Below are 56,619 nucleotides of genomic sequence, written 5' to 3'. Positions count from 1 at the left end.
ATCGACCGGCTCCGGGAGAAGTACCGGCCCTACCGCGAACTCCGGCCCGAGGGCCCGGTGATCGAGATCGCGATCACGCGCTGGACGGGCTGGCGGGCGGCCCCCGGATGACCGGGGGCCCTGCCGCTTCGCCGTGCTGCGGAGGCTGTGGGATTTGAACCCACGGTGAGGGGTTACCTCACGACGGTTTTCAAGACCGTTCCCTTCGGCCGCTCGGGCAAGCCTCCCGGATGCGCGGCAACCGTGCACCGCGCACCCGGACAGCCTAGCGGCTCCGCTACTGGTCGCCCACGCGCTCGCCCAGGACGACCGTGGTCGTCTGCTCCTGGCCGTCGCGGACGTAGGTGACCTCCACCGAGTCACCCGGCTGGTACGTCCAGATCTGGCTGATCAACGTGGGGCTGCTGTCGATCAGGGTGTCCCCGAACTGGGTGATGACATCCCCGGGCTCGAGCCCGGCCTGGTCCGCCGGGCCGTTGGGTGTCACGGCCTCGGCGCCCTCGGAGACGATCCTGGCGCCCTCCACCTCACCGGTCGGCGACTCGACCGAGGCGCCGATGATCGGATACACCGGCTCGCCGGTCTCTATCAGGTCGGCGGCCACGGCCGTCGCCTGGTTGATCGGGATGGCGAAGCCCAGGCCGATCGAGCCGACCTCGCCCGAGCCGCCGGGGGTGCCGCGGATCGCGGAGTTCACGCCGATGACGGAGCCATCGGCGTTCAGCAGGGGGCCGCCGGAATTCCCGGGGTTGATCGAGGCGTCGGTCTGGAGGGCGTTCATGTACGAGGCGTTGGCGCTCTGGCCGTCGCTCGAGGCGACCGGGCGGTCCTTGGCGCTGATGATGCCCGTGGTGACCGTGCCCGAGAGGCCGAACGGGGCGCCGATCGCGATCGTGCCGTCCCCGACGGCGACCTGGTCGGAGTCGCCCATGGGCAGCGGCTCGAGCTCGCGGCCCTCGAGCCCCGTCAGCCGGAGCACGGCCACGTCATAGCCCTCGGCGCGGCCGACGACCTCCGCGTCGTAGCTCGCGCCGTCGGAGAAGGTGGCGGTCAGCGTGCCGCCGTCCGCCGCGCTGGCCACCACATGGTTGTTCGTCATGATGTGGCCCTCCTCGTCGTATACGAAGCCGGTGCCCGATGAGCCCTCCATCTCCGTGCCCGCCTCGATGGTGACCACGCTGGGCAACGCCGCCTCCGCTATCCCCGCCACCGACTCGGGCGGGCGGGCCGCGGTGTCGCCGTCGGTCTCCCTGCTGACGGTCGATGACCCGCTCCCGTCGTCGTCCGCCACCAGATAGCCGACGCCGCCGCCGATGCCGCCCGCCACGATCGTCGCCACGACGACGCCGACGAGCAGCGGGCTGCGCCGCTTCTTCGGCGGGGGCGGCGGCGGGAACGCGGCCCATGGCTCGGCGGGTGGCGGCGCGCCCTGGTCGTGCCCGCCGGGCGCGGACACCGGCGCCGTCGGCGCGTACGCGTGCGGCGCCGGGGGAACGGCCGGCGGAGCCGCGGCCCGTGGCGGCGCCGGAGGCTGGGCCACCGGTGAAGGGACCGCCGGTGAAGGGACCGCCGGTGACCGGGCCGGAGGCTGGGCCGGGGGAACGGGCGGGTGCGGTGCGGGAGGAGGCCCGGCCTGCGGGTGCGCGCCCTGGGGAGGGGCGCCCGCGGGCGGGGAGCCGGACGGGCCCGTCCCGGGCTCCGCCGGACCGCCGGCGGACTCCTCCGGCTTGCCGACGCCGTGGTTCTCGGTGGTCACAGCTCTCTCCTCAGGTCTCTCCTCAGGTGCACGGCAGGAATAGGAGCAGTCTTTCCCATGGTCTGTCAGGCGGACGTAAACACCGCGCGCCTCGCTCCCCGCCGCCCCCGTGGCACGATGACGCGGTGACCGCCGCCCGCCACCCCATCCGGGTCATCGCGCACCGCGGGGCGTCAGAGGACGCCCCCGAGCACAGCCTGGCCGCCTACCGCAAGGCCATCACGGACGGCGCCGACGGTCTCGAGTGCGATGTGCGGCTGACCGCGGACGGACACCTCGTCTGCGTGCACGACCGCCGCGTCAACCGTACGTCAAACGGTCGCGGGGCCGTTTCCGCCCTGGAGCTGGCCCAGTTGGCCGAGCTGGACTTCGGCTCGTGGAAGGCCCAGGCGGGCGTGGCCGAGTCGCCCGACTCGGCCGACCGCGAGCGGACGACCGTGCTGACCCTCGAGCGGCTGCTGCGGCTCGTCGCCGACGCGGACCGGCCCGTCGACCTGGCCATCGAGACCAAGCACCCCACCCGCTGGGCGGGGCAGGTGGAGGAGCGGCTGCTGCGGCTGCTCGAACGGCACCCGCTGCCGGGGCGCGTCCAGGTCATGAGCTTCTCGGCGCGCTCGCTGCGCCGCGTGCACCTCGGGGCGCCCGGGCTGCCGACCGTCTATCTGATGCAGCTGCTCCTGCCGCGCCACCGCGCGGGCCGCCTGCCGCCAGGGAACCGGATCGCGGGTCCGAGCATCCGGATCCTGCGCCGCGACCCCGGCTATGTCGCCCGCGCGCACCGGTCCGGTCACCAGGTGCAGGTGTGGACGGTGGACGAGCCCGTGGACGTGGAGCTGTGCGCGCGGCTCGGCGTGGACGCCGTCATCACCAATCGGCCGCGCACGGTGCGTCACCAACTGGACCGGCTGAACGGGCTCGGCGGCCCCGGCTGACCCACGTGCCTCACGCGCCGACATGATCCACGCGCTTTTTCTCACCCCGTGTGCTCCGGCGCATTCGCTTGGTATCGGATCATTACGAGTGCGTCAACTGATACGGCATGGCCGGTTTCCGCTCTCGGCCCTCAGGGCACCATCCCAAGGCGTGGGGCGAAGGAGGTCTCGGGGGTGGCGTTGGTGGTCACACAGCAGGTACCGACGTCGTCGTCCATGTCGGTGTCCCACGGCCCGTCAGGGGTGGGAACGGCACGACGGCGATTGCGCGCGGAATTGCGCGAAAGCGGAACGCCGGAATCAGTCATCGATGATGCCGTATTGATCCTTTCCGAGCTGCTCAGCAATTCCTGCCGACATGCTCGGCCATTGAGCGAGGGACAGGACGTCCGCGCCTCGTGGAGCAGGGCGAACGACGGCTCGGTGACCATTTCGGTCACCGACGGGGGCGGCCCGACCCGGCCGCGGCCCGCGTCACCGTCCGTGACCGCCAGGGGCGGCCGGGGGTTGACGATCATCGGCTCCCTCACGAGCGCGTGGGGCGTGCGCGAGGCGGAGCTCCCCGGCGCCGTCACCGTATGGGCGGTCCTGCGCGCGCCGGGCGGCTAGGCTCGCGGCACAGCCGTACGCCGCAACGCACGCAGGAGACCGCTCACCATGGCCAAGAAGCGCCGCCCTCGCACTCCGATCAGCGCCCGGGCCACGGGGAAGTCCACCGCGGAGATCCCCGTCGTCGGCGCGCGTGAGCCGTGCCCCTGTGGATCGGGCCGCCGTTACAAGGCATGTCATGGCCGCGCCGCCGCACAGGCCGCGACCGAGCTGGTCCGCCGCCCCTTCGAGGGGCTGCCCGGCGAGTGCGACTGGGTCGCGCTGCGCGAGCTCGTCCCCTCGGCCACCGTGCCGCTGACGCTCAAGTCGGGGCTCCCCGACGGCGTTCCCTCGCTGACGCTCGGCACCGTGCTGCCGATGGCCTGGCCCGCGCTCCGTCGGGACAACGGCGCCGTCCTCCTCGCCCTCCAGAACGACACCGCCACCGGCGACCTCAGCCGCGACCTCGCCGACGTCCTCGCCCGCGCGCTCAACACCGAGCCGGGGAACGCCGTGTCCGCGAGCCGCCCGGCCGCGGACGGGCCGCGCCTCCAGGAGCTGCTCGACCTCGAGGCGCCCTTCGAGCCGACGGTGCACGAGGGCTTCGCGTTCTGGCTCGAGGACGCGGAGGCGGCGACGCCCGAGGTGGCTGCCTCCCTCGAGCGGGCCAACGCCGCCGCGACGCCCACCGCCCGCCTCACCGGGGTGGACGCGGCGTACTGGTGCGAGACCCCGGGGAAGAACCACCTGCGCTGGGTCCTGCCGCACGACGAGGAGCCGCTGCTCGACGCGTTGGCCAGGCTGCACGCCGCCGGGGCCGCGACGCTCGGCGACGAGACCCGGCTCGTCGGCTCGTTCCGCGCGCACGGGCTGACCGTTCCCGTGTGGGACCTGCCGTCGGCGATGCGCGCCGAGGACTGCGAGAAGCCCGCCGCCGCGTTCCACGAGCGGCTCGGCGAGGCGCTGGCCGCCGACGCGCCGCTCACCCCCGAGGAGCGCAGCGCCCGCAGCGGCCTCACCAATCGCCAGGTCACGCTCAACTGACCGGCTCCCCGCCCCCGGCGCGCGGCCCCCGGCGGACGCCGCCACACGCGTGATTCCGGTCACAACTCCCCCCGTGGGACGGGAGTTCGGGCCGCCGCGGGGCTCCGCGGGATTTGCGAATCCCCGATGAGTTGTTACCTTCTGAGGTGGGCCCGGTCGCTGGTGCATCCCCCGTCGCCAGCGATCGGGTCCGTCCATGTCCGCACCCCTCCGCATGACAGGCCTGCCGCTCAGTAGGTGAGCCAGCCGCCCGGCTCGGGGGCGCTCAGTCCGGCCTCCACCAGCACCTCGAGCAGGTCGGCGGCCCGCGGCAGCGGCACCCGGTCCCCCCTCGGCTCCGGCTCGCGCGCCCAGGCGACGCGCCCCGCGCCGGTCCGCGAGGGCGGCAGCGGCAGATAGCCCCCGACCCCGTGGAAGCGCAGCGCGCTCGGCACCCTCTCGAGCGCCCCGAGCAACTCCCCCAGCTCAGGCAGCTCGTACGGCTCGACCAGCAGCATCCAGCGGGTCGGCGCCGCCACGACGGGCCCGGCGGGCGCCCCTCTGCGGTCGAGCTCGGCCAGGGCCGCGGCCCCGGCGAGCGCCGGCAGGCTCAGGGCGCAGGGCCCGCGGCCTCCGGTGGCCAGCATGATCGGGGAGCGCGGGCGGACCCGCCACCACCAGCCGACCATGCGGGGGTCCGTCGTCGCGGCCAGCAGCTCGGGGTCGAGTGGGTGGGCCCCAGGGACCACGCAGTCGGGCCGCGGGCAGTCGCACCCGCCGTCGGGGCGCGCCTCGGCCCCCGGCAGCACGGGCCACCGCCACCGCCCCACGCACCGAAGAGCCGCCTCGCGCAGCTCGGCGCCCTGGCCGCCGCCGGGGCCGTTGCCATTACCGTTCTTGCGTCGCTCTCCGAGGATCTCGCGCATCAGCGCGTCCCTTCCGTCGCGGGTTCGGATACACCACGTGGAACACAGATCACCGTATGCAGCGGGTCGCGTAGTGAGGGGCGGCGGGCGTGCGGGGCTCGGCCGCCATCGGACAGGACGCCAGAACTCGACGATCCGTTCCGATATGTACCCAGCCCGCCCGGCTCGATCCGCCGCCGGAAGCGCCCAGTCGATCGCTGACCGAACGACCCGACGCCTCTTTTCCGCCAATTCCGCCAAACTCGCAGCGGCCCGGCCTGTCGGACCCGGAACGGGCCCGCTACCTGGGCATTATCCATCACGGCAGGACCCTACTCGACCGGGGTCCCGCCCGCTCCTTCCCCTGGAAAGTCCCGCAGCGACGCATATCACATGGGGGTTCGCCTCACCCATGAGTACCTTGCCCCCCTCGAAAGTGGCCGGAATCCACCCCGTGCTGCCGACGGTCCCCCAGACTTCACGGCCCGCTGACGACACCGCACTCGGCAGCCCCGGAGGGGCGCACGACCGGCTCGCGTCCTGGATCTCCGACCTCACCACGCTCCACGCGCTGACGGAACGCCTCGGGCGCACCCGCACCCTCGCGGACGCCCTCGACGAAACGCTGCGCGCCGGCGCGGAGCTGGTCGGGGCGCGCCGGGGGCTGGTGGCGTTGCGCCCCTGTGACGGCCTCGGGCCCGAGCGGCTCGCGGGGCTCGGTCTCGGCCATGCCGACCTCGGCCACCTGGAGACGGTCCCGCCGGGGCTCGACACGCCCTTCGGCGCCGACCCCGAGGGCGGCGCCGACCTCACCGAGGTCGTCCACCGAGACATCCCGCACGAGGACTCCCTCGACCCGCGCCACCGCGAGGTCGCCGCCAGGCTCGGCTTCGCCGCGAGCTACGCCGTGCCGCTCGCCGCCGAGACCCCGGGCCGCCTCGGCGGCGCCGTCTGGCTCTACGACGAGCCGGGCCAGCCCGACCCGCGCCAGCGCCGCATGCTCTCCCACTATCTGCGCCAGGCCGCCCAGCACATCGCCAACCGCCTCGAACTCACCCGCGCGCTCACGGCCGTTCGCACCGTGCACGAGGGCCTGCTGCCGCCCGGGCTCCCGCTGCTGCCCGGGGTCTCGCTCGCCGTGCGGCACCGGTTCGGGCCGCGCGGCGGCGGCGACTTCTACGACGCGCTCGCCCTCCCCGACAGCGCCCTCGGCCTCGCCATCGGCGGCGCCACCGGCACGGGCCCCGCCGCGCTCGCCGCGATGGGGCGGCTGCGCGCGGGCCTGCGCGCCTACGCCGTGATGGAGGGCGAGGACCCGGTGGCCGTCCTCTCCGACCTGGAGCTGCTGCTGCGGATGACCGAGCCGGGGCGCTGCGCCACCGCGCTGTTCGGCTACGCCGAGCCCGCCACGCGCCGCCTCGTGCTGGCCTCGGCGGGCCACCCGCCGCCGCTCGTAATCGGCGCGGGCCGTGCCGACTTCGCCGAGACCACGCTCTCCGCGCCGCTCAACATGCTGGCCTGCTGGGAGGCGCCGAGCGTCCACCTGCGGATCGAGGAGGGAGAAACGGTCCTGCTCTACAGCGACGGGCTGCTGCACCGCACCGGCGAGCCGCTCGACCGGGCGTTCGCCCGCCTCCAGGCCGCGGCCGCGCACGCCTCCCCCGCCGCCCGCGCCGACCCGGGCGCGCTCGCCGACCACATCCTGCACACGCTGCTCCCCGACCTCGACTCCCCCGCCGCGGCCGACAGCCCCGAGGACGTCGTCGTGCTCGCCGCGCACTTCGCGTAGGAGCGCCTTGTCAGGTCCCGCCCGCGCGCCGTGAGCCGCTCGGAAGAACGCTGTCGCGCCCCGCCGCGCCGTGCCTACCATGGGGCGAAGCCAGCCAGCGAGCGAGGAGACGGACGTGGCCGAAGAGCAGCGGACCGAGGGCCATCCGGCCGAGACCGCCGAGCAGCAGGGGGCCGCCGATGAGACGCCCGCGCCCCGCAAGAACGGCGTCACGCCGCAGATCTCCGACGAGCTGGCCGAGAACATGAAGCAGGGCTGGGCCGACACCGAGCGCCTCGGCCTCGAGCCCGTCCCGCAGGCCGCGCACACCGCCCGCCGCCGCGCCGCGCTCTCCGAGCGCTTCCCGGGCGAGCGCATCGTCGTCCCGGCCGGTCGCCTCAAGACGCGTTCCAACGACACCGACTACCCCTTCCGCGCCTCCGTCGAGTACGCCTATCTCACCGGCGACCAGACGGAGAACGGCGTGCTCGTCCTCGAGCCCACCGGCGAGCGCGGCCACGACGCCACCCTCTATCTGCTGCCCAGGTCGAACCGCGAGAACGGTGAGTTCTGGCTCAGCGGCCAGGGCGAGCTGTGGGTGGGCCGCCGCACGAGCCTGACCGAGGCCGAGCGGCTCTACGGCGTTCCCGTCGCCGATGTGCGCACCGTTCCCGACGTGCTCGGCAAGGCGAAGGGCCAGGTGCGGGTCGTGCGCGGGCACGACGCCGAGGTCGAGGCGGCGCTGAACGACAAGGTCACCGCCGAGCGCGACGAGGAGCTGCGCGTCTTCCTCTCCGAGACGCGGCTGGTCAAGGACGAGTTCGAGATCGCCCAGCTGGCCCACGCGTGCGAGGCGACGGCGCGCGGCTTCGAGGACGTGGTGCGCGTGCTCGACCGCGCGGAGGCCACGTCGGAGCGGTACATCGAGGGCACGTTCTTCCTGCGCGCCCGGGTCGAGGGCAACGACGTCGGCTACGGCTCGATCTGCGCCGCGGGCCCGCACGCCACGACGCTGCACTGGGTGCGCAACGACGGCCCGGTCCGCTCGGGCGACCTGCTGCTGCTCGACGCGGGCGTGGAGACCACGGAGCTGTACACCGCGGACGTCACGCGGACCCTGCCGATCAACGGCCGGTTCACCGACCTCCAGCGCACGATCTACGACGCGGTGTACGAGGCGCAGGAGGCGGGCATCGCCGCGGTGGTGCCCGGCGCGAAGTACCGCGACTTCCACGAGGCGGCGCAGCGGGTGCTGGCGCGGAAGCTCGTCGAGTGGGGCCTGCTCGACGGTCCTGTGGAGCGGGTGCTCGAGCTGGGGCTCCAGCGCCGCTGGACGCTGCACGGCACCGGGCACATGCTCGGCATGGACGTCCACGACTGCGCGGCCGCGCGCCGCGAGAGCTACGCCGACGGCACGCTCGAGCCGGGGATGTGCCTGACGGTCGAGCCCGGCCTCTACTTCCAGCCCGACGACCTGACGGTCCCCGAGGAGTACCGGGGGATCGGCGTGCGGATCGAGGACGACCTGCTGGTGACCGAGGACGGCAGCCGGAATCTGTCGGCCGCGCTGCCGCGGCGTTCCGACGAGGTCGAGGCGTGGATGGCGCGGCTGCGCGCGTGAGGCGGTCGGGCTCCTCCTGACGCGCCTTCACCACCGCGTGTGAAGGTGTCGGGGAGACAAAAAGGGGTACAGCCTGGGAACACGGACGCGCGTGGTCGCGCTCCGTGTTCCGATCCCCGCCGGAAGGAGCCCTGTGGCGCCCCCTTCGTCCGACCCGGACGGGCATAGTCCCGGACCACCTCGCCAACGTCAGACGTGCCGCGGCACACGGCGAGGTGGTGTCCGTTGAGTGCCGCGCTCGGGCTGCTCGCCGTGCTGGTCCTGACGGCGGGCACCGGATATTTCGTCGCCCAGGAGTTCGCGTTCGTCGCCGCCGACCGGCTCGCCCTCGGGCGGGCGGCGGCGGCGGGCGACCGGCGGGCCGCCCGCGCGCTGCGGGTGCAGGAGCGGCTGTCGTTCATGCTCTCTGGGGCGCAGCTCGGGATCACGGTGACGGGCCTCGTGGTCGGCGTCCTGGCCGAGCCCGCCCTCGCCGCGCTGCTCGGGCCCGCGCTCGGCGGGCTCGGGGTGCCGGAGGCCGCGGTGCCCGGGGTCGCGCTGGTGCTGGCGTTCGCGCTGGCCACCGGGGTGCAGATGGTGCTGGGCGAGCTGGGCCCCAAGAATCTCGCGCTGGCCGTCCCCGAGCGTCTCGCCATGGCCATGGCGGGCTCGACGCTGATGTATCTGCGCGTGGCGGGCCCGTTGATCCGCGTCTTCGACGCCTCGGCCAACCGGCTGCTGCGCCGCGTCGGCATCGAGCCGGTCGACGAGCTGCACCATGGCGCGACGCTCGAGGAGCTGGGCCAGCTGATCGGCGCCTCGCGCGCGCAGGGGCGGCTGCCGCACGCGACGGCGAAGCTGCTCGACGGCGCGCTCGGCTTCTCCGAACGGACGCTGGCCGAGGTGATGGTGCCGCGCGTCGAGGCGGCATCGGTGCGGGCCTCGGCCCCCGCCGCCGAGGTGGTCGAGCTGATCGCCGCGCACGGCCACTCGCACCACCTGGTGATCGGCGACCGGATCGACGACATCGTGGGCGTGGTGGGGGTGCGCGAGCTGATGCGGGTGAGCCCGGAGCGCATCACCCGGCGCACGGCGGGGGCGCTCGCGCGCCGCGCGCTGCTGCTCCCTGACACGCTGCCGCTGCCGGGCGCGGTGGAGCAGATGCAGGCGGCGGACGAGGAGTTCGGGGTCGTGCTCGACGAGTACGGCGGGCTCGCGGGCATCGTCACGCTGGAGGACATCGCGGAGGAGCTGGTCGGCGAGATCGCCGACGAGAGCGACCGGGTGGTCGAGGTGGCCGTGCCGGACGGCGGCGGCTGGGTCGTGGACGGCAGGGGCCGGGTGGACGAGGTGGCCGTGGCGACGGGCGTTCCGCTGCCCGAGGACGACGCGTTCGGGACGGTCGCCGGTCTGGCGATCGACCGCTCGGGGCGCTTTCCCGCGGTGGGCGACGTGATCGAGGTCGAGCTGGCGCCGACGCCGGGGGGCGCGCGGGGCGGCGGGGGCGTGGCGCGGCTGACCGTGCTGTCGCTCGACCGGCGCGTGCCCGCGCGCCTGCGCCTCGAAGAGGCCGAACGGGCCGAGTGGGCCGAACGCTCCCCGCGCGCCGTCGAACGGGCCCGCGCCGGTCAACGGGCCGGGCGCGCCCCGTCCGCGCCCATGGCCGCCCGGCAGGGGCAGCTTTCATGAGCGGGCAGGTGGCCGTGCTGGTCACGGCGACGCTGCTCGTGGGCTCGGGGTTCTTCGTGGCGGCCGAGTTCGCGCTGGTGGCGGCGAAGCACCACCGCATGGAGCAGGCGCGCGCGGCGGGCGAGCGCGGGGCGCGCGCGGCGCTCGCGGGGATGCGCGAGCTGTCGCTCATGCTCGCGGGCGCGCAACTGGGCATCACCGCCTGCACGCTGGGGCTCGGCAGCATCTCGGAGCCCGCGCTCGCCCACCGGATCGATCCGCTGCTCGAGGCGGCCGGGCTGCCGGGCGGGCTCTCGTACGGGGTCGCGTTCGTCGTGGCGATGACCATCGTGGTGTTCCTGCACATGGTGGTCGGCGAGATGGCGCCCAAGTCGTGGGCGATCTCGCACCCCGAGCGTTCGGCGATGCTGCTCGCGCCGCCGTTCCGCGCGCTGGTGCGGGCGGTCAGGCCGCTGATCCGGGCGCTCAACACGCTGGCCAACGCGCTGGTGCGGCTGTGCCGGGTGACCCCGCGCGAGGAGCTGGCCTCGGTGCACGACCGGGAGCAGCTGGCGCAGCTGGTGGCCGAGTCGCAGCGGCTCGGGCTGATCAGCGAGACGGACTCGGGGCTGATCACGCGCTCGCTGACGGTGCCGCAGGCGCCGGTGGGCGCGATCCAGGTGCCCGCCGACCGGATCGCGGAGGTGTCGGCGGGCGCGGGGACCGAGGTGATCCTGGCCACCGCGGCGGCCAGCGACCACACGCGGCTGCTGGTGCGCGACGGGGCGCGCGTGGTGGGCTCGGTGCACGCGCGGGACGCGATCGTGGCGCGGGCGGCGGGGCGGACGGTGACGGCGGCCGAGCTGGCGCGGCCCGTCCCCGAGCTGACGGCCGAGGACACGCTCGCCCACGCGGTGGAGCAGCTGCGGCAGCGGCGGGCCTCGCTCGCCGTGGTCCGAGGCCCCGACGGGCGGGTGACCGGGCTGATCAGCCTCGATGACCTGCTGGTGCGGCTGATGGGGCCGAGGGCGGTGCGGGCGGCGCGGGCCGCCTGAGCCGGAACGGCCGCCGCGCCCGCCCCCTTCGCCCGGGGGCGGCGCGGCGGCCGGGGATCAGCCCAGGGAGACGGACTCGATGGTGATCGGCTCGACCGGCGCGTCGCCCGGCCCGGTCTCGGTGGCCGCGATGGCGTCCACGACCTCGCGGCTCGCGTCGTCGGCGACCTCGCCGAAGATGGTGTGCAGGCCGTCGAGGTGGGGGGTGGCCTCGACGGTGATGAAGAACTGCGAACCGTTCGTCGCCGGGCCCGAGTTGGCCATGGCCAGCAGATACGGCTCCTCGAACGTCAGCCCGGTGTCCACCTCGTCGGCGAACTGGTAGCCGGGGCCGCCCGTTCCGTTCCCCGCGGGGTCACCGCCCTGGATCATGAAGCCGTCGATCACGCGGTGGAAGATCGTGCCGTCGTACAGCGGCTCGTCGCCCTCCTGGCCCGCCCAGGCCAGGGAGCCGTCGGCCAGGCCCGTGAAGTTCGTGACGGTCAGCGGGGCTTCCTCGGGGTAGAGGGTCAGCGCGATGTCGCCCTCGCTCGTGTGGATGGTCGCGCTGGTGACCTCGGGCACCTCCACGGTCTCCGGGTCGCCGGGGCCCGGGAGCTGCTCCTGGCCCTGCGCGGGGTCATCGGGCGCGTCGCCCGGCGCCGACTGCTCGGTCTGCTGCTCCTGGGGCGTGGGCTCACCGCCCTCCCCGTCGTCGGACTCATCGCCGCAGGCCGCGGTGAACAGACCGAGGCAGAGCAGCCCGGTCGCGAGACGCCGAGAGGTGCGATTCATGTCGGATGTGGCCTTCCGTGTGGGGTGACCCGTGGCGGGCTCGGTGCGCGGAGCTCCCAGGGACCTCATCATGCCCCACACCTTCCGTTCTGCCACCAGGGCCTCGGGCGGCCTCGCGCGCGGCGACGACGTGGAACGGGCGGGCGCGCACGAGGGACGATCACGCGGCGGAACGCGTCAGCGCGCCCATGGGCGGCACGGGGCAGGCGGGACTTTCACCACGGACCCAGGCCATGACGCCGGTGATGAGGGCGGCGGAGGAGTCCGGCGGATGGCGGCTCATGAACGGTGCTCCCCGCCGTGTGGTGCGTGACGGCGGCGCCGTCAGGTCTGCGCGGTGGGCTTGGGCTCCTCGACCGGCCTGGCGGTCGACACGTCGCCGGGGGCGGCCTGGATGGTGCGGGCGGTGCCGGTCGCGGGCTCCGGCTCCTCCTTGGGCGGCGCGGCGGCGGTGTTGTTCTCCGCCTTCATGGCGGCGGTCTCGCTCTTGAGGATCCGCGCCGACTTGCCCAGCGAGCGGGCGATGTCGGGCAGCCGCTTCGCCCCGAAGACGAGCAGCACGATGATGGCCAGGACGACAAGCTCCCGTGCCCCGATCTGACCCATGGGTTCCACCTCCTAGGAGACGCCTCGCGACGTCCCGATCAGCGCCACGGTAACGCGCAAGAAGTAAAGATTGCGCAAATCACAAGACAATACCTCTGTGCGCCCCTTCAGGAACAGACCGCCTCGACGACCGGAGGGAAACGGGGCGGTGCGGCCGGGGAACGCGCTGGTGGGAGCGGTTGCCGCGGAGGGCGCTCGCCCCATGCGGCGGGGGCCCGGACGGCGGCGCCCTTCCAGACGACGAGGAGACCCTAGGAGACCTGGAGCAGGGCGTCCTCGCGCCAGCGCAGGGTCTTGTCGAACGTCACGACCGCGCCGCCCGACTCCGGCTGGTTGTCGAAGGTGACCGCGTCCGAGAGCGCCTCGATCAGGCGCAGCCCCCGCCCGCCCGGCTGGAGGTCGAACGGCTCGGAGCGCGGCACCACCGCGCCGCCGGGAAAGCCGGGGCCGCAGTCGGTGACCTCGATGCGGCACACGTCCCCGTGCACCGACGCGGTCACCCGGTAGACGTCGGACTGGCCGCTGCCGTGGCGGACGGCGTTGGAACACGCCTCGGACAGGGCGACCGACATCTCGTGCGAGATGTCCGCGTCCACGCCCGCCGCCTCCATGGAGCCGAGCAGGAGCCGCCGCGCGAGCGGAACACTGGCCGCTTCCCGCCGCAGCTGGAGAGACCACCAGACGCTCATGCTCCGACCTCCTGGCCACGGCTCGACATATCCCTAGGTATTGCCGACCGGCGCGCGGCGTAAGCGTGTGATTGACCCAACACCCCCCGATCGGCGGATGCAACGGGACGTATCCCCCGATATAGCGGTGAACAGGGGGTGAACGGGCCCTTACGACGCGACAGAACGAGCCGTTCCGCGCGCTGCGGGCGACCGGGTGGGTCACGCGGCGGGGGCCCGGTGAGATGATGGCGCCGCCATGCGTGCCGGAGCCGATCTGCGACTGCTGCGAGCCGCGGTGTTCGCCGCGGCCTGCGCCACGCTGGCCGCCACCGGTCACCTCGGCGCCGCGGGCTCCGGCATACCGCCCGCCACACTGGCCCTCGGCTGGGGCGCGGCGTTCGCCGTCGCGCTGCCGCTCGCCGGGCGCGAGCGGCGCTCGGTGCCCGCGCTCGCGGGCACCCTGGTCGCCGCCCAGCTCGCGCTGCACGTCCTCTACTGCGTCGGCGGGCACGCGCCCGCGGCGGCGCCAGGGCCGAGGGAGCTGGCCGCCCGCCTGCTCTGCGACAACGGCGGGATCACGCTCACCGACGCCGAGGCGGCCCACCTCGTCGCCGCATCGGGCATCGGGGACGCGCACGCCGTCGGCGCGCGGCACCTCGCGGACGCCGGGGGCGCGATGGGCCTCGGCGAGGCGCTGGCCTCGCTGGCCTCCGCGCCCATGCTGCTCGGCCACCTCGCGGCGGCCCTGCTCGCGGGCTGGCTGCTGCGGCGCGGCGAGGCCGCGCTGTGGGCGGCCGTACGGCTCGCCGCGCTCCCCGAGGACAACGGCCGGGGTGGCGCGTTCCTCCTCGCTCAACTGCCGCCGCTGTGCCGGGCGTTGCGGCTTCTCCGCTTTCTGTGCGGCGCGCCGCTCCCGGGCCACGCGGCCCACCGTGGCGCGCTCCGCACGGCGTTCCTCCCCCTTCCCGCACTCCACGGCGCCGTTCTGGCGAGCGCGGTGCTGCGGCGCGGCCCGCCCGCGCCGGCGCACCAGCTCACCCTCGCGGCCTGACGCATCTCTCACGCCCTCCCCCGCGCCCGCGCGGCGGAGGGGGCGAGTGCGCCGCCGCGCGCCCGAACATCCCCCTTCACCACCCCAGCACCCTGGAGTGCCCCATGAACCGCACGCGCGTCGCCGCCTGCTCAGTCGTCACGTTCGCCACCGCCGCCGCGGCCCTCGCCCTGGCCGCACCCGCCCAGGCCCATGTCAGCGTCGACCCCGCCGAGGCCGAGCAGGGCGGCTACACCACCATCGACGTCCGGGTCCCCAACGAGAGCGACACCGCGTCGACCGTCAGCCTCGAGCTGCACCTCGACCCGGAGTTCCCGCTCGCCTCGGTGCGGCCGCAGGCCGTGCCGGGGTGGGAGGTCGAGGTCGAGACGGCCGAGCTCGAGACCCCGATCGAGAACCACGGCAACCAGATCACCGAGGCGCCGAGCGTCGTGCGCTGGACGGGCGGGGAGATCGAGCCGGGGATGTTCCAGCAGTTCCCGCTCTCGCTCGGGCCGCTGCCCGAGGACACCGAGCACCTGGTGCTGCGGGCCGTCCAGACCTATGACGACGGCGAGGTCGCCCGCTGGATCGAGCCCCCGGCCGAGGACGGCACCGAGCCCGAGCAGGACCCGGCGCCCGTGCTGCACCTGACGCCCGCGGCGGGCGCCGAAGACGTGGCGGCGGCCGAGGACGGCGCCGACGGGGACGGCACGAACGGGGACGGCGGCGAGAGCGCCGCCGCCTCCCACGGTGACGGCGACGACGCGGCCACCGACACCACCGCCCGCGTGCTCGCGGGGGTCGGCATCGCGGTGGGCGTGGCGGGCGTGGCGTTCGGCGTGCTCGCCGGGCGCCGGCGCACGACGCCCCCGACCGCCTCCTGACCTCCCCCTTCACCACGTTTCACGACCCACGGCTCCTCACCACCGGCCGCGGGGCGCACGCCCCGGCGCGCGCCCCGCGGCCCACCATCACCAGGAACGTTCATGCACCTGCGCAAGATCAGCGCGACGCTCGTCGCGGCGACCGCCGCGCTCACCCTGGCCGCCTGCGGCGGCGACGGCGGCTCCGACCCGGGCGACTCGCCCGCGGCCGAGACCTCGGGCGGTGGCGCGACCGACGAGGGCACCGTCCTCGACCAGCCCTTCGCCAAGCCCGACCTGGTTCTCACCGACACCGAGGGCCAGCCCTACGACTTCGCGGCCGAGACCGAAGGGCACGCCACCCTGCTCTACTTCGGCTACACCAACTGCCCCGACATCTGCCCCCTGACCATGAGCAACATCGCGCTCGCCGCCGACTCCCTCGACGAGGAGCAGCGGGCGGACCTGCGCGTGGTCTTCGTGACCACCGACCCCGAGCGCGACACCCCCGAGTCCCTCGGGCCCTGGCTCGACGCCCAGAGCCCCGACTTCACCGGCCTGACCGGCGACTTCACGACCATCCAGGAGGCCGCCCGCTCGCTCGGCGTGCACATCGAGCCGTCGTACGAGGACGACGACGGCGGGATCGTCTCGACGCACGGCACCCAGGTCGTGGCGTTCCTGCCGACGGACGACCAGGCCCATGTCATCTACACGGAGGGCGTGACGGCCGAGACGTTCGAGCGCGACCTGCCCGGGCTGATCGCGGGAGAGCTGCCATGAGGGGCCGCGCCGCCGCGGTGGCGCTGACGGCGGCGTTCGCGCTGAGCGCGTGCGGCGGCGGGGACGGGAACGGGAACGGGAACGGCGGGGACGACGCCGCGTCGCCGCCCGATCTCTCGGCGCGGGGCGCGTTCATCCCCGAGCCCGCGACCGCCGACCTCGCGGCCGCCTTCCTCACCGTGGAGAACGCGGGCGGCACCGACGACGCCCTGACGTCCGTCACGAGCGACATCGCGGGGACCGTCGAGATCCACGAGACGGTGGACAACGCCATGCGACAGGTCGATGCGCTGCCCGTCCCCGCGGGGGGCGAGCTCGACCTGGCGCGCGGCGGCAACCATGTGATGCTCATGGACCTGACCAGCCAGCCCGTCGAGGGTGACACCGTGACCCTCGAGCTGCACTTCGAGACGTCGGACCCGATCGCCCTCGACGTGCCGGTCGAGTCCGCCACCCACACCGGGGAGTGAGACCGCAGCCATGACACCGCCCACGCCCACCACCGTCCTCCGCGCCCCCGGCTCCCTGCTCCTGGCCGCGGCCCTCGCGCTCGCGGCGCTGCTGTTCGCCGCCCCGCCCGCGTCGGCCCACGCCTCGCTCGCCGACAGCACGCCGGGGGACGGGGAGGTGGTGGCCGTGGCGCCCGATGAGATCACCCTCACGTTCACCGAACAGGTCTCGCTCGCGGACGACGGCGTGCGCGTCCTCGACCCGCGGGGCGAGCCCGCCGAGGCGGGCGCCGTGACCGACCTCGGCGACCGCGCCCACTCCGTCGCGCTCGGCGGCGACCTGGCCGACGGCACCTACACCGTGGCCTGGCAGGTCGTCTCCGCGGACAGCCACCCGATCTCGGGCGCGTTCACGTTCTCGATCGGCGCGCCTTCGGCCACGAGCGTGACGCCCGAGGCCGCGGCCCCGCGCGGGGACGACGGCGCCTCGGGGCTGCTCTACGACGTGGCACGCTACGCCGCGTACGGGGGGTTCGTGCTGCTCGGCGGCGCCTGCCTGTTCGCGCTGCGCTGCTGGCCCGACGCGGCGTCGCGGCGCGCGGTGCAGCGCGTCGCGCTCACCGGCTGGACCACCCTGGCCACGGCCACGTTCGCGCTGCTGCTCCTGCGCACGCCCTACACGGGCGACGGCGACCTCGGGGACGCGTTCGACCTGGGCGGGCTGCGCGACGTCATCGAGACCAGGACGGGAACGGCCCTGGTCACCCGGCTGCTGCTGCTCGCGGCCGCCGGGGTGTTCATCGCGGTGCTGCACGGCGGATACGCGCGGCTGCGGGCCGAGCCCGAGCCTGACGAGGACGACGCCGCGCGGGCGCGGGACCTGACGTTCGGGCTCGCCCTCGGCGGCACGATCCTGGCCATCGGGATCGCGGCCACGTGGGCGATGTCCGAACACGCCTCGACCGGGCGGCAGACCGGGCTCGCGATCCCCCTGGACATCGTGCACCTGCTCGCGGTCGCCGCGTGGCTCGGCGGCCTCGTGACGCTGCTCGTGCTGCTGCGCACCGAGCCCGCGCTGCCGCGTTCCGCCGTGCGGCGCTTCTCCGGCGTCGCGCTCGCGGCCGTGACCGCCCTCGCGGTCACCGGGCTCTACCAGTCGTGGCGGCAGGTCGGCTGGTCGTGGTCGGCGCTGACCGAGACGTCGTACGGGCGGCTGCTGCTGGTCAAGGTGGGTCTTGTGGCGACGGTGCTCGCCGTGGCCTGGGGGTCGCGGCGGCGCACGGGCCGCCTGGGCGAGAACGTCGCGGAGCCCGCCGAGCCCGCCGAGCCCGTCGCGGTGGGCGGCGGCGAGGGCGACGCCGACGCCGCCGACCCCGAGCGCGCCCGGCAGCTGGCCCGCCAGCGCGCCGCCATGGCGACCGCCCGCCGCGACCGCGCCAGGGACGCCGACCCGCACCGCGCCGGGCTGCGCCGCTCGGTGCTCGCCGAGGTGGCCCTGGCCGCGGTCCTGCTCGCCGTGACCACGGGGCTCACCGGCACGACTCCGGCCCGCACGGCCGTCGCCGAGAGCGCGCGGAGTGGGGGGACGGCGGCCGGGGACGACGCGACCGCCCAGGATCCGGGGGACCTGTCCCTGCCGTTCGACACGGGCGGCGTCGCGGGCCAGGGCACCGCGCGGATCGAGCTGACGCCCGCGCGCACGGGCGAGAACACGATGCACATCCGGCTCGTCGACCCCGAGGGCGCGCCCACGGGGGCCGAGGAGATCGGGGTCGCCCTGACCCTGCCGTCCGAGGACATCGGGCCGCTCACGTTCGACCCGCTGCACGTGGACGTCGGGCACTGGACCGCCACCGGCGTCCGGCTGCCGAGGCCGGGCGCCTGGGAGCTGGCCCTGACGATCCGCACCTCCGACATCGACCAGATCACCGAGACCGTCACCGTCACCATCGACTGAAGAGATATGAACGAACAACGCGCCATCTCCCGCAGGCGCCTGCTGACCTCGGCGGGCGCCACCGGGGCCGCGGGGCTCGCCCTCGGCACGCCCACAGGTGCCCTCGCCCACGCGGCCGCCACCGACGACGACGGGCCCGCGCTGACCGCGCTCGGCTCGACCGCGGTGCCCTTCCACGGCACCCACCAGCCCGGGATCACCACGCCGATGCAGGCGCACGGGCACCTCGCGGCGTTCGATCTCGCGCCCGGCGCGGGACGGCGCGAGGCCGCCGCCCTCATGCGCCGGTGGTCCACGCTGGCCGCCGAGCTGATGGCGGGCGGCACCCCCGAGACCGACACCGGGGTGGCGAGGGACGCCGGGCCCGCCTCGCTCACCGTCACGTTCGGCTTCGGGCACCACTTCTTCGAGGCCACCGGGCTCACCGACGCGCGGCCCGAGGCGCTCGACCCGCTGCCCCTGTTCTCGGCCGACGAGCTTGACCCCGAGCGCTCGGACGGCGACCTGTGGATCCAGGTGGGCGCGGACGACGGGCTCGTGGCGTTCCACGCACTGCGCACGCTCCAACGCGCCGGCGCGGAGACCGCCGTCGTGCGCTGGCACATGAAGGGGTTCAACCGGAGCCCGGGCGCCACCTCGCGCCCCATGACCACCCGCAACCTGATGGGCCAGGTGGACGGCACCAACAACCCCAAGCCGTCGGACGACGACTTCGACCAGCGCGTCTGGGTCCCCTCCGACGGCGATCCGGCGTGGCTGGCGGGGGGCTCGTACGTGGTGTTCCGGCGCATCCGCATGCTGCTCGACGCCTGGGAGACGGAGTCGCTCGACGAGCAGGAGCGCGTCATAGGGCGGCGCAAGGGGAACGGCGCCCCGCTCACCGGCGGCGACGAGACCACGGCCGTGGACCTCGACGCGGTCGACGCCGACGGCGGCGCGGTCATCGCGGCCGACGCCCATGTCCGCGTCACCGCCCCCGAGACCAACGGCGGGGCCGCGATGCTGCGCCGCCCGTTCTCCTACCACGACGGCTTCAGGGCCGACGGGGCGCCGGACGCGGGGCTGCTCTTCCTGTGCTGGCAGGCGGACCCGCGCCGGGCGTTCGTGCCGGTGCAGCGCAAGCTCGACCGGGGCGACGCGCTGTCGGAGTACATCCGCCACGAGGCGAGCGCGCTGTTCGCGGTCCCCGGCGGCGCGGCGGAGGGCGGATACGTCGGCCAGGCGCTGCTCGAAGCGTGAGACGGCGGGCGGACGGGGGTGAACGCGGGGCTACCGTTGCGTCATGACTGCTGCCAGCCGCTACACCTATCTCGGGCCCGAGGGAACGTTCACCGAGGCCGCGCTCCGTACCCTTCCCGAGGCGGCCACGCGCGAGCTGGTGCCGATGATCTCGGTGCCCGCCGCCCTTGACGCGGTGCGCACGGGCGAGGCGGCCGGTGCCCTCGTGCCCATCGAGAACTCGGTGGAGGGCGGCGTCACGGCCACCGTGGACGAGCTGGCATCGGGCGAGCCGCTGATGATCTACCGCGAGGTGCACCTGCCGATCGCGTTCGCGCTGCTGGTGCGGCCCGGCACGAAGCTGGAGGCCATCAAGACGGTCACCGGGCACCCGGTGGCCCAGCCTCAGGTGCGCGGCTGGCTGGCGCGCTTCCTGCCGGAGGCGCAGTGGGAGTCGGCGGCGTCCAACGCCGACGGGGCGCGGCTGGTGCAGGAGGGGCGTTTCGACGCGGCGTTCGCGGGCGAGTTCGCGGCGCCGACCTATGGGCTCGAGCCGCTGGTCACCGACATCCACGACGCGCAGAACGCCACCACCCGCTTCGTGCTGGTCGGCCGCCCCGCGCGGCCCGCGGCGCCGACGGGCGCGGACAAGACGTCGGTGGTGCTGTGGCTGCGGGCGGACCACCCGGGCGCGCTGCTCGAGGTCCTCCAGGAGTACGCGACGTGCGGCGTGAACCTGATGCGGATCGAGTCGCGGCCCACGGGCCAGGGGATCGGGCGGTACTGCTTCTCGATGGACTGCGAGGGGCACATCTCCGACCGGCGGGTGGGGGACGCGTTGATGGGGCTCAAGCGGCTCTGCGCCGATGTGCGGTACCTCGGCTCGTATCCCCGGGCCGACCACGTCGAGCCGACGGTGCGCGCGGGGACGGCGGACGAGGACTTCCTGACGGCGGCCGACTGGCTGACCCGGTGCCTCGACGGGCGGCCCGGCGGGGTGTCCGGCAGGTGAAGGGCGGGTGGCCGCGGGGCGGCGGGGCGACGACCTGCGGTCTCTCCACAAAGTTATCCACAGGGCACCCTGTGTGCCTGTGAATAAGTCGACACGGCGAACCGGGCGGAGTCGACACATGGACAGGAAGACGGCAGAGCGATCCGCGGGGGACGGATCCGGATTCGTCACCGCATTCGCACGGCATCCCCCGTGAGTGTGAGGCGATTTCCCTCGTACGTGGGTGTAGCCGGGGCGGGATCGGGGAATTCTGCGCCCCACCTCGGCGGGGTCGTCCCCGGCCCGAACGTTGTCCACAGGTCGCCCCGCCAGCCTGTGGATAACCCTGTGGGCAACTCGCTGACCTGTGGATTTCCGGGCGTGGGACGTTCCACGCCATCCCGGACAGAACGGATGAAAACAACTCGGTGCCGCGCGGGATTCCGGGCCGGTAGCCTGGTCGCGTGATTGACCTTCGACTGCTCCGTGAGGACCCCGACCGAGTGCGCGCCTCGCAGCGCGCCCGTGGAGAGGACGTCGGCCTGGTCGACGCGCTCATCTCCGCCGACGAGCGGCGCCGCGTGTCGGGCTCCCGCTTCGACGAGCTCCGCTCGGAGCAGAAGCGGATCGGCAAGCTCGTCCCCCGCGCCTCGGGCGACGAGAAGGCCGAGCTGCTGAAGCGGGCGGGCGAGCTCGCGGGCGAGGTCAAGGCCGCCGACGCCGAGCGCGACGAGGCCGCGGACGAGACGCGGCGGCTGCTCCTGGCGCTGGGGAACGTCGTGCACCCCGACGTCCCCGTGGGCGGCGAGGACGACTTCACCGTCCTGGAGACGCACGGCGCCCCGAGGGACTTCGAGGCCGAGGGCTTCGCGCCCAAGGACCACCTGGAGCTGGGCGCGGCGCTCGGCGCGATCGACGTCGAGCGCGGCGCGAAGGTATCGGGGTCGCGCTTCTACTACCTGACCGGCGTGGGCGCGCTCCTCGAGCTCGCCCTGGTCAACGCCGCGATCGCGCAGGCCACCGAGGCGGGCTTCGTCCCCATGCTGACCCCCGCGCTGGTCAAGCCGCGCGCGATGGAGGGCACCGGCTTCCTGGGCCAGGCGGCCCAGGACGTCTACCAGCTGGAGAAGGACGACCTCTACCTGGTGGGCACGTCCGAGGTGGCGCTCGCCGGATACCACATGGACGAGATCCTGGACGAGGCGCGGCTGCCGCTGCGTTACGCGGGCTTCTCGCCGTGCTTCCGCCGCGAGGCCGGGTCGCACGGCAAGGACACCAAGGGGATCATCAGGGTCCACCAGTTCGACAAGGTCGAGATGTTCTCGTATGTCGCGCCCGAGGACGCGGAGGCGGAGCTCGACCGGCTGCTCGCGTGGGAGAAGCAGTGGCTGACGGCGCTCGGCCTCGCGTTCCGCGTGATCGACGTGGCCAGCGGCGACCTGGGGGCCTCGGCGCAGCGGAAGTTCGACTGCGAGGCGTGGATCCCCACCCAGGGCAAGTACCGCGAGCTGACCTCGACGTCGAACACCGGGGAGTTCCAGGCGCGCCGCCTGTCGATCCGGATGCGCGGCAAGGAGAAGGGCGTGCGCCCGCTGGCCACGCTCAACGGCACGCTGTGCGCGGTGCCCAGGACGATCGTCGCGATCCTGGAGACCCACCAGAACGCCGACGGCTCGGTGACCGTCCCCGAGATCCTGCGCCCCTACCTCGGCGGGCGCGAGACGCTGACGCCGGTGACCGCGTGACCGGTCTCGCCCAGACCTTTCCCTACCGGCTGATCGCCACCGACCTCGACGGCACGCTGCTGCGGCGCGACGAGACGATATCGGCGCGGACGCGCGACGCCCTGATCGCCGCCCAGGCGGCAGGGGCCGAGCACATCGTGGCCACGGGGCGCAGCGTGGCGTGGACGCGGCACATCCTGGACGACCTCGGCTACCGGGGCCTCGCCGTGTGCGGACAGGGCGCGCAGCTCTACCACGCGGGCGAGCACCGGCTGTTGACGTCGGTCACGCTGGACCGCGCGCTGGCGCGGAGCGTGGTCGAGCGGCTCGAGGCGGAGCTCGGCCCGCTGGCGCTGGCCGCCAACCGGGACGGGCTCGACGGCAACGTCGCCATGGACGAACGTTTCCGCTCGGCGGTGGGCAGCGGGTTCACGGGGCGCGCGGACGCGCCGTTCCCCGACCACGCGCCCGATCGCGGCGAGTTGTTCGCCGAGCCGATCATCAAGATGTACCTCCAGCGGCCCGGGATGTCCGACGACGAGCTGGCGGCCGCCGCGGCGGCGGTCGCGGGCACGGCGGTGGGCATCGTGGTCTCGGGCCTCGGCCTGGTGGAGATGCTGCCGCTCGGCCTGACCAAGGCGACCGGGCTGTCCCTCGCGGCGCGGCGCCTCGGGGTGACGGCCGCCGAGACGATCGCGTTCGGGGACATGCCCAACGACATCGCGATGCTGCGCTGGGCGGCCCATGGCGTCGCGATGGCGGGCGCGCACCCCGACGTCAAGGCGGCGGCCGACGAGGTCACGGCGGACCACGACGAGGACGGCATCGCGCTCGTCATCGAACGCCTGCTGCGGCCACGTTCTCCGGGGGACGGCGGCTGAGGGGGTGGTCGGCGGGGACGGGAGGACGTCCGGCCCTGGCCGCCGCCGTTCAACCACCCCCTCAGCCGCCCACGTTGACCTCCGCCTCGTCGACGCCCGCCTCGGGCATGTGCCAGCGGTCGAGCAGCTCCTGGTAGGTGCCGTCCTCGAGCAACGACCCGAGTCCGGTGCGCACGGCCTCGCGCAGCTCGTTCTGGCCCACGGGCACGGCGATGCCCCGTGGGCCCTGCTCGCGGCTGTCGACGCGGGCGCCGAGGCCGTGCCGGGGGTTCTCGCCCACGTAGTAGGCGCCCTGGGAGTACAGGAGCATCGCGGCGTCGGCCTCCCCCGTCGTGAGCAGCTCCGCCATGTCGTCGCGCCCGCCGAAGGTGACGATCTCGACGGGCTCGGGGCAGCTCTCGGTGTTCGCGCGCAGCCTGTCCTGCGGGAAGTCGTCGTCCCATGTGGCGACCGTGAGGTCGCACAGCTCGGCCAGGACGCCGTCGCGCTCCCCGTCGACGCTCACCACGCCCCAGCCGTCCCAGAAGTGGTTGACGAAGTCGACGCCCAGGTCATGGCGTTCGTCCGTGTTGTCCACGAACCCCGCCACCGCGATGTGCGAGGCCGACTCCTCGCCCGCCTCGACCGCCGCCGCGGCGGCCTCCTCAGGCTCGCCGCTCTCCGAGAAGACCACCTCCACGCCGAGCCGCTCGCCGATCTCGCGCATGAGGTCGACCTCGAAGCCGACGAGGTCGCTCCCGTTCTCCTCGTGGAAGAGCACCGGATCGTCATCGCCCGCGGCGTGCACGGTGAGGATGCCCGCGTCGCGCAGGTCCTGCGGAACGAGGACGGCGAGGGGGGCGTCCGGGTCGGCGCCCCCGGTGCCGCCCACCGCACCCTCGCCGTCGCCGTCGGTGCCGGTGATCGAGCCGCCGGTCCCCTCGGAGCCGCCCGCGCTCTCGCCCGCCTCCGAACCGCCGTCCCCGTCACCGTCGTTGAACACGGTCAGCGTGATCACCACCGCGAGCGCCGCGATCCCGGCCACGGCCGTGGCCAGGAGCGCCGCCCTGCGCCCCGGCCGCGGGGGCGGCGGCGGTGTGGCGGCGGGGGAGTCGAGGCGCGGGCCCGGCTGCGCCGCGTACGGCGGATACGTGGGCGGGACGGTGGGGGCTCCGGGCGCGGGCGGCGCCGGGGGCGAGGACGCGCCGGGCCCGTCGAGCGCGAGCAGGTCGGCGGCGTCCCTGCCGAGCCTGGCCGTCAGCCCCTGCGGCAGCCAGAACTCCAGGCCCGCGCGCGCCTCGGCCAGGGGCGCGATCTCGGAGAGAACGGGCCGCTCGGGCGCGGTCTTCGACAGGCAGCGGGCCACCAGGTCGCGCAGCTCCCCGCTCAACCGGCCGTCCGGCGGGCCGAGCTCGGGCTGCTCGTACATCACCCGGTACAGCACGGTGTGCAGCTCGGCGCCGTCGGCGGCGAACGGGTCGGAGCCGGTCGCCGCGTACGCGAGCACCGCGCCGAGCGCGAACACGTCGGCCGCGCCCGTCAGCGCCTCGCCGCGGATCTGCTCGGGCGGCATGTAGCCGGGGGAGCCGATCATCGCGCCCGTGCGCGTCGCCAGGCTGGCGTCGACGGCCCGCGCGATGCCGAAGTCGATGACCTTGGGGCCCTCGAGCGTCACCATCACGTTCGACGGCTTGAGGTCCCGGTGGATCAGGCCGCTGCCGTGGATCTCGGTCAGCGCCCGCGCCAGGCCGAGGCCGAGCGCCCACACCGAGTGCTCGTCCAACGGCCCGTGCAGCGACTCGATCACGTGCCGCAGCGGCGGGCCGACGACATAGCCGGTGGCGACCCACGGCATGGGCGACTCGGTGTCGCTCTCGAGCACCGGCGCCGTCCAGGTGCCGCTGACGCGCCGCGCCGCCTCGACCTCCGCCCTGAAGCGGCGTCTGAACTCCGGCTCCCGCGCGAGCGCGCCGTGCACCACCTTGACCGCGACCATCCGCCCATGCGGCGATCGCCCGAGAAAGACCTGCCCCATCCCGCCCGCACCCAGCCGTCTCAGCAGCCGGTACGGGCCGATGGTGGCCGGGTCACCAGGACTCAGCGCCTCCACGGCCCTCCTCCCCAACGGTGCGGCGGCCGACGTCCCGTCGGCCCCGAACGGCAAGGATCCTAGCGGCCCGGCCTGTGGATAACTGCGCTTTGCAGTGGTCAAGTTGACGGACCGGAAGGTCCGCAGGTCAGGGGCCTGACGGGCGTTGGCCGGGGCACGAGTGACGCGTGGGGCGTCCCTCGCCCCCTCGTTGTCCACAGGCAGGCCGCGGCCGGGGCGTGCCACGGGGGCGGCGTGGGCCGCCACGTGGCTCTGACCTGCGGCTTCGCGGGGCTTCAACGTGCCGGGCGCGGGCCTGAGTTATCCACAGGCCGCGCGTATGCGCCCTTTTGCACCCTGTGTATGGCGCCCAACGGGGCCGCCACGCGCCGGATTCGCGGGCTTTTGTCCGCCACGGAACGCCATCTTGTGTGCCACTAAACCCAACAGGAACGGTCCTTTGGGGAAATGGAGGAGATTCTCCGGGGGATGAGACCGGTTATCCACAGGTCGTCCGTGTACCCCGGTGCATGTGGAAAACCGTGTGGACAACGCGGGCCCGGCGACCGGCGCGGGCGGCGCGGCCGACGCCGTTCGTCGCGCCGACCGTCGCCGGATTGCCGCTCTCGCGCCTCGTCGGGGTGCCCGGTCGGCCCCGCGTTACTCGTCGTTGGCCATCGTCAGCGCCCGCAGCCGCTCCCCGGCGTACCACGTGCCGAGCACCGTCGCCGCGGCGAGGAAGATCACCGCGGTCGGCAGCGCCACGTCGGAGGTGATGTCGGCGCCGTCCGCCGCGATCCGTTCGGCGAGGGCGAGCGACCACTGCTGGACCGAGAGCGTGCGCGCCCCCGGCACCAGGCTGCCGAACAGCGCCTCCCAGATCAGCGCGTAGACGAGGCCGAACACCACGGCGTTGCGCGACACCGTGCCGAGCAGCAGGAAGACCGCGCTGTAGGCGATCGACGCGACGCCCGCCGCGACGGCGAACGCGGTGGCGATCTGCTGGCTGTTGCCGTTGAGGATCAGCCCGGCCACCAGGATCGGCACCGTCGTGAACGCCACGGTCACGCCGATCGCGACCCACAGCTTGGTGAGGATGATCGTGCGCCGGTCGAGCGGCTTGGAGAGCAGGTAGACGATCGAGCCGTCGTCGATCTCGGGGGCTATCGCGCCCGTTCCGGCGATGACGCCGATCAGCGGGACCATCGACGCGAGGGCGAAGCCGCCCAGGATCTCGGTCGCGGCCCGGTCGTCCACGCCCGCCAACGCGCGTACGGCGACGGCGATGACGAGCAGGAGCGCGGGCAGGGACAGCAGGATCAGCGCGCGGCGGCGGCCGAGGAGGGCCCGGTAGGTGAGGCGGGCGACGGTGGGGTTGTAGATGGCGGACATCTCACGTTCCTTACGCGCTGACCAGGTAGGAGAAGACGCTTTCCAGGGACTCGTCCGACGGCGACACCGTCAGCAGCCTGATCCCGTTGTCCCGTGCCAGCAGCGGGAGTCGGGTGGTGAAGCGCCCGAAGTCGACCGCCTGGACGCGCAGGGCGCGCTCCGCCGCGTCGAACTCGATGCCGCTGGTGGACGGGTCGGCGATCAGCGCGGCGGCCAGCGCCCGGTCGTCGCTCGAGCGCACCAGGTAGCGGTGCGGCCGGTCGGTCATCAGGCGGCGGATCCTGCGGTAGTCGCCGGAGGCGGCGTGCCGCCCGGCGACGATCACCTCGATGTGCGTGGCGAGCTGCTCGACCTCCTCGAGGATGTGGGAGGAGAACAGCACCGTGCGGCCCTCGTCGCCCATCGTCCGCAGCAGGTCCATCAGGTGCATGCGCTGGCGCGGGTCCATGCCGTTGAACGGCTCGTCGAGCAGCAGCACCGACGGGTCGTGGACGAGCGCGGACGCCATCTTGACGCGCTGGCGCATGCCCTTGCTGTAGGTGGAGATGCGGCGGTCGGCCGCGCCGGTCATGTCCACGGTGTCCAACGCCCGCCGCGCCGCCGCCCCCGGGTCTGGCAGGCCGTGCAGCTCGGCGTTGGCCAGCACGAACTCCCCGCCCGTGAGGTAGTCGTACATGCCCTCGCGCTCGGGGACGAGGCCGATCTCGCGGTAGGCCGCGGCGTTGCGCCAGATCGGCCGTTCGTCCAGGGTGACGGCGCCGGACGAGGGGGCGAGGAAGCCGCTCATCATGTGGATGAGGGTGGACTTGCCCGCGCCGTTGGGGCCGAGCAGCCCGGTGACGCCGGGGCGGATGTCCATCGTCACGTCGTTGACCGCGACGACGTTGCCGAACCAGCGGGATGTCTTGGCGATGTGGATGGTGGTCACAGGCCCGCCTTCCGGTAGCGGCGCGTCAGCAGGACGTAGCACAGGGCGGTGAGCGCGGCGGCGGCGACCAGGTAGGCGGCGCCCGCCGCGGCGCTCGGCATGACCTCGCCGGGGAACTCGACCTCGCCGCCGAAGAACCTGGCCTCGATGCCCTCGACGAGCGTGCCGGGCGAGAACAGCGCGAGCCAGCCCACCGCGTCCGTCGAGCCCTGCTCGTCGGCGACGGCCATGATCGCGGTCGCCGCGAAGTAGGGGATGGTCAGCACGGAGATGATCGCGGCGACGCCGAAGCCGCGGCGCGGGGTGAGCGAGGCGACGAGCAGCGCGACCGCGGCGTGCACGACGCAGAAGATCGCCGTCACGACCAGGCCGCGCAGGAACGCCGTGGTCTGGTCGGTGAAGCCGAGCTCGGCGAGCAGGCCGCCCGCGTACGCGATGACCAGCGGGATCGCGCTGAAGACGAAGAGCGCGGAGGCGAGCGCCGCCGCCTTCGCCGACACGTAGTCGGAGCGGTCGATGGGCCGCGAGAAGTAGAGCGGGATCGTCTTGAACCGCAGGTCGAGCGAGACCATCTGCGGCGCGGCGAGCGCGATGTAGAGGCCGATGATCGGCTGCATGAACATGGTGTAGCCGCTGTACTCGATCGGCAGCTCGTCCAGGCCCGTGGTCACCGCCACCGCGACCATGACCACCGCGGGCATGCACATGATGGCGAACAGGCCGAACGGCAGCACCTTCGCGCGCGCCGAGCGGCCGAGGCCGAACGCGCCCCGCAGCGAGTGCACGAGCAGCGAGCGGCGCGCGTACATCGCGCCAAGGCGCTCGCCCTCGTAACTGCGGTAGCCGATGTCGTGGATCCGCGCGTCGGCGGGGGTGGTGCTCGGGGTGGTGCTCACGTGGCGGCCTCCTGCCCGGCCAGGGCGTGCGGGGTGTCCTGGGCGCGCGGTGCGTCGGGGGCGTCCTGGAAGACCTCGGCGATGCGGTGCCTGCGCTGTTCCATGCGGATCAGGCCGAGGCCGAGGTCGGCGATGGCGTCGCGCACCGCGTCGTAGACCGCCTCGTCGGCGGCCTCCACATGCACCAGGTGCCCGGCGCCCGCGGTGACGGCGAAGCCGCGGTCGGCGAGCGCCGCGGTCAGCGCGCCCGTGCCGTCGGGGTGCGCGTCGCTGTCGGTGACCTCGATGGCGAGCGACGCGGTGGCCTCGGTGAAGCTCGCGGTCGTCTGCGAACGCAGCAGCCTGCCGCCGTCGACCACCACGATGTGGTCGCTCGTGCGCTCGAGCTCGCCCAGCAGGTGCGACGTGACGAGCACCGATATGCCGAAGTCGGTGTGGATGCGGCGGATCAGGCCGAGCATCTCGTCGCGCCCGGCCGGGTCGAGGCCGTTGGTCGGCTCGTCGAGCAGCACAAGGCGCGGGTCGTGCACCAGGGCCTGGGCCAGCTTGACCCGCTGCTTCATGCCGGTCGAGTAGCCGCCCATCGGCCGGTACCGCTCCTCGTACAGGCCGACGTGGCGCAGCGTGTCCGCGGTGCGCTCGCGCGCGGCGGTGCGCGGCAGCCCGGACATGCGCGCCATGTGCACCACGAACTCGGTGGCGGAGACATCGGGCGGCAGGCAGTCGTGCTCGGGCATGTAGCCGACCCGCTCGCGGATGGCGCCGCCCTCGGTCGCCGAGTCCTTCCCGAGCACTCTGGCGGTGCCCTCCGTCGCGGGCGCCAGGCCCAGCAGGATCTTGATCAGGGTCGACTTGCCGGCCCCGTTGGCACCCACCAGGCCCGTGACGCCGGGCCCGATGTCCACGGTCAGCCGATCAAGGGCGGTCACCTTGGGGTACCGCTTCGTCAGGCTTTCGGTCTCAATCACACTCACCCCGGGCACGCTAGTGCGCTTGCGCGCGTCCCGCGTCCCACTTCGGTAGGGCGGTCGTCGGCGTTCCCCTAGGGGGTGGGTGCGGGGCGGGGCGCTAGGAGGCCCTATGAGGCCCTGAGGAACGCGCTCGTGGTGACCTTGCCGATCTTGGTGAGCCGGGTGTCGGAGCGCGCCAGGTGCGCGTCGGTCGCCTCCGTCACCCCTGGCCACACGCGGTCGTCGTAGTCGTCGACGACGATCACCGCGCCCGGCGCGGCCAGCTCCTCGACCCACTCGAGGTCGGCCTCGACGCCCTTGGCCGAGTGGTCGCCGTCCACGATGATCACGCCGAACTTGCCGCCGCTGAGCGTCGCGTGGATGTCGGCGTCCGTCGAGTAGCCGCGCAGCAGCCGCACGCGGTCGGGCAGCACGCCCGCGTAGTGGAGGTTGGCGCGCACGATGTCCTCGTTGATCGGCGTGCCCGACGCGTCGACCGTGATCTCCATGCCCTCCTGGAGCTGCACGGGGGCTATCGGGTCCACGATCGTCAGCTGGTACGGGATGCCCGCGCGGAGCATCTGCCGGGCCAGGCAGCCCGCGAACAGGCCGTAGAGCGTGCCGATCTCCAGGATGTCGCCGTTGGGCGGCCTGAGCAGGGGGGTGGTGGCGAGCTTGCCGAGGATGTTGGAGGTGCCGCCGGCGATCCGGCCGACGCCTCGGTTCTCGACCTCGACCAGCGTGCGGTACGCCTGGACTACGGCGCGGCGGGCGTGCTTCTCGCCGGTGACCTCCCCGACCTGGCGCGCGACGGCGCTGATCGCGCCGGGCGTGGGGTGGCGGTTGAAGCGGCGCCCGTCGGGGCCGAGGAGCAGCTCGACGAGGTGCCGCTGTTCCTTCAGGAGCTTCAGCTCGTCCTTGGCACCGCTGAGCTCCTTGCGGAGCTTTCGGTCGATGCGCTGGTCGATACGCCGGAGCAGCGGGCGAGCGGTGCGACGGAGAAGACTCATGGTCCGACGCTAGTAGCCCGTGTTCGGTTCGGCCACAGCCCGGGGCGAACGTGCCTGGCCCCTTTCGTGCTCTTCATACGCCGTTCATCCGCGGCGCCGCGACGCGGGGGGCGGGGCGCGAGGGCGCGAGGGCGCGGCGCCCCGGCGCTCAGCGGGCCAGCTGGGCGAGGCCCTCGGTGGCGATCCGTTCGAACACGTCGAGGTCGGCGGCGAAGACCGAGTCGGGCACGGGCCAGTGCACCACGAGCTCGGTGAAGCCGAGCTCGGCGACGGTCCCCGCGTAGTCGACGAACGCGTCGACCGACGCGAGCGGCACGATCCCGGTCGGGGTCGTGACGAAGTCGAGCAGCGTCCGCTCCAGGCTCGACGCCTCGCGCCCCACCTCGTCGCAGATCCCCTCGAGCCGCTCGACCTGCCGCGCGAGCCCGGTGGTGAAGTCGCCCGGCGACCCGGTGAACGTGGCGGGGTCGCCCGTCGTGACCCACGCCTGGCCGTGCCGGGCGGCGAGCCGCATCCCGCGAGGGCCCGTCGCGGCCACGGCGAACGGCAGCCGGGGGCGTTGCACGCAGCCGGGGACCATCCGCACCTCGTGCGCCGAGTAGAACTCCCCGCGGTAGGAGATCCCGCCACTGCCGCCCTCGCTCAGCAGCCGGTCGAGCAGCCGCACGAACTCGGCGAAGCGCTCGGCCCGCTCGCCGGGCGGCCACGCGTCGCTGCCGAGCGCGGTGGCGTCGAAGCCGGTGCCGCCCGAGCCGATGCCCAGGGTGACCCGGCCCGACGACACGTCGTCGAGGGTGAGCAACTCCTTGGCCAGCGGCACGGGATGGCGGAAGTTGGGCGACGTGACCAGGGTGCCGAGCCGCAGCCGCTCGGTGACGCCAGCGGCCGCCGTGAGCGTGGGCAGCGCCCCGAACCATGTCAGGTCGCGAAAGCTGCGCCACGACAGGTGGTCATAGGTGTAGGCGGTGTGGAAGCCAAGCTCCTCGGCGCGCGACCACGTCTCCCGACCGCCCTCCGACCAGCGGTACACGGGCAGGATGACGGTGGAGAGGCGCAGCGGGAGCCTGGACGAATCAGCCATGGGCAGCAAGGGTAGGCCCTTTCAGGCCACCCCCGTGCGGCTTCCCCCGCCCTGGCCGGGAGAGCCCGAAAGCGTCCGATTTCGTACTGATGTGCGCGCTTCTCCGGCATATGCTGAGTGACTGTGCCCACGTTGCCCGCGCCTCCGGTCCCGCCCCGCCTGATCGCCACCGACCTCGACGGCACCCTCCTGCGCGACGACGCCACCGTCTCGCCGCGCACCGTCGCCGCCCTCGCCGCCGCCGAGGCGGCGGGGCTCGAAGTGATCTTCGTGACCGCCCGCCCCGCCCGCTGGATGGAGGTGGTCTCGGCCCATGTCCACGGCCATGGCGTCGCCATCTGCGGCAACGGCGCGACCGTCGTCGACCTGCGCCGCGGCGGCGAGTTGGTCGAGACCCGCCCGCTGCCGAGGGAGAACGCCCTGCTGATCGTCGCCGCGCTGCGCGACGCGGCCCCAGGGACGACGTTCGCCGTCGAGCGCGGGGCCGGCTTCCACCACGAGTCCGCGTATCCGCGCCTGATGTGGGACACCCCCGCGCAGGTCGCGCCGATCGAGAAGCTGCTGACCGCCGACGACGACCTGCCCGTCCTGAAGCTGCTCGCCCACCACGGGACGCTCGACCCCGACCTGTTCCTCGCGCTGGGCCGCGATGCCGCGGGCGAGCACGGCGAGTTCACTCGGTCGAGCCGCATCGCCCTGCTGGAGATCAGCGCGCCCGGCGTCAGCAAGGCCAGCACGCTCGCCCAGCGCTGCCGCCGCCGCGGCATCCGCCCCGACGAGGTGGTGGCGTTCGGCGACATGCCCAACGACCTGCCGATGCTGGCCTGGGCGGGCACGGCCTACGCGATGGCCAACGCCCACCCGGCCGTCCTGGCCGCGACCCGGCACCGCACGGCGTCCAACGAGGACGACGGCGTGGCGCGCGTGATCGAGACGCTGCTGTCCTGACCGTTCCCCCGGCGGCGCCCGCGCACGGGGACGCGGAGACGACCGCGCGGGACGCACGGCCGGTGGTCGCCCTCGGGTGAGCGGGGGCCCGGGCTCGCGCGCCCCGGCCCCCGCGGTCACTCCCGGTCCGCGCCGCCCTCCGTGGGGCTCGTGTACTTCGGGCCCGAGAAGTCGGGGGTGCCGTAACGCGGCCGCGAGGGGGCGTCGCCGCCCCGGCTCGAGAACTCCGGGCTGGAGAAGTGCGGGCTCGAGAAGCGCAACCGGGGCGTGCGGTCCGGCTCGTGCTGCGGCAGCGCGGCCACGTGCTGGCGCAGGAACGGCGCGATCCCGTTGTCGTGCAGGGCGCGCCGCCACTCGTCCCGGGCGCGCGCGACGTGATCCGCCGGCGCGGAGGCGCGAATCGACGTGGACCCGTTGCGCGCCGCCACGATCACGAGGCCCGCCGCGGCGATCAGCAGCCCGACCGCCGCCACCAGGGCGAACACCCAGCCGACCGTGCGCATCGGCTCGGCCATCGCGGGCTCGGGGTCCGCGACCCCGAGCAGGTAGCCGAGCAGCAGGAAGACCACGCCCGCGATCCCCGCGAGCACCGGGACGAGCGCGAAGAACACCGTGACCACGCCGACCCCCGAAGGGGCCACCGCCGCGTCGGTCAACCCGGCCCCGGCGTCGGGCCGTTCGTCCAGGCGCAGCCGCAGCGCGGTCAGGCGCTCGTACTCGGCCGACGCGGCGGACGCGATATCGGGCAGCGCGTCCCGCGCCAGCTCGCGCAACTCCTCGATTCCGGCCGCGTCCGCGCCCGAGGTCAGCCGGGTGGTACGCAGTGCTTCGTCGAGGATCTGCTCGAAGTCGGCCTGATCCTCGGGCGGCAGAAAACCATCAGCGCTGTTCATGTGCGTCCCCAGATGTTTCTCTGGCAGAGAGCCGATGAGCAGGGTCCCAGGCCCGGACAGGACCTAGATGGTAAAGGGGATCCAGGCGTTCACGACAGGTAATTACCCGAATCTTTCCCACTCCGCCACGCGCCCGTGCCCCCGGCGACCGCGCGGGGACAGGCCGCGCCGACCGCTCAGACGGCCAGCGGCAGGCGGGCCACGAGCAGCCTGCCCGCCATCGTGACGCCGCCGTCCATCGCGATCGCCAGCGAATCGGCGTACACGTGGGGCCCTTCGACGCGCGGCGACCCGTCGCCGCCCGCGCCGTCGCCCCCGTCGCCGTCCGCGCCGTTCTCCCCGGTCAGATACGGAATGGGGCTGTGCCCGTGCACGACGCGTTTGCCGCCATAGGTGTCGAGCAGCTCGCGCACCGCCGCGGGCCCCGACTCGTCGTCCTTGAACGCGAAGCGCTTGGTGAATTTCCGGAAGAGATCCCAGGTCTCCTCGACGTCATTCCGCTGAAGCGCCTGCCAGATCGCGTCGTTGACGTCGTCGATCGTGCCGCCGTAATCCAGGTACGCGGTCGTGTCCGAGTGCAGCAGCAGATGCCCGTCGGCCAGCGCCATCGAGTCCAGCCGCGACATCCACTGGATGTGGTGGTCGCGCAGCCGCTCCATGTCGGTGCGCTGCCCGCCGTTGAGGATCCAGGCCGCCTGGAACGACGCGGTGCCCGCCGCCGACTCCACCGGGGTGTCGCCGAAGCGGCTGGCGCCGAGCAGCAGCAACTCGTGGTTCCCCAGGAGGGCCTTGCAGTATCCGCCCGCCGCCGCCGCCTCGGCCGAGAGCCGCATCACGAGATCGATGACGCCGATCCCGTCGGGGCCGCGGTCGGTGAAGTCGCCGAGGAACCACAGCCGGGTGTTCCCCGCGGCCCAGCGGTCGGCCGAGTCCGTGAGACCCGCCTCGCGCAGCGCGTCGCGCAACTCGTCCAGGTAGCCGTGCACGTCACCGACCACGAAGAGCCTGCCCGCGCCCTCCACGACCGGCAGGTCGGGCACCGTTGGAGAGTAGACGGCCTCGGCCTCGCCCGCGCCGCTCCACACGTCCGGTCCCTGGCCGGCCCCCTGAGTCATCGACCCCTCCACCACTACGCGCCGCCTCCGCCTTGACGACCTGCCGGAGCGGCCAGGTCACGGTGCCATTCGCCCATCATAGGAATCCGCGTGGGCCGTTGTGACACACCCGGGGTGGCCGAGATCGGCCGCCGGTACCTGTCTACCCGAAACTACTGGTCAGCGGCAGGGGGTGTACGGGGTACCGCGACGGTGGGGCGCGGCGAGCGTGCGGGGGCCGGGACCGTGGTGCGCGCCGAGGCTCGCGGCGAACGCTGCGACGACGCGCGGACGATCAGCTCGGTCGGCATCACCTGGTGGCCCTGCGCCTGTGGGACCGACCCCGCCGTCTGCCGCTTGCCGCCGCCGCCCGCCGCCCCCTCGATCGCGTCGATCAGCAGGTGGATGACGGCCGTGCCGATGCGCCCCGGCTTGAGCGACAGCGTGGTGATGGGCGGCTCGGTGGTGGCGTAGACGCCGGACTCGCTGCAACACACGACCAGCAGGTCGTCGGGGACGCGCAGCCCGTAACGCCGCGCGGCGGCAAGCAGATCGGTGCCGTTGGGGTCGAACAGGCCGTAGACCGCGTCGGGTCGGTCGGGCCGCGCCAGCAGCCGGTCGGCGGCGACGGCGCTCGCGCAGGGGTCGTGCGCCGGGTACGCCTCGTAGACCGGGTCCTGGCGGGCGCGTTCGCACCAGTTGAGGTAGGCGGTGGTGGACAGCCGCGTATAGGTGTCGGTGCTCGTCCCGGTCAGCAGGCCGATGCGGCGCGCGCCGCCGGCGGCCAGGTGGTCGAGCAGGCCGGTGACGGCGGCCTCGTGGTCGTTGTCGACCCACGCGGTGACGGGCAGGCTGCCGCCGGGCCTGCCGTCGGAGACCACGGGGATGCCCTGCCTGACCAGCTCGGTGACCACGGGGTCGTGGTCGGAGGGGTCGATGACGACCGTGCCGTCGAGCGCGACGTTGGACCACACGTCGAACTCCCGGTGCTGGGACGCGGCGGGCAGGATGACCAGCGCGTAGCCGCGGGCGAGCGCCGCGGAGGTCGCGGCGCGCGCCATCTCGGCGAAGTAGGCGAACTCGGTGAACGTGAACGGCTCTTCGCCGTAGGTGGTGACCGTGAGGCCGATCAGCCCCGACTTGCCGGTGCGCAGGGTGCGGGCGGCGGCGGACGGGCGGTAGCCGAGCCGGTCCGCCACGGTGCGCACATGGCGGCGGGTCGCGTCGGGGAGGCGGCCCTTGCCGTTGAGCGCGTCGGAGACAGTCGTGATCGAGACACCTGCGGCCGCGGCGACGTCGCGGATGCCAGCCCGGCCGCTCGTGCGGCGCCCGGTACCCCGGGTCACCTGATGCTTCGCTGCTGTCATGGCGACCTGATGGTAGGCCCGGGGCAGCCGGACGGCGGCGGGATCGAGACGACCGATCGCCGATACGTTTTTGCATGATCGAAAGAGGAACGCACCTTGCTTCCCATGATCACACGGGCGGGCCGGTGCCACTGAACCGATGTGCGAGCCCAACGCCCATGCGCGGAACGGGATTTCAACATCCGGGCCCTCACCCTCACGGGTGAGGCGCGCCACGGCGCTCGCCAGGGGCGCGTGGGGCGCGCACCGCGGTGACCGCGCCGGCGGACGCCGGTGCGGACGCGGGGATACGCGCGCGCGGGCGTTGCTCTTACTGTGGGGAGGTGACCGCATCTTCTCAGGAACCCATCTCCCGGCGGGCCACCGGCCCCCGGCTGCGCGCCGCGCTCGACGGCATCCCGGCGTATGTCCCGGGCCGCCCCGCCGGGGAGGGTCAGGAAAGCTTCAAGCTCTCCTCCAACGAGAACCCCTACCCCCCGCTGCCCGGCGTGCTCGACTCCGCCGTCGCCGCCGCGGGATCGCTGAACCGCTACCCGGACATGGCGGCCACCGCGCTCTTCGCCGAGCTGGCGGCCCACTTCGACGTCCCCGTGGAGCACCTGGCCGTCGGCACCGGCTCGGTCGGGGTCGCCCAGCAGCTCCTCCAGGCCACCACGGGCCCAGGGGACGAGGTGATCTACGCGTGGCGGTCGTTCGAGGCGTATCCGATCATCACCCAGATCTCGGGGGCGACCTCGGTGCGCGTCCCGCTGACCGCGGGCGAGGAGCACGACCTGACGGCGATGGCCAAGGCCGTGACCGACAGGACGCGGCTGATCTTCGTCTGCAACCCCAACAACCCCACCGGCGTCGCCATCGGCCGCGCCGATCTCGAGCACTTCCTCGACCGGGTGCCGCAGGACGTGCTCGTGGTGCTCGACGAGGCGTACCGGGAGTTCGTGCGCGACCCGCGCGTGCCCGACGGCATCGCGCTCTACCGTGACCGGCCGAATGTCGCGGTGCTGCGGACGTTCTCCAAGGCGTACGGCCTGGCGGGGCTGCGCGTCGGCTTCGCCGTGGCGCACGCGCCCGTGGCCGCGGCGCTGCGCAAGACGGCGGTGCCGTTCGGCGTCAGCGGCGTCGCGCAGGCCGCGGCGATCGCGTCGCTGCGCAGCGTGCCCGCGCTGCTCGCGCGCGTGGACACGCTGGTCGCCGAGCGGGCGCGCGTCGCGGCGGCGCTGGCCGAGCAGGGCTGGACGGTGCCGGACTCCCAGGCGAACTTCGTGTGGCTGCGGCTCGGCGAGGCCACCGGCGCGTTCGCGGCGGCGTGCGAGGCGGCGGGCGTGACGGTCAGGCCGTTCGCGGGCGAGGGCGTCCGCGTCACCGTGGGCGAGCCCGAGGCCAACGACCTCCTGCTGGCCACGGCGGCGGCGTTCCGCGCGTGACGCCAGGGGCGGCGTGACGCGCGGAGTGGCGTAACGCACACCGCTTCACCGGCTTCCCGGTTCCTTCCCCGGGGAGTCGGTGGTCCATAATGGCTTGTGAATGTGAATACGTTCACAAGCGGACCACAGCGGGAGGGGCGCCACCCATGGACCTCGCTCTCGCGCCGGAGACCCTGGCGCGCTGGCAATTCGGCATCACGACGGTCTACCACTTCCTCTTCGTCCCGCTGACGATCTCCCTCGCCTCCCTGACCGCGGGCCTCCAGACCGCGTGGGTGCGCACGAGGAACGAGAAGTACCTCAGGGCGACCAAGTTCTGGGGGAAGCTCTTCCTGATCAACATCGCCATGGGCGTGGTCACGGGCATCGTGCAGGAGTTCCAGTTCGGCATGAACTGGTCGGACTACTCCCGCTTCGTCGGCGACGTCTTCGGCGCCCCGCTCGCCATGGAGGCGCTGCTCGCCTTCTTCTTCGAGTCCACGTTCATCGGCCTGTGGATCTTCGGCTGGGACAAGCTGCCGCCGAAGCTGCACCTGGCGACCATATGGGCGGTCGCGGTCGGCACGGTGATCTCGGCCTACTTCATCCTGGCCGCCAACTCCTGGATGCAGCACCCGGTGGGGTACCGGATCAACGAGGAGTCCGGACGCGCCGAGCTGACCGACATCGTCCATGTGCTGACGCAGAACACCGCGGTCGCGCAGTTCTTCCACACCATCACCGCCTCGTTCCTGACGGGCGGGGCGTTCATGGTCGGCATCGCCGCCTACCACCTGGCGCGCCGCCGCCATGTCGCCGTCATGCGCACCTCGCTGCGGCTCGGGCTGATCACGGTGGTCGCGGCCGGGCTGCTGACCGCGTTCACCGGGGACCGGCTCGGCAAGATCATGTACGAGCAGCAGCCGATGAAGATGGCCGCTGCCGAGGCGCTGTGGGAGACCGAGGGTCCCGCGCCGTTCTCCCTCTTCGCGGTGGGCGACGTCGACGAGGGGCACAACACCGTGGCCGTCGAGGTGCCCGGCGTGCTGTCGTTCCTGGCGCACGACAACTTCACCGAGCCCGTGCCCGGCATCAACGACCTCAACGAGCAGCTGGCCGAGGAGTACGGCCCCGGCGACTACCGCCCCAACGTCCCGCTGGCGTACTGGAGCTTCCGGTGGATGATCGGGTTCGGCATGGCCTCGACCGCCCTTGGCGCCGCCGGGCTCTGGCTGACCCGGCGCACGCTGTGGCTGTCCCCCGCCCTGCGCACGGGCGAGGACGAGCCACCGCGCCTGGCCCTGACCCGCGAGCGGGAGCTCGGCCCCGCCCTCACGAACTGGTACTGGCGCCTCGCGCTGCTGACCATGCTCTTCCCGCTCATCGCCAGCGCGTGGGGCTGGATCTTCACCGAGACGGGCCGCCAGCCCTGGGTGGTCTACGGCCTGCTGCGCACCGACGCGGCGGTCTCCCCCGGCGTCTCGCAGGGCGAGGTGATCACATCGCTCACCGTCTTCACCCTCGTCTACGCGGCGCTCGCGGTGGTCGAGGCCCGGCTGATGATCACCTATGCCAAGGCGGGCCCGCCCGAGCTGACCGAGGCCGACCTCAACCCACCCACCCGGATCGGCGGCCACGGCGGTGGCCAGGACGACGACGCCGACCGGCCGATGGCCTTCTCGTACTGATGCTCACCGACGTGCTGAGAGGAGCTGAGCGATGAGCCTCCCCGAGCTCTGGTTCGCCGTCATCGCCGTTCTGTGGATCGGCTACTTCTTCCTCGAGGGCTTCGACTTCGGTGTCGGCGTGCTCTCCGGGTGGCTGGCCCGCGACCGCCCCGAGCGACGCGTGCTGATCAACACGATCGGCCCGGTCTGGGACGGCAACGAGGTCTGGCTGATCACCGCGGCCGGCGCCACGTTCGCGGCGTTCCCCGACTGGTACGCCACCCTCTTCTCCGGCTTCTACCTGCCGCTGCTCGCCATCGTGCTGTGCCTGATCCTGCGCGGCGTCGCGTTCGAGTACCGCGCCAAGCGGGCGGACGAGCGCTGGCAGCGCCGGTGGGAGCACACCATCGTCGGGACCTCGCTGCTGCTCCCGTTCCTGTGGGGCGTCGCGTTCGCCAACATCGTGCGGGGCGTGCCGCTCGACGCCGACCACGAGTACGTGGGGAGCCTCCTCGACCTGCTCGGGCCGCACGCGCTGCTCGGCGGGGTGGCGGCGGTGGCGCTGTTCACGTTCCACGGCGCGGTGTTCACCGCGCTCAAGACCGTGGGCGACATCCGGGTCCGCGCCCGGCGGGCCGCCCTGTGGCTCGGCCTCGCCTCCGGGGCGCTGGGCGGCGCGTTCCTGCTCTGGACGCAGGCCGACCGCGGCGACGCGGGCAGCGCCGTCGCCCTGGCCGCCGCCGCGCTCGCGCTGCTGGCCGCGCTCGCGGCCAACGCGCGGGGCCGCGAGGGCTGGGCGTTCATCTGGTCGGGAACGGTCGTGGTCGCCGGGGTCGCGATGCTGTTCCTCGCGCTGTTCCCCGACGTCATGCCGTCCTCGCTGGCCGAGCAGGGGACGCTGACCGTCGAGAACGCGGCCTCGACGCCGTACACGCTGCGGATCATGACGTGGTGCGCGGCCGCGGCCACGCCCGTGGTGGTGCTGTACCAGGCGTGGACCTACTGGGTGTTCCGCAAGCGCATAGGGACCCAGCACATCGCGGAGTCCGCCCACTGACCGGTGGAGCGGGCGACAGGAGAGAGGCGGTGACGGATCGTGCGGCCCGTTGATCCACGTCTGCTGCGCCACGCCAGGGCGACGCGCGGCTTCCTCGCCGCCTCGGTGGCCCTGGGCCTGGCGGGCGCAGGGCTGGTCGTCGCGCAGGCGCTGCTGATCGCCCGGATCGTCACCGACGCGTTCGTCGGGGGCCTGGGCGCGGGCGATCTCGCGGTGCCCCTGGCCCAGCTCGCCGCGGTCGCCGTGGGCCGGGCGCTGGTGACCTGGCTGACCGAGCTCGCCGCCCACCGGGCGGGCGCCTCGGTGAAGTCGGAGCTGCGGCTGAAGCTGCTCGCCCATGCCACCGGGCTCGGCCCTGGCTGGCTGTCCTGGCGCTCGACCGGCGAGCTGACGACGCTCGCCACACGCGGCATCGACGCCCTCGACGGGTACTTCGCGCGCTATCTGCCGCAGCTCGGCCTTGCCGTGGTGGTGCCGGTCGCGGTGCTGGCGCGGATCGTCACCGACGACTGGGTCGCGGCCGCCACCATCGCCGTGACGCTGCCGCTGATCCCCGTGTTCATGGCGTTGATCGGCTGGGCCACCCAGGCGCACATGGACCGGCAGTGGCGCGGACTGGCCCGGCTCTCCGGGCACTTCCTCGACGTGGTGGGCGGCCTGGCCACGCTGAAGGTGTTCGGCCGGGCCAAGGCCCAGGCGGAGAACATCCGGGCCATCACCGCCGACTACCGCCGCGGCACGATGCGGACGCTGCGGATCGCGTTCCTGTCGTCGTTCGCGCTCGAGCTGCTGGCCACCATCTCCGTGGCGCTCGTCGCGGTCGGCATCGGCATGCGGCTCGTGCATGGCGACCTCGACCTCTACACAGGGCTGGTCGTGCTGCTGCTCGCGCCCGAGGCGTATCTGCCGCTGCGGCAGGTCGGCACGCAGTACCACGCGGCGCAGGAGGGCCTTTCGGCCGCGGGCGAGGTGTTCGCGGTCCTGGAGAACGAGCCCCCGGCGGGCGGCACGGCATCCGTCCCGCCCGCCGAGCGCGCCACCATCACCCTCGACCGCGTGGTGGTGCGCTACCCGGGCCGCTCGGGTGACGCCCTCGCCGAGACCAGCCTGACGCTCGCCCCCGGCGACGCGCTCGCGCTGGCCGGCCCGTCGGGAAGCGGCAAGTCCACGCTGCTCGCGGCGTTGCTCGGCTTTGTCCGCCCCGCCTCGGGCCGGATCCTGGTCGGCGGCCGGGACCTGGCCGAGCTGGACCGGGACGCCTGGCACCGGCGGATCGCCTGGGTGCCGCAGCACCCGCACCTGTTCGCCGGAACGATCGCCGACAACGTCCGCCTGGCCCGCCCCGACGCGGACGGCGCGGCGGTGGCCCGGGCGCTGCGCGACGCCGCGGCGCCCGACCTCGACCCGGCGCGGCTCCTGGGCGAGGGCGGAACGGGCCTGTCCGCGGGGCAGCGCCAACGCGTCGCCCTGGCACGGGTGTTCCTGGCCGACCGCCCGATCGTGCTGCTCGACGAGCCATCGGCCGCCCTGGACGGGGTGACCGAGGCGGCGGTCGGCGAGGCCCTCACCCGGCTGGCGGTCGGCCGCACGGTCATCGTGGTCACCCACCGCCCGACCCCGTTCCCGATGTTTCACGTGGAACATCGCGAGGTGGCCGCGCCCCTCACCCCCTCGATCCCGGCGGCGACCACGGCGGCGACCACCCCGATGGCCCCGGCCCAGGAGGCCGAACGCGCCACGTCGGCGGAGGGGGGTGGCCGCGACCCGCTGCGCTGGGTCCGCGCCGCCGCGCGCGGGTGGTGGGGGCGGCTGACGCTGGCGACCGCGCTCGGGGCGCTGGCCCTTGGCAGCGCCGTGGGGCTCATGGCCACCTCGGGCTGGCTGATCTCCCGTGCCTCCGAACAGCCGCCCGTGCTCTACCTGTTGATGGCCGTGACGGCGACGCGGGCGTTCGGGATCGGGCGGGCGGCGTTCCGCTACGCCGAGCGGCTGCTGTCGCACGACGCCGTGCTGCGCGTTCTCGCCGGGCTGCGCGTCACCGTCTACCGCCGCCTCGAACGCCTGGCCCCCGCGGGCCTCGGCCGCACCCGGCGGGGCGACCTGCTCTCCCGGGTCGTCGCGGATGTCGACGCGCTCCAGGACTACTACCTGCGCTGGCTCCTCCCGGCCGCCGCCGCGGCCCTCACCGGCGCCGCCGCCGTCGCGTTCACCGGCTGGCTGCTGCCCGCGGCGGGCGCCGCGCTCGCCGTCGGGCTGCTGGCCGCCGGGGTCGGCGTCCCGGCGCTCACCGGCGCGGTCGCCCGCCGCACCGAGCGGCGCCTCACCCCGGCCCGTGGCGAGCTCGCCACCCGGACGGTCGATCTGCTCACCGGAACCGCCGAGCTCACCGTCGCGGGCGCGCTGCCGCGCCGCCATGCCGCCGTCCGCGCCGCGGACGCCGAGCTGACCGCGCTGGCGGCCCGTTCCGCCTCGGCGACCGCCCTGGGCGGCGGCCTGATCGCCCTGATCACCGGGCTGACCGTGACCGCCGCCGCCTGGGCCGGGGTCTCCGCCGTCGCGGGCGGCGCGCTCGGCGGGGTCTGGCTGGCCACGGTGGTGCTCGTCCCGCTCGCCGCGTTCGAGGCGGTCATGGGCCTGCCCCTGGCCGTGCAGCACCGGCAGCGCGCGCGGCGCGCGGCCGAGCGCGTGCGGGAGGTCATCGACGCGCCGGTCCCCGTGGTCGAGCCCGAGCGGCCCGCGCGGGCCCCGGCCGACCCGTTCCCGCTGACCCTGCGCGGCCTGACCGCCCGCCACCCCGGCGCGCGGCGCCCGGCCCTCGCGGGCATCGACCTGGACCTGACCCCTGGCCGCCGCGTCGCCGTGGTCGGCCCCTCGGGGGCGGGGAAGACAACGCTCGCGCACTGCCTGCTGCGGTTCCTCGACCCGGAGTCGGGGCGTTACGCGCTCGGCCCGGTCGACGCGACGGCGCTCGACGGCGACACGGTCCGCCGCACGGTCGGCCTGTGCGCCCAGGACGCGCACCTCTTCGACAGCACCCTGCGCGAGAACCTCCGCCTGGCCTCCCCCGGCGCCGACGACGCCGCGCTGCGCGACGCGCTGGCCGCGGCGCGGCTGCTCGACTGGGTGGACACGCTGCCCGATGGCCTCGACACCCGGGTCGGCGAGCACGGCGCGCGGCTCTCCGGCGGTCAGCGGCAGCGCCTCGCGCTGGCCCGCGCGCTCCTCGCCGACTTCCCCGTGCTGGTGCTCGACGAGCCCGCCGAGCACCTCGACCTGCCGACCGCCGACGCCCTGACGGCCGACCTGCTCGCCGCCACCGAGGGCAGGACCACCGTTCTGATCACCCATCGCCTGACCGGCCTCGACGCGGTGGACGAGGTGCTGGTCCTGGACGGCGGCCACGCGGTGCAGCGCGGGCCCTACGCGGAACTGGCCGCCGCGCCCGGCCCGTTCCGCCGCCTCCTGGAGCGCGAACGCGCCGCCGAGGGCCGCCACCCCTGGCCCGAGCGCGCGGCCGGTCCCGTCGCGGGCCCCGTCACCGGCCCCGTTGCGGACCGCCCGGCCGGTATCCCGACTTTTGCGACAAAAGGGGACTGATTACCCTCGCTGTCATGCGGCAGATGCCCCGGCTGCTCAAGGCCATGGAGTCCCTGGGCGCCGACCAGGAGACCGATCCCGACCCCGAGCATGTCCTGACCCGCATCGTGCGGACCGCCGCCGAGCTGACCGACGCGCCCTATGCCGCCCTCGCCGTGCTGAACGAGACCGGCGACGGCCTCGCCCATCTGATCACCCACGCCGCGGGCCCAGGACGGCCGCCCGAGGTGACCCGCCTCGCCCGCGCGCTGTGCGACGGGGGTCGCCCCGCCTCAGGGCCGCCCGGCACGCTGTGCGTCCCGGTCCTGGCGCACGGCGCGACGTTCGGCGCCCTCCAGGTCGCCACCGGCGCGCCGGACGCCGCGTTCACGTCGGACGACCGCGCCCTGCTGCGCTTCCTCGCCAACGAGGCGGGCATCGCCATCGGCACCGCCCGCCTGCTCGAGGCGGTCCGCCAGCAGGCCCGCTGGATGGACGGCAGCCTGGAGCTGTCCACATCCCTGCTGGCCGCCGACGAGGACAACGCGCTGGCCGTCGTCGCCGAGCAGGCCAGGCGCCTCGCGGGCGCGGCCGAGGCCGCGGTGCTCGAGCCCGACCGGAACGGCGGCCTCGAGGTCGTCGCCGCCTCGGGCGCCGCCGCGCCCCGCCTGCTCCGCACGACCCTGCCCCCCGACGACCCCGCCGCCCTCAGGGTCATGGGCGGCGAGCCCGTCTTCGTGGACGCCCCGGCCCACATGCTGCTCCCGCTGGCGAGCGACGGCGCCGCGCTCGGCGCGCTCTCCCTGACCCGCGCCCCCGGCTCCCCGCCGTACTCGGTGCCTGAGCGCGCGCTGGCCACGCAGTTCGCCCAGCAGGCCGCGCTCGCCCTCGTGCTGGCGACGGCCCGCCGCGACCGCGAGCAGCTCGCCGTCTTCGAGGACCGCGACCGCATCGCGCGCGACCTGCACGACCTGGTGATCCAGCGGCTGTTCGCGATCGGCCTGACCCTGGAGAGCGCGGGGCGCCGTGTGCCGCCCGATTCGGCCGACGTGCGCGACCGCATCGACGCGGCCACCGGCGAACTCGACGCCACCGTCGAGGAGATCCGCACCGCCATCTTCGGCCTGCACCAGCACCCCGAGCACCCCGACGACCGGCCGCCGACCGGGCTGCGGGCCCGTGTGCTGCGCGAGACGAGCACCGCGGCGGCCACCCTGGGCTTCCGCCCCTCGGCCACCTTCACCGGGCCCGTGGACTCCGCGGTCGGCGAGGAGACCGCCCGCCACCTGGTCGCCGCCCTGCGCGAGGGCCTGTCCAACGTCGCGAGGCACGCGGGCGCCTCCCGCGTCGAGGTGGCCGTCGACGCCACCGCCAGGCTCGCCGACGGCACCCGCGCCGTCCGGCTCACGGTCGCGGACGACGGGGTCGGCGTTCCCGAGGGCGACTCCCGGCGCAGCGGCCTGCGCAACATCAGGGAGCGCGCCGAGGCCCTCGGCGGCTTCGCCGTCCTCGGCCCCGGGCTGGGCGGGAGAGGCACCGAGCTGACATGGCAGGCGCCCCGTTGAGGCGCTAGGTTCCTCGCATGGCAGGACGCGTTGTGGTCATCGGCGGGGGCGGCACCGGCATGGGGCTCGCCACCGCGCAGTGTTTCGCGAGGGACGGCGACACCCCCGTGCTCATCGGGCGCAGGGCCGAGGTCGTCGAGCGGGCGGCCGAGGGGATCGGGGGCGCGGTGGCGCTGCCGGGGGACCTGGCCGAGCCCGCCGACGTGGCGCGGCTGGCGGGCGAGATCGGCGAACGTTTCGGCACGGTGGACGTCCTGGTCAACTCGGCGGGCGGCAACGGCACCCTGGAGCCGGGCCCGCCCGACCCCGACGACCCGATCGCCGCCGTCGCGCACGACTGGACGGTGAATTTCCGGAGCAACGTCCTCAGCGCCGTCCTGCTGACCGAGGCCCTGCGCGACCGGCTGGCGTCGCCGGGCGGGCGGGTGCTGTTCATCAGCTCCATCGCCGCCTACCGCGGCTCGGGCAGCGGCTCCTACGGGGCGGCGAAGGCGGCGTTGCACCCCTACGCCCACGACCTCGCGCGCGCCCTCGGCCCGCGCGGCGTCACGGTCAACGTGATCGCGCCGGGCCTGATCGAGGACACCGAGTTCTTCGGCGGCGCGATGGCCCCGGCCCGCCGCGAGCGCCTGATCTCCGAGACGCTCAACGGCCGCGCGGGCACCCCGGGCGACGTGGCGCAGACCGCCCACTGGCTCGCCTCGCACGCCGCGAGCCATGTCACGTCACAGATCATCCAGGTCAACGGCGGTGCACAGCGGGGCGTCTGACCCCGGCACGGCACGGGCGGTTTCGCCGCGGCGCACCAGCGACGCGGCACCCCCCACCACCGCGCCCGCGCACACGCCCAGCGCGATCGAGAGCGGCGGCACAGGGGCCGTCGGGGTGGCCGGGGGAGCGGCGGGCAGCACCTGGGTGAGGCGCGTGCCGGGACCTGCCAGGTCGACCAGCGCCCCGGCGACCGCGTTGGCCGCGCGCGCCGCCGCCGCGCCGTTGGGGCCCGTCCCCGTGATCTCGATCACGGGTGCGTCCGGCGACGTCGCCGCCCTGACCCGGTCGGCCAGCCGCCCCGCGGCCACCCCCGCGCCCTCGGCGGCGGCCGAGAGCACCGCGCCGCCCGTGGCCATCCGGCCATACGCCTGCGCGACCCCGATCGCGTCCCCGTCCGCCGCCGTGACCTGCACATAGCCATCGGCCGCGAACTCCCGTTCGGCCAGCGCCGCGTGCCACGTCCCGCACACCAGGCCGAGCGTGGCGCCAAGCAGCAGCGGCGCCCACGCGGGCATCCGGCGCCAGGCCGCGCCCGCCGCGCGCCGCGGGCCCGCGGCGTCCGGCCGCCTCATCGCGCGCACACCCCTCGGTAGACGTCCATCAGCCGCTCCGCCACCCGTTCCATCCCGTATCGCTCGAGCGCCTCCGGCACCGGCAACCGCCGTGCGCCCCACGCCCGTTCCTCCCGCAGCGCCGCCGCGATGGCGTCGGGGTCCGACGCCACCCGCCGCGCCCCAGGCGCCGCCCCCTCGGGCAGCTCGTCGACGGCGGGGCAGGCCGCGTGGAGCACCGGAAGCCCGGCGGCCAGGCCCTCGAGCACCGCGAGCCCGAACGTCTCCTCACGGGACGGCGACACCAGCACGTCCAACGCCGCGAGCAGCCCCCGCACATCGGGCCACGCCCCGGCGAGCACCACGCGCCGCCCGACGCCGAGCCTGGCGGCGAGGGCGCGCAACGCGGCGCGTTCGGGCCCCTCGCCCGCCAGCACGAGCCACACGTCGTCCGGCAGCGCGGCGACCGCGCGCACCAGGGCGCCGAACCGTTTCCCCGCCACCAGCCGCCCCACCCCGCCCACCGCGAGCGCGTTGTCCGGCAGCCCGAGCCGGGCGCGTGCGACGGCGCGCGCCCCCGGGTCGAAGCGGAAGTGGGCGGGCTCGATCCCGTTGGGCACCAGATGGATCCGCCGGGGTGGCACGCCCCAGTCCGCCAGGCGCCGCGCGACCGTGTGCGACACGGCCACGGTCGCGGAGCCGACGCGCTCCGTCGCCAGATAGAGCGCCCGCGTGGACGGGGTCAACGGGCGCCCCTCGATGCGCCGCGCGCCCAGCGAGTGCTCCGTCGCCACCACCGCGCGCACCCCGGCCATGCGCGCCGCGACGCGGCCGTAGACGCAGGCCCGGTACAGGTGCGTGTGGACGACGTCGTAACGCCCCCTGCGGATGAGCCGTGCGAGGCGGGGGAGCGCGGACATGTCGCGGTTGCCGAGCATCCCCAGGTGGGCGACGCGCACGCCGTCGGCGGCGAGCTCGGTGGCGACCTGCCCTGGCTCCGTCAGCGTCACCACGTCACAGGGCAGCGGCAAGCGCCGTAGCAGGGCGCGCAGTTGGCGCTCCGCGCCCCCGACGCCAAGGCCCGTGATGATGTGCAGCGCCCGTCTCACAGCGCCGCCGTGGCCGGGGGAGCGGCGGGCGCGGACAGGGTGGGCAGGGAGCGGCGGCGCACGGGGTGCAGCAGCTGCTTGAGCCGCAGGCGCCGCACCGAGTCGCGCTCGCCCACATGGATCCGGGGGAGCGCGAACTGCCCCGTCAGACGCCCCGGATCAACGGCGCACGCGTACGCGTACCCCGCGGCGCGCACCGCCTCGATCGCGCGCCGGTCCACGCCCCCGTAGGGATAGCAGAAGCCGGGCACGGGGGAGCCGAGCAGGTCCTCCAACGCCGCGCGGCTGCCCGCCACTTCGCGCTCGAGCACCTGGGGCGTGGCGCGGCGCAGCGTCTCGTGCGTCATGCCGTGCGAGCCGACCTCCATGCCCGCGGCGGCGACCTCGCGGATGCCCTCGGCGTTGAGCAGCCGCTTGCGCGGCCCCTCGGCGTCCCACGCGTTGCTGCCGTGCAGCCGCCCGGGGAGCACGAACACGGTGGCGGTGCAGCCGTGGCCGCGCAGCAGCGGCACCGCGGTGTCGAGGAAGTCGCGGTAGCCGTCGTCGAACGTCAGCCCCACGAGCCGCGCGGCCCGCCCCGCGGCGCGGGCCCGCAGCAGCTCGCCCACCGAGACGCCGCGCAGCCCGCGGCGGCGCAGCCAGCCGAGCTGCTGGTGCAGCCGGTCGGGGGTGACGGTGACGCGGTAGGGGTCGGGGGATGTGTAGGCGACGGAGTGGTACATCAGCAGCCACAGCGGGCCGCGAGCGGCATCGGCGGGCATGGATCATCCTTCGCTTGGGGTCCGGTTACGGGGTGGGGGGTCCGACATCGGCGAAGTCTCGTGGTTCCCGGGGACGTTGCCGCCGGGGCGGCGGAAGCGGTGGAGGTGGCGGCGGATGCGGCGGCGGGCCGCGGCGACCAGGAGCCCGGCCTCCGGCACGCGCAGCGCGAGCGCCGCCGCGAGGAAGGCGGCGGGGACCAGCGGGCAGCCCAGCGCCAGCGCGGCCTGCGGGCCGCCGCCGGTGAGCGCGCCCGCGCCCCAGCCCGCCGCTGCGGCGGCCAGCGCGGCGGCGCCGAGCCGCGCCAGGCGCCCGAGCAGCAGCGGCGCGTCGACCGGGATGGTGCGGCGGGCCAGGCCGCGCAGCAGGAGCAGCGCGGTCACGCTGATCCCCGCGGCGTTGGCGGCGGCGATGCCGGGGGCGCCGAACGGGCCGACGAGCGCGAGCCCGCCCGCCGCCGTGACGAGCAGCCCTGGCGCCATCGCGGCCACCGGGAACCAGGTCGGCCGCCCCGCCGAGAAGAACGGCCTGATCAGCGCGCCGGTCAGGGTGTGCCCGAGCAGGCCGAGCGCGTACACGCGCATCACCGAGGCCGTGGCGGCGGTGGCCTCGGCGTCGAACGCCCCCCGCTCGAACAGCAGCGCGATGATCTGGGGGGCGTACGCGACCACATATGCGCCGCCCAGCAGGGCCACGACCCCGGCGAGCACCACGTCCCGTTCGACGCGCTCCCTGGCGCGCGCCAGGTCGCCATCGGCCACCGCGCGCGCCACGAGCGGCAGCGTGACGGTGCAGATCATCATGGCCAGCACCATGGGCAACTGGGCGACCTTCTGGGCGAAGTTGAGGTGCGAGATCGCGCCGGGCGGCAGCCCGGACGCGAGGGCGCGCTCGACGAAGACCTGTGCCTGCCTGGCCAGCGCGAACAGCGCGACCGGGGCGATGACCGCGAAGCCCGTGAGCCCGGCCACGCGCGCCGCCCCGCGCCCCGGGGCGGCGCCGTCGTCCGCCCCCCGCAGCCTGCGCACGAAGAACGGCAGCTGCACCAGGACCATCAGCAGCCCGCCGAGCGCCACCCCCGCCGCCGCCGCCCGCATCCCCCACTGCCGGTGCAGCAGGAGCGCGGTGGCGACGATCCCGGTGTTGTAGGCGAGGTAGATCGCGGCGGGCGGCAGAAAGCTGCGGTGCGCCCGCAGCGCGGCGCTGAGATATCCGGCCATGCCGAATGTGAGAAGCGTCACGGCCGTCAGGCGTGTGCAGTCCACCGCGAGCGCCGGGTCGGCGAGCCCGGGCGCGAGGGCGCGCACCAGGAGCGGGGCGCCCGCCACGAACACCGCACAGGCCACCGCGAGGCCGCACAGCAGCCGCGGGAACGTCGCCGCGACGAGCGCCCGCACCGCGCCGCGCCCGCCCGTGGCCAGCGCGCACGCGAACGCGGGCACGAGCACGAGCGCCATCGCCTCCTCGATCAGCAGCGTGGCCGCCACCTCGGGCACGGTCCAGGAGACGAGGAACGCGTCCGTCGCCCCGTCCGCGCCGAACAGCGTCGCGATGATCTGGTCCCGCAGCAGCCCGCCGAGCGCCCCGGCGGCCGTGAGCGCGGCCGTCGCCGTGGCGGCCCTGGCCACGAAGCGCTCGGCACGCGCGCCCCGCGCAGCCGGGTCCTCGCGCGCCGGAGCGGGCGCCGGAGCGGGCGCGGGCGCCGCCGCCGTCACCACGCTCCCCGCCCCTCGGCGCGCGCCCCCGGCGCGAACGCCCACCACGCCGCGAGCCCGAACGCCACCGCCGTCAGCACGGTCGTCGGCCCACCGATGTCCGCGTAGAGGAAGTTGGCCAGGGTCCACACCAGCAGCCCCGTCGCGACCAGCCCCACATCGGGGGCGCGCGCCGCCCGCAGCGCGCCGAGGCACCCGACGAGCAGCACCGCCCAGCCGCCGACGAGCGCGGCCACGCCGAGCAGCCCGTGCTCCCCCGCGACCAGCAGGTACATGTTGTGCGGCGACTCGAGCTCCTGCCGCATGAAGCCGTGCCCCGCGCCCCCGGTGTCGCTTCCCGAGGAGAGCGCCAACGACGCGTGCGCGTCCCGGTGTTCGGCGAACCCCCTGGGCCCGGTCCCGGTCCATGGCTCCTGCCGCCACATCGAGAGCGCCGCGTCCCACATCGCGTACCGGTCGACCACCGACTGGTCGGGGGTCCCGGTCACCTCGCCGATGCTGCCGAGGCGTTCGCCCACCATCCCCGAGCCGAACGCCACCCCGCCCGCGAGCACCGCGCCGCAGAGCAGCGCGAGCAGCAGCGTGCGCCGGGCGATCCGCAGCCCGGCCGCCACCACCGCGCTCACCACCACGCTCACCACCGCGGCGCCCGTGGCCAGCCACGCGCCCCTGCTGAAGGAGAACGCCAGCGGCGCCGCGAGCCCCGCCGCGCACCCGAGCGCCACCCACCGCCACGCGCGCCCGATGTGGCGGGGCGGCGCGAGCGCCAGGCAGACCGCCGCGACCAGGCCGAACGAGACGACGGTGGCCATGCTCATGACGTTGAGCGGCCCGAACGTGCCCACCGCGCGGACGTCCTGGCCGAGATACGACGCCCCGGTCCTCGTGACGTGCTGCGCCACGCCGACCGCGCCCTGGACCAGCGCGATCGCGACGAGCGCCCACGCGAGCACCCTGGCGTCGCGCCGGTCGCGCAGCAGGAGCAGCACGGCGAGCGGCACCAGGACGAAGACCTGGAGGAGCCGCGCGAACCCGGGCAGCCCGGCCAGCGGGTCCCCCGAGGCGGCGGTGGCGACGGCGAACGCCACGGCGGGCGCGGCGAGCACGGCGGCGGCCCGGCCGCTCACCCGGGGCCTTTCACCGCGCGCGAGCAGCACGCCGCAGCACACGAGCAGCCCGAGCGAGGCCACGTCGGCGGGCGCGACCTGCCCCCCAGCGACCGTCCACCGGTCCCCGGGGAGCGCGAGCAGCAGCACGGTCAGGACGGCGGGCGCCGGCCTGAGCAGGGCGCGCGCCCGCGTGCGCGCCCCGGGGCGCGGCTCCTCGGCGGGCGGCGGCGCGGCAAGCGCGGGAGCGGCGGCGAGCGCGCCCATCAGCCGCCCCCGAGCCGCAGGCACACGGCCGTCGTGCGCAGCATGATCCGCACGTCCTGCCACAGCGACCACGTCTCGATGTAGAAGTTGTCGAACCGCGTCCTGTCCTCGATCGACGTGTCCCCGCGCAGCCCGCTGACCTGCGCGAGCCCGGTGAGCCCCACGGGCACCCTGTGCCGGTCCGCGTAGCCCGGGTACAGGGCCGTGAACCGCTCGACGAAGTGCGGGCGTTCGGGCCGCGGGCCCACCAGGCTCATGTCGCCGCGCAGGACGTTCCACAGCTGCGGGAGCTCGTCGAGGCCGCTGCGCCGCAGCAGCCGCCCCACGCGCGACATCGCGCGGTCGCCCGCGACGCTCCACCGCGTCGCCGCCTCGCGCTCGTCCGCGGGCCGCAGCGTGCGGAACTTGTACATGGTGAAAGGCCGCCCGTCCTCGCCCACGCGCACCTGGCGGAAGATCACCCCTGGCCCGTCCGCGATCCGGACGGCCAGCGCGCACAGCGCGAGCACCGGCGCGGCAGCCGCGAGCGCGCCGCACGCGAGCACCAGGTCGAGCGCGCGCTTGCCCCACCGCGCCCCGCGCCGACCGCGGGGCCCGCGGGGCGGGTCGATGCGGCGGCAGCCGAACCCCCACAGGTGCCCGTTCGCCCCCGCCGCGTCCGCGGGGTCGGCCGCCACCAGCCACACCGCGCACCCGCGCGACCAGAACAGCCGGACCAGCGCCTCGTCAGGCGCCCCCGCGAACACCGCGTCCCGCACCGCGTACCTGACGATCGCCCGCGTGACGTCCCGGGACGACGTGACCACGGGCAGCGGCGCGATCTCGGGCAGCCGCCGCGGCACGGGGCCGACAAGGCCCACGGGCCGCATGCCGTACTCGGGGTGCTGGGCCAGCACGGCCGCCACCCGCTCCCCCGCGGGGCCCGTCCCCACCACGAGGGCGGGCCTCGGCCGCCGCCGCGCCGCCCGCCGCCCGGCCCGGTGCACAAGCCCGCGCGCCGCCCCCGCGAGGGCCGTCTGCGCCGCCACGAGGCCCACGAGCGCGGCCACGCCGGGGCGCACGCCTGGCGCGAGCGCGGCGGCCGCGCACCACGCGACGGCGGTGTGCCCGAGCAGCCGCGGCAGCTCGTCGAGCACCCCGGTCAACGGCACGGCCCCGCGGCGGTAGAGGCCCCCGGCGGCGTGCAGGACGAGCAGCACCGCGAGCACGATCAACGCCGCCGCCCCGTACGGCCCCGCCACCACGACGGCGGCCGCCACATCCGCGCACACCGGCGCGAGCGCCCCCGCCCCACGCCGTCGCGCACGCCAGGCGCGCCACGCCCCAGGGCGCGCCCCGCCCCGTACCGGCGAGCGCGGCGCGACCACCCCCACCCCCGCGGGCGGGGCGAGCACCACTCCGTGTTCGGCCGTCATGGCGCGCTGAACTCCCTCGGCTCGGGGGCCGCCTCGGGGCCCGGATCCTCGCCGTTCAGCAGCTCCCGGTACAGCCGCCCGCAGGCGTCGGCCACCCCGCGCACGTCGTGGGCGGCCCGCACGTGCGCCGCCGCCCGCTCGCCGAGCGCCCGGCGCCGCTCCGCGTCCCCGAGCAGCGCGGCGAGCGCGGCGCCAAGCGCAGCCGGGTCGTCCGGCGGCACCAGGCAGTGCGGCGCGTGGCCCGGCGGCAGCGTCTCGCGCGCCCCGCCGACGTCCGTCAGCACGACGGGCCGCCCCACCGCCATCGCCTCGAGCGGCGCGAGCGCCATCCCCTCCCAGCGGGACGGCAGCACGACGACGTCCGCCGCCGCGTACCAGGGCTGGATGTCGTCGGAGTGCCCCGCGAACAGCGCGCTCGGCGGGGCAGCGGACCGCAGCGCGTTGCCCTCGGGCCCCTCGCCCACCAGCGCGAGGCGCGCCTCGGGCAGCCGCGCGGTCACCCGGGGCCAGGCCCGCAGCAGGGTGTCCTGGCCCTTCTGCCGGCACAGCCGCCCCACGCACACCACGAGCGGCGCCCGCTGTGGCAGGGCGTGCACCGCGGCGAGCGCGGCGCGGGCCTGCCGCCTCGCCACGCCCCCGGCCGGTGAAAAACGTTCCAGGTCAACGCCGTTGGGGATCACCGACCAGCGCGCGGCGACCCCGGCGAGCTCGCCGCGCGCCCGCTCCGCCTCGCTGACGCACAGCACGCGGTGCGCCCACCGGGCCCCCAGCCGCTCCCACCCCGCCACCAGCCGGTCGCCCGGCGGCCCCACCGCATCGAACGACCAGGCGTGCGGCTGGAAGACGGTGGGCAGCCGCCCGCGCAGCGCCAGGCGCCCCGCGAGACCGGCCTTGGCGCTGTGCAGGTGCACCACGTCGGGGCGCGCGCGCCGGATGACGCGGGCGGCACAGGCGGTCTCCCAGGGGAGGTTGGGCCCGGGGCCGCGCTCGGCGTGCCAGAGCCGCACCTCGGCACCGGCCGCGGCCGCGGCGCGCTCGAGCCAGCCGCCCGAGGGGCAGGCGACCACGGCGCGCATTCCGTTCGCGGTCTGCGCACGCACAAGATCGGTCACCACCCTGGCCACGCCCCCATCGACCGGCTGGACCAGGTGAATTACGGTTTTCGGCTCGCGTCGCCGCAGGTCAGAGCGCATGACTCACCCTTCAGGCCGCTTGTGGGCAGGCGGAGAAAACCATGACAGAAAACAAACGGGAAATCACGCAAACGCGCACGCACCGGGCACAAAAGGCCATTCTGTGATTTACAGACCAATGCGATGAACGCCGTTTCACCGTCCGCGTCGGACAGCCCCGGCCCCCCGTCGCGGACCCGCGACTCCGGACGCCCTTCCGTGCGCCGCTCAGCGGTGGCGCGCCGGGCCGCCCGAGCCGCGGCGGGAGCTGGCCGGCAACTCGCCTTCCGCGATGTGGTGGTGGACCGGCCGCCGCTGATCGCGGTCAAGGCCGCGGTGCTCGACCTCTGGGGGTGGGGCAGCTCACCGCTCGGCGTCGAGGAAACCGTGCCCGTGGAGTCCTATGCGCCGATGATGATGTCCGCCATCGTCTTCGGCCTCTCCCCTCAACTGCGCGGGGGACGCGCCACCATGGCGGTGAGCGGCGCACGCGTCGGCGGCATGGCCGCGCCCGAGCGGCTGGTCGACCGGCCATGGGACCGCGCGCCACCGGCGCGCCAGAGCCGACACACGATCGCCGACCCGTTGGCCGTGTGGTTGGTCACATGGAGGGCAGAACAACAGAAAAACCCCTGATCAACAGGGGTCTCTCATGGTGCGCGAGGGGGGAGTTGAACCCCCACGCCCTTTCGGGCACTGGAACCTGAATCCAGCGCGTCTGCCTATTCCGCCACCCGCGCCTGCACCGCCGAGCGCCTGTCCCTGGCCCGAGGGCCGGGGCGGCTGCCGACATCCAGAAGGCTAACACGCGCGCGATGGTGCCCTCACCCGCCTTTGCGGGCCCCTCTGTCCAGTCCCCCCAGCCCCTCCGCATTCCCTCCTCAGATGCGCGACACTGTTTCATGCTCCCCCCTTACGATCCGGGGGGAGGCCGGTGCCTGGACGGGAACCACCTGATCGTCTCGCGCGTGGATACGATCAGTAAGCCTTACCACTTCAGCCGCGCGCCGGACCACCGGAGAAGGAGGTGCACATGGGAGTACTGAAGCGCTTCGAGCAGCGGCTGGAGGGCCTCGTCAACGGCACCTTCGCCAAAGTCTTCAAGTCCGAGGTGCAGCCGGTCGAGATCGCCGGCGCGCTCCAGCGCGAGTGCGACAACAACGCCACCATCTGGAACCGCGAACGGACCGTCGTCCCCAACGACTTCATCGTCGAGCTGAGCGCGGGCGACTACCAGCGCCTGGCGCCCTACGCCGGGCAGCTCGGCGACGAGCTGGCCGCGATGGTCAAGGAGTACGCCAAGCAGCAGCGGTACACGTTCATGGGTGAGATCAAGGTCCACCTGGAGAAGTCCGAGTCCCTCGACACCGGCCTGTACCGCGTGCGCAGCCGCACCCTCGCCGCCTCGACCTCGGCGGGCCAGCAGGGATACGGCGCGGGCCAGCCCTACGGCGCCCCCTCGCCCCCCGGCGGCTTCCCGCCGAGCACGCCGTCGCCCAGCCACCCCGCCAGGCCCTCCGGCGCTCCCCCCCTCCCGCCGAACGCCCCGCCCCGGCCCCCCGGCGGCGCCGCGCCCTTCGGCGGCCACGGCCAGCCCGCGTTCGGACACGTCCGCCGCTGGGTCGAGATCAACGGCACGCGCCACCAGATGTCGCGCCCGAGCCTGGTCATCGGGCGTTCCACCGAGGCCGACGTGCGCATCGACGACCCCGGCGTCTCGCGGCGGCACTGCGAGATCCAGGCCACCGAGCCCGCGACCGTGCGCGACCTCGGCTCCACGAACGGCATCGTGGTGGACGGGCAGCACACCAAACGCGCTACGCTCCGCGACGGCTCACGGATCGTCGTGGGCAGCACCACAGTCATCTACCGGCAAGCCGAAGGGTAAGCGGGGGGCAATGTCAGAGCTGACCCTGACGGTCATGAGGCTGGGGTTCCTGGCCGTCCTGTGGCTGTTCGTCATCGTGGCCGTCCAGGTGATCCGCAGCGACCTGTTCGGCACCCGCGTCACCCAGCGCGCCGCGGCCAGGCGGCCCGACCAGGCGCCGCAGCAGCGCCGCCCGCAGCAGCCCGCGCCCCGGGGCCGCCAGCGCCGCGGCGCCCCCACGAAGCTCGTGATCACCGAAGGTTCCCTCGCCGGTACCACTGTCGCCCTCCAGGGCCAGACCATTACGCTCGGCCGGGCACACGACTCGACCATCGTGCTGGACGACGACTACGCCTCGGGCCGTCACGCGCGGATCTACCCCGACCGCGACGGCCAGTGGATCGTCGAGGACCTCGGTTCGACCAACGGCACCTACGTGGACCGCGGGCGCCTGACCACCCCGGTCCCCATCGCGCCCGGCACGCCGATCCGCATCGGCAAGACGGTCATCGAGCTGCGGAAGTAGGGCCGACCACTATGACGACCGGAGGGTGGGCGAGGCGCGCATGAGCCTGACACTGAGATTCGCCGCGGGATCCCACACCGGCATGATCCGCGACCACAACGAGGACTCCGGCTACGCCGGTCCACGGCTGCTCGCCATCGCGGACGGCATGGGCGGCCAGGCGGCGGGCGAGGTGGCGAGCTCCGAGGTCATCTCCACCCTCGTCCAGCTCGACGACGACA

The 56,619-nt window shown here is 74.5% G+C and carries 51 protein-coding genes and 2 tRNA genes (2 of these 53 running past the window's edge); 28 read left to right on the top strand and 25 right to left on the bottom strand.

What is annotated here, in order from left to right:
- Positions 1–111 carry the 3' portion of a TIGR03668 family PPOX class F420-dependent oxidoreductase gene (locus D7318_RS05285; RefSeq protein ID WP_120695636.1) on the top strand. The gene continues 309 nt to the left of window position 1, outside the view, so only the last 111 of its 420 coding nucleotides appear in the window; its start codon lies off the left edge, out of view; its stop codon occupies positions 109–111.
- A gap of 28 nt (positions 112–139) precedes the next feature.
- On the opposite strand, the gene D7318_RS05280 is transcribed toward D7318_RS05285, so the two are convergent.
- A tRNA-Ser gene (locus D7318_RS05280) sits at positions 140–227 on the bottom strand.
- Positions 228–277: 50 nt separating this feature from the next.
- Positions 278–1,540, bottom strand: coding sequence for a S1C family serine protease (locus D7318_RS05275; RefSeq protein ID WP_329604839.1), 1,263 nt, complete (start codon positions 1,538–1,540; stop codon positions 278–280).
- A 341-nt stretch (positions 1,541–1,881) separates the two neighbouring features.
- Here D7318_RS05275 and D7318_RS05270 point away from each other — a divergent pair, with 341 nt between their 5' ends.
- From D7318_RS05270 to D7318_RS05260, 3 genes are all read left to right on the top strand, one after another.
- Positions 1,882–2,688, top strand: coding sequence for a glycerophosphodiester phosphodiesterase family protein (locus tag D7318_RS05270; protein ID WP_120695634.1), 807 nt, complete (start codon positions 1,882–1,884; stop codon positions 2,686–2,688).
- Between the two features lie 216 nt (positions 2,689–2,904).
- Positions 2,905–3,297 (top strand): ATP-binding protein, encoded by a 393-nt coding sequence (locus D7318_RS05265; RefSeq protein ID WP_230423397.1) that lies wholly within the window; start codon positions 2,905–2,907, stop codon positions 3,295–3,297.
- A gap of 48 nt (positions 3,298–3,345) precedes the next feature.
- Complete coding sequence (locus D7318_RS05260; RefSeq protein WP_120695633.1) at positions 3,346–4,320, top strand: DUF5926 family protein; 975 nt, start codon at positions 3,346–3,348, stop codon at positions 4,318–4,320.
- Between the two features lie 230 nt (positions 4,321–4,550).
- Here D7318_RS05260 and D7318_RS05255 read toward each other — a convergent pair whose 3' ends face one another.
- Entirely contained in the window at positions 4,551–5,225 is a 675-nt protein-coding gene (locus D7318_RS05255) for a bifunctional DNA primase/polymerase (RefSeq protein WP_120695632.1), read from the bottom strand.
- 391 nt (positions 5,226–5,616) lie between these two features.
- Here D7318_RS05255 and D7318_RS05250 point away from each other — a divergent pair, with 391 nt between their 5' ends.
- The 4 genes from D7318_RS05250 to D7318_RS05235 all read left to right on the top strand — a co-directional run bounded on the left by D7318_RS05250 (position 5,617) and on the right by D7318_RS05235 (position 11,295).
- Entirely contained in the window at positions 5,617–6,993 is a 1,377-nt protein-coding gene (locus D7318_RS05250) for a PP2C family protein-serine/threonine phosphatase (RefSeq protein ID WP_120695631.1), read from the top strand.
- 79 nt (positions 6,994–7,072) lie between these two features.
- Complete coding sequence (locus D7318_RS05245; protein WP_120695630.1) at positions 7,073–8,593, top strand: aminopeptidase P family protein; 1,521 nt, start codon at positions 7,073–7,075, stop codon at positions 8,591–8,593.
- A 225-nt stretch (positions 8,594–8,818) separates the two neighbouring features.
- A complete protein-coding gene (locus D7318_RS05240) occupies positions 8,819–10,261 on the top strand; it encodes a hemolysin family protein (protein ID WP_120695629.1) in 1,443 nt (480 codons plus the stop codon).
- Positions 10,258–11,295 (top strand): hemolysin family protein, encoded by a 1,038-nt coding sequence (locus D7318_RS05235; RefSeq protein ID WP_120695628.1) that lies wholly within the window; start codon positions 10,258–10,260, stop codon positions 11,293–11,295. The genes D7318_RS05240 and D7318_RS05235 overlap by 4 nt, the downstream gene beginning before the upstream one ends.
- A gap of 57 nt (positions 11,296–11,352) precedes the next feature.
- Here the strand turns inward: D7318_RS05235 and D7318_RS05230 are convergent, their stop codons facing one another.
- The 4 genes from D7318_RS05230 to D7318_RS05220 form a co-directional block, all read right to left on the bottom strand.
- On the bottom strand, positions 11,353–11,859 hold the full coding sequence (locus tag D7318_RS05230; protein ID WP_230423396.1) for a peptidylprolyl isomerase: 507 nt from the start codon (positions 11,857–11,859) through the stop codon (positions 11,353–11,355).
- Between the two features lie 370 nt (positions 11,860–12,229).
- Complete coding sequence (locus tag D7318_RS34545; protein ID WP_268987329.1) at positions 12,230–12,352, bottom strand: hypothetical protein; 123 nt, start codon at positions 12,350–12,352, stop codon at positions 12,230–12,232.
- Between the two features lie 41 nt (positions 12,353–12,393).
- Positions 12,394–12,675 carry a Sec-independent protein translocase subunit TatA gene (gene tatA, locus D7318_RS05225; protein ID WP_120695626.1) on the bottom strand — a complete coding sequence of 94 codons (282 nt, stop codon included), beginning with the start codon at positions 12,673–12,675 and terminating at the stop codon, positions 12,394–12,396.
- 251 nt (positions 12,676–12,926) lie between these two features.
- The gene (locus D7318_RS05220) at positions 12,927–13,364 is read right to left on the bottom strand and encodes an ATP-binding protein (protein WP_120695625.1); all 438 of its coding nucleotides are present in this window, start codon (positions 13,362–13,364) and stop codon (positions 12,927–12,929) included.
- A 238-nt stretch (positions 13,365–13,602) separates the two neighbouring features.
- Between D7318_RS05220 and D7318_RS05215 the strand changes: the two genes are divergently transcribed.
- From D7318_RS05215 to D7318_RS05175, 9 genes are all read left to right on the top strand, one after another.
- A complete protein-coding gene (locus D7318_RS05215) occupies positions 13,603–14,397 on the top strand; it encodes a hypothetical protein (RefSeq protein ID WP_120695624.1) in 795 nt (264 codons plus the stop codon).
- A 104-nt stretch (positions 14,398–14,501) separates the two neighbouring features.
- The gene (locus tag D7318_RS05210) at positions 14,502–15,263 is read left to right on the top strand and encodes a YcnI family copper-binding membrane protein (RefSeq protein WP_120695623.1); all 762 of its coding nucleotides are present in this window, start codon (positions 14,502–14,504) and stop codon (positions 15,261–15,263) included.
- A 102-nt stretch (positions 15,264–15,365) separates the two neighbouring features.
- Positions 15,366–16,025 (top strand): SCO family protein, encoded by a 660-nt coding sequence (locus D7318_RS05205; RefSeq protein ID WP_120695622.1) that lies wholly within the window; start codon positions 15,366–15,368, stop codon positions 16,023–16,025.
- The gene (locus D7318_RS05200; protein ID WP_120695621.1) at positions 16,022–16,495 is read left to right on the top strand and encodes a copper chaperone PCu(A)C; all 474 of its coding nucleotides are present in this window, start codon (positions 16,022–16,024) and stop codon (positions 16,493–16,495) included. The genes D7318_RS05205 and D7318_RS05200 overlap by 4 nt, the downstream gene beginning before the upstream one ends.
- A gap of 10 nt (positions 16,496–16,505) precedes the next feature.
- The gene (locus D7318_RS05195) at positions 16,506–18,431 is read left to right on the top strand and encodes a copper resistance CopC/CopD family protein (RefSeq protein ID WP_120695620.1); all 1,926 of its coding nucleotides are present in this window, start codon (positions 16,506–16,508) and stop codon (positions 18,429–18,431) included.
- Between the two features lie 6 nt (positions 18,432–18,437).
- A complete protein-coding gene (efeB, locus tag D7318_RS05190) occupies positions 18,438–19,670 on the top strand; it encodes an iron uptake transporter deferrochelatase/peroxidase subunit (RefSeq protein ID WP_120695619.1) in 1,233 nt (410 codons plus the stop codon).
- Positions 19,671–19,713: 43 nt separating this feature from the next.
- A complete protein-coding gene (gene pheA / locus D7318_RS05185; protein ID WP_120695618.1) occupies positions 19,714–20,661 on the top strand; it encodes a prephenate dehydratase in 948 nt (315 codons plus the stop codon).
- 443 nt (positions 20,662–21,104) lie between these two features.
- Positions 21,105–22,385, top strand: coding sequence for a serine--tRNA ligase (gene serS / locus D7318_RS05180; RefSeq protein WP_120695617.1), 1,281 nt, complete (start codon positions 21,105–21,107; stop codon positions 22,383–22,385).
- Positions 22,382–23,245 (top strand): HAD family hydrolase, encoded by an 864-nt coding sequence (locus tag D7318_RS05175; protein ID WP_120695616.1) that lies wholly within the window; start codon positions 22,382–22,384, stop codon positions 23,243–23,245. Before serS ends, D7318_RS05175 begins: the two co-directional genes overlap by 4 nt.
- 61 nt (positions 23,246–23,306) lie before the next feature.
- Here D7318_RS05175 and D7318_RS32650 read toward each other — a convergent pair whose 3' ends face one another.
- From D7318_RS32650 to D7318_RS05140, 7 genes are all read right to left on the bottom strand, one after another.
- Positions 23,307–25,334, bottom strand: a complete 2,028-nt coding sequence (locus D7318_RS32650; RefSeq protein WP_120745056.1) for a serine/threonine-protein kinase — start codon at positions 25,332–25,334, stop codon at positions 23,307–23,309.
- A gap of 639 nt (positions 25,335–25,973) precedes the next feature.
- Positions 25,974–26,696 carry an ABC transporter permease gene (locus D7318_RS05165; RefSeq protein ID WP_120695737.1) on the bottom strand — a complete coding sequence of 241 codons (723 nt, stop codon included), beginning with the start codon at positions 26,694–26,696 and terminating at the stop codon, positions 25,974–25,976.
- 19 nt (positions 26,697–26,715) lie between these two features.
- A complete protein-coding gene (locus D7318_RS05160) occupies positions 26,716–27,633 on the bottom strand; it encodes an ABC transporter ATP-binding protein (protein ID WP_120695615.1) in 918 nt (305 codons plus the stop codon).
- A complete protein-coding gene (locus tag D7318_RS05155) occupies positions 27,630–28,529 on the bottom strand; it encodes an ABC transporter permease subunit (RefSeq protein WP_230423366.1) in 900 nt (299 codons plus the stop codon). The genes D7318_RS05160 and D7318_RS05155 overlap by 4 nt, the downstream gene beginning before the upstream one ends.
- A complete protein-coding gene (locus D7318_RS05150) occupies positions 28,526–29,503 on the bottom strand; it encodes an ABC transporter ATP-binding protein (protein ID WP_120695614.1) in 978 nt (325 codons plus the stop codon). The genes D7318_RS05155 and D7318_RS05150 overlap by 4 nt, the downstream gene beginning before the upstream one ends.
- Positions 29,504–29,607: 104 nt before the next feature.
- A complete protein-coding gene (locus D7318_RS05145; RefSeq protein ID WP_120695613.1) occupies positions 29,608–30,489 on the bottom strand; it encodes a class I SAM-dependent methyltransferase in 882 nt (293 codons plus the stop codon).
- Positions 30,490–30,637: 148 nt separating this feature from the next.
- On the bottom strand, positions 30,638–31,570 hold the full coding sequence (locus tag D7318_RS05140) for an LLM class flavin-dependent oxidoreductase (protein ID WP_120695612.1): 933 nt from the start codon (positions 31,568–31,570) through the stop codon (positions 30,638–30,640).
- 123 nt (positions 31,571–31,693) lie between these two features.
- Here D7318_RS05140 and D7318_RS05135 point away from each other — a divergent pair, with 123 nt between their 5' ends.
- Positions 31,694–32,518, top strand: coding sequence for a Cof-type HAD-IIB family hydrolase (locus D7318_RS05135; protein WP_230423365.1), 825 nt, complete (start codon positions 31,694–31,696; stop codon positions 32,516–32,518).
- Between the two features lie 116 nt (positions 32,519–32,634).
- On the opposite strand, the gene D7318_RS05130 is transcribed toward D7318_RS05135, so the two are convergent.
- The 3 genes from D7318_RS05130 to D7318_RS05120 all read right to left on the bottom strand — a co-directional run bounded on the left by D7318_RS05130 (position 32,635) and on the right by D7318_RS05120 (position 35,872).
- The gene (locus tag D7318_RS05130) at positions 32,635–33,411 is read right to left on the bottom strand and encodes a hypothetical protein (RefSeq protein WP_120695610.1); all 777 of its coding nucleotides are present in this window, start codon (positions 33,409–33,411) and stop codon (positions 32,635–32,637) included.
- A 176-nt stretch (positions 33,412–33,587) separates the two neighbouring features.
- Entirely contained in the window at positions 33,588–34,526 is a 939-nt protein-coding gene (locus tag D7318_RS05125; protein ID WP_120695735.1) for a metallophosphoesterase, read from the bottom strand.
- Between the two features lie 152 nt (positions 34,527–34,678).
- Positions 34,679–35,872 (bottom strand): LacI family DNA-binding transcriptional regulator, encoded by a 1,194-nt coding sequence (locus D7318_RS05120; protein ID WP_120695609.1) that lies wholly within the window; start codon positions 35,870–35,872, stop codon positions 34,679–34,681.
- A gap of 347 nt (positions 35,873–36,219) precedes the next feature.
- Here D7318_RS05120 and hisC point away from each other — a divergent pair, with 347 nt between their 5' ends.
- The 6 genes from hisC to D7318_RS05090 all read left to right on the top strand — a co-directional run bounded on the left by hisC (position 36,220) and on the right by D7318_RS05090 (position 45,910).
- Positions 36,220–37,296 carry a histidinol-phosphate transaminase gene (gene hisC / locus D7318_RS05115; protein ID WP_120695734.1) on the top strand — a complete coding sequence of 359 codons (1,077 nt, stop codon included), beginning with the start codon at positions 36,220–36,222 and terminating at the stop codon, positions 37,294–37,296.
- 146 nt (positions 37,297–37,442) lie between these two features.
- A complete protein-coding gene (locus tag D7318_RS05110) occupies positions 37,443–38,963 on the top strand; it encodes a cytochrome ubiquinol oxidase subunit I (RefSeq protein ID WP_120695608.1) in 1,521 nt (506 codons plus the stop codon).
- A gap of 31 nt (positions 38,964–38,994) precedes the next feature.
- Positions 38,995–39,999, top strand: coding sequence for a cytochrome d ubiquinol oxidase subunit II (gene cydB, locus D7318_RS05105; RefSeq protein WP_120695607.1), 1,005 nt, complete (start codon positions 38,995–38,997; stop codon positions 39,997–39,999).
- A gap of 39 nt (positions 40,000–40,038) precedes the next feature.
- Entirely contained in the window at positions 40,039–43,596 is a 3,558-nt protein-coding gene (gene cydD, locus D7318_RS05100) for a thiol reductant ABC exporter subunit CydD (protein WP_120695606.1), read from the top strand.
- Positions 43,597–43,610: 14 nt separating this feature from the next.
- Positions 43,611–45,140 carry a GAF domain-containing sensor histidine kinase gene (locus D7318_RS05095; RefSeq protein WP_120695605.1) on the top strand — a complete coding sequence of 510 codons (1,530 nt, stop codon included), beginning with the start codon at positions 43,611–43,613 and terminating at the stop codon, positions 45,138–45,140.
- Between the two features lie 17 nt (positions 45,141–45,157).
- Positions 45,158–45,910 carry an SDR family NAD(P)-dependent oxidoreductase gene (locus tag D7318_RS05090; protein WP_120695604.1) on the top strand — a complete coding sequence of 251 codons (753 nt, stop codon included), beginning with the start codon at positions 45,158–45,160 and terminating at the stop codon, positions 45,908–45,910.
- Here D7318_RS05090 and D7318_RS05085 read toward each other — a convergent pair.
- Genes D7318_RS05085 through D7318_RS05055 form a run of 7 tightly spaced genes read right to left on the bottom strand, consistent with a single transcriptional unit; the run spans position 45,866 to position 54,026 of the window.
- Entirely contained in the window at positions 45,866–46,483 is a 618-nt protein-coding gene (locus D7318_RS05085; RefSeq protein WP_147437620.1) for a lipopolysaccharide biosynthesis protein, read from the bottom strand. The two genes, D7318_RS05090 and D7318_RS05085, sit on opposite strands and share 45 nt — an antisense overlap.
- Complete coding sequence (locus tag D7318_RS05080; protein ID WP_120695602.1) at positions 46,480–47,571, bottom strand: glycosyltransferase; 1,092 nt, start codon at positions 47,569–47,571, stop codon at positions 46,480–46,482. The genes D7318_RS05085 and D7318_RS05080 overlap by 4 nt, the downstream gene beginning before the upstream one ends.
- Positions 47,568–48,332: a polysaccharide deacetylase family protein gene (locus D7318_RS05075; protein WP_230423364.1), complete on the bottom strand. Its 765-nt coding sequence runs from the start codon at positions 48,330–48,332 to the stop codon at positions 47,568–47,570. The genes D7318_RS05080 and D7318_RS05075 overlap by 4 nt, the downstream gene beginning before the upstream one ends.
- Before the next feature lie 3 nt (positions 48,333–48,335).
- On the bottom strand, positions 48,336–50,048 hold the full coding sequence (locus D7318_RS05070; RefSeq protein WP_230423363.1) for a lipid II flippase MurJ: 1,713 nt from the start codon (positions 50,046–50,048) through the stop codon (positions 48,336–48,338).
- Positions 50,042–51,442: an O-antigen ligase family protein gene (locus D7318_RS05065; protein ID WP_230423360.1), complete on the bottom strand. Its 1,401-nt coding sequence runs from the start codon at positions 51,440–51,442 to the stop codon at positions 50,042–50,044. The genes D7318_RS05070 and D7318_RS05065 overlap by 7 nt, the downstream gene beginning before the upstream one ends.
- Positions 51,418–52,833, bottom strand: coding sequence for an exopolysaccharide biosynthesis polyprenyl glycosylphosphotransferase (locus tag D7318_RS05060; RefSeq protein ID WP_120695599.1), 1,416 nt, complete (start codon positions 52,831–52,833; stop codon positions 51,418–51,420). Before D7318_RS05060 ends, D7318_RS05065 begins: the two co-directional genes overlap by 25 nt.
- Positions 52,830–54,026, bottom strand: coding sequence for a glycosyltransferase (locus D7318_RS05055; protein WP_120695598.1), 1,197 nt, complete (start codon positions 54,024–54,026; stop codon positions 52,830–52,832). The genes D7318_RS05060 and D7318_RS05055 overlap by 4 nt, the downstream gene beginning before the upstream one ends.
- A gap of 273 nt (positions 54,027–54,299) precedes the next feature.
- Between D7318_RS05055 and D7318_RS05050 the strand changes: the two genes are divergently transcribed.
- On the top strand, positions 54,300–54,641 hold the full coding sequence (locus tag D7318_RS05050) for a hypothetical protein (protein ID WP_120695597.1): 342 nt from the start codon (positions 54,300–54,302) through the stop codon (positions 54,639–54,641).
- Positions 54,642–54,658: 17 nt separating this feature from the next.
- Here D7318_RS05050 and D7318_RS05045 read toward each other — a convergent pair.
- Positions 54,659–54,745 (bottom strand) — tRNA-Leu (locus tag D7318_RS05045).
- Between the two features lie 293 nt (positions 54,746–55,038).
- Between D7318_RS05045 and D7318_RS05040 the strand changes: the two genes are divergently transcribed.
- The 3 genes in view from D7318_RS05040 to D7318_RS05030 are tightly spaced (at most 40 nt apart) and all read left to right on the top strand, a layout consistent with a single transcriptional unit that may run on beyond the window.
- Positions 55,039–55,893: an FhaA domain-containing protein gene (locus D7318_RS05040; protein WP_120695596.1), complete on the top strand. Its 855-nt coding sequence runs from the start codon at positions 55,039–55,041 to the stop codon at positions 55,891–55,893.
- A gap of 10 nt (positions 55,894–55,903) precedes the next feature.
- The gene (locus D7318_RS05035; protein ID WP_113689742.1) at positions 55,904–56,398 is read left to right on the top strand and encodes an FHA domain-containing protein FhaB/FipA; all 495 of its coding nucleotides are present in this window, start codon (positions 55,904–55,906) and stop codon (positions 56,396–56,398) included.
- 40 nt (positions 56,399–56,438) lie between these two features.
- On the top strand, positions 56,439–56,619 hold the 5' portion of the coding sequence (locus D7318_RS05030; RefSeq protein WP_120695732.1) for a PP2C family protein-serine/threonine phosphatase. It continues 1,295 nt past the right edge of the window; the window shows 181 of its 1,476 coding nt (coding positions 1–181); it begins with the start codon at positions 56,439–56,441; its stop codon lies beyond the right edge, outside the window.

Origin of the sequence: Streptomyces radicis (assembly GCF_003626575.1) — a bacterium.
Lineage (GTDB): Bacteria > Actinomycetota > Actinomycetes > Streptomycetales > Streptomycetaceae > Streptomyces > Streptomyces radicis.
This window is presented reverse-complemented; position numbering and strand designations above follow the sequence as displayed.

What these genes read in the sequence shown, in the direction of transcription:
- D7318_RS05060 (WP_120695599.1), bottom strand. Translation starts at nt 52,833, where the DNA reads ATGACGGCCGAACACGGAGTGGTGCTCGCCCCGCCCGCGGGGGTGGGG.
- D7318_RS05215 (WP_120695624.1), top strand. Translation starts at nt 13,603, where the DNA reads ATGCGTGCCGGAGCCGATCTGCGACTGCTGCGAGCCGCGGTGTTCGCC.
- D7318_RS34545 (WP_268987329.1), bottom strand. Translation starts at nt 12,352, where the DNA reads ATGAGCCGCCATCCGCCGGACTCCTCCGCCGCCCTCATCACCGGCGTC.
- D7318_RS05130 (WP_120695610.1), bottom strand. Translation starts at nt 33,411, where the DNA reads ATGAACAGCGCTGATGGTTTTCTGCCGCCCGAGGATCAGGCCGACTTC.
- D7318_RS05145 (WP_120695613.1), bottom strand. Translation starts at nt 30,489, where the DNA reads ATGAGTCTTCTCCGTCGCACCGCTCGCCCGCTGCTCCGGCGTATCGAC.
- D7318_RS05075 (WP_230423364.1), bottom strand. Translation starts at nt 48,332, where the DNA reads ATGCCCGCCGATGCCGCTCGCGGCCCGCTGTGGCTGCTGATGTACCAC.
- tatA (WP_120695626.1), bottom strand. Translation starts at nt 12,675, where the DNA reads ATGGGTCAGATCGGGGCACGGGAGCTTGTCGTCCTGGCCATCATCGTG.
- D7318_RS05110 (WP_120695608.1), top strand. Translation starts at nt 37,443, where the DNA reads ATGGACCTCGCTCTCGCGCCGGAGACCCTGGCGCGCTGGCAATTCGGC.
- D7318_RS05055 (WP_120695598.1), bottom strand. Translation starts at nt 54,026, where the DNA reads ATGCGCTCTGACCTGCGGCGACGCGAGCCGAAAACCGTAATTCACCTG.
- cydB (WP_120695607.1), top strand. Translation starts at nt 38,995, where the DNA reads ATGAGCCTCCCCGAGCTCTGGTTCGCCGTCATCGCCGTTCTGTGGATC.
- D7318_RS05200 (WP_120695621.1), top strand. Translation starts at nt 16,022, where the DNA reads ATGAGGGGCCGCGCCGCCGCGGTGGCGCTGACGGCGGCGTTCGCGCTG.
- D7318_RS05040 (WP_120695596.1), top strand. Translation starts at nt 55,039, where the DNA reads ATGGGAGTACTGAAGCGCTTCGAGCAGCGGCTGGAGGGCCTCGTCAAC.
- D7318_RS05220 (WP_120695625.1), bottom strand. Translation starts at nt 13,364, where the DNA reads ATGAGCGTCTGGTGGTCTCTCCAGCTGCGGCGGGAAGCGGCCAGTGTT.
- D7318_RS05245 (WP_120695630.1), top strand. Translation starts at nt 7,073, where the DNA reads ATGGGGCGAAGCCAGCCAGCGAGCGAGGAGACGGACGTGGCCGAAGAG.
- D7318_RS05120 (WP_120695609.1), bottom strand. Translation starts at nt 35,872, where the DNA reads ATGACAGCAGCGAAGCATCAGGTGACCCGGGGTACCGGGCGCCGCACG.
- D7318_RS05260 (WP_120695633.1), top strand. Translation starts at nt 3,346, where the DNA reads ATGGCCAAGAAGCGCCGCCCTCGCACTCCGATCAGCGCCCGGGCCACG.
- D7318_RS05235 (WP_120695628.1), top strand. Translation starts at nt 10,258, where the DNA reads ATGAGCGGGCAGGTGGCCGTGCTGGTCACGGCGACGCTGCTCGTGGGC.
- pheA (WP_120695618.1), top strand. Translation starts at nt 19,714, where the DNA reads ATGACTGCTGCCAGCCGCTACACCTATCTCGGGCCCGAGGGAACGTTC.
- D7318_RS05085 (WP_147437620.1), bottom strand. Translation starts at nt 46,483, where the DNA reads ATGAGGCGGCCGGACGCCGCGGGCCCGCGGCGCGCGGCGGGCGCGGCC.
- D7318_RS05195 (WP_120695620.1), top strand. Translation starts at nt 16,506, where the DNA reads ATGACACCGCCCACGCCCACCACCGTCCTCCGCGCCCCCGGCTCCCTG.
- D7318_RS05090 (WP_120695604.1), top strand. Translation starts at nt 45,158, where the DNA reads ATGGCAGGACGCGTTGTGGTCATCGGCGGGGGCGGCACCGGCATGGGG.
- D7318_RS05095 (WP_120695605.1), top strand. Translation starts at nt 43,611, where the DNA reads ATGCGGCAGATGCCCCGGCTGCTCAAGGCCATGGAGTCCCTGGGCGCC.
- D7318_RS05035 (WP_113689742.1), top strand. Translation starts at nt 55,904, where the DNA reads ATGTCAGAGCTGACCCTGACGGTCATGAGGCTGGGGTTCCTGGCCGTC.
- D7318_RS05125 (WP_120695735.1), bottom strand. Translation starts at nt 34,526, where the DNA reads ATGACTCAGGGGGCCGGCCAGGGACCGGACGTGTGGAGCGGCGCGGGC.
- D7318_RS05265 (WP_230423397.1), top strand. Translation starts at nt 2,905, where the DNA reads ATGTCGGTGTCCCACGGCCCGTCAGGGGTGGGAACGGCACGACGGCGA.
- D7318_RS05140 (WP_120695612.1), bottom strand. Translation starts at nt 31,570, where the DNA reads ATGGCTGATTCGTCCAGGCTCCCGCTGCGCCTCTCCACCGTCATCCTG.
- efeB (WP_120695619.1), top strand. Translation starts at nt 18,438, where the DNA reads ATGAACGAACAACGCGCCATCTCCCGCAGGCGCCTGCTGACCTCGGCG.
- D7318_RS05255 (WP_120695632.1), bottom strand. Translation starts at nt 5,225, where the DNA reads ATGCGCGAGATCCTCGGAGAGCGACGCAAGAACGGTAATGGCAACGGC.
- D7318_RS05205 (WP_120695622.1), top strand. Translation starts at nt 15,366, where the DNA reads ATGCACCTGCGCAAGATCAGCGCGACGCTCGTCGCGGCGACCGCCGCG.
- D7318_RS05210 (WP_120695623.1), top strand. Translation starts at nt 14,502, where the DNA reads ATGAACCGCACGCGCGTCGCCGCCTGCTCAGTCGTCACGTTCGCCACC.
- D7318_RS05250 (WP_120695631.1), top strand. Translation starts at nt 5,617, where the DNA reads ATGAGTACCTTGCCCCCCTCGAAAGTGGCCGGAATCCACCCCGTGCTG.